This is a genomic window from Ancylomarina sp. YFZ004 (genome assembly GCF_054254355.1).
Genome location: NZ_JBTCHQ010000013.1, coordinates 57,672 through 115,342, shown reverse-complemented (window position 1 = coordinate 115,342; position 57,671 = coordinate 57,672). Strand labels below are relative to the sequence as shown.

Genomic DNA, 57,671 nt, shown 5'->3' with positions numbered 1-57,671 from the left:
GTGCTTGATGCTTTGCCAGTGGCAATAGAGCTAACTCAATGGCCGTTGCAAAACAACCCGGATTTGCAATGTACTTAGCTTCAGAAATGCTCGCTTTATTCATCTCAGGCAAACCGTAGACAAATTCATGCTCATCGCTTTCCAATCTAAAATCCATACTCAAATCGATGACCTTTAAATCCTCTGGCAAGTTGTTTTTTTCAAAAAATCTTTTGCTTTTACCATGACCTGAGCAAAGAAAAATCACATCGACAGCATTAAAATTGGCATCTGAAAAATTCAATGAACATTCACCTAGTAAATCCTGATGCACTTTACTGATGGGCTGTGCATTATGACTGCTCGACTGTACAAAAACGATCTGTGCCTCTGGATGCCAAAGCAAGAGTCTCAACAACTCTCCTGCGGTATAACCCGCTCCTCCTATAATTCCTATCTTTATCATTCTATTTCGCATTTATAGTGTGATAAATCTTCATCGAGTTCGCTAGGATTGTGGTAAAACCTTTCACATCATCGGCTGTCCAACCTTTATTTTTCTCTCCGTATTGTCCGAAAGCATCACTCATCAAGTCATTGGGTGTAATCACGCCCACCATCTGATAATATTTAGGATAAAGCATCAACTTCACTTCTCCTGTAACTGTTTTCTGAGAATCTTCAAGGAAACATTCTATATTTCTCATCAATGGCTCCAGGTATTGAGCTTCGTGTAGAAGCATGCCGTAGAAATCACCTAACTGATCCTTCCAATGCATTTGCCATTTACTTAGACAATGCTTTTCAAGCATTTCGTGAGCTTTCAGAATCAAAACAGGCGCAGCTGCTTCGAAGGCAACTCTACCTTTTGTTCCCAAAATGGTATCCCCAATGTGCATGTCTCTACCTATTCCGTAGGCCGATCCTATTTTTTCAATGGTTTTAATGGCATCAAGTGGATTTTCAAACTTTTGTCCGTTTACCGATACCAGTTCTCCCATTTCAAATCCAATACTAAGCTCTGAAGGCTCAGTTTGTGTTACTTGAGATGGATAAGCTTCCTCAGGAATGGTTTGATCCGATACTAAGGTCTCTTTCCCACCTATGCTAGTTCCCCAAATTCCTGCATTAATAGAATAAGCCATCTTCTCGAAAGCATCATCAATACCTGCTTCTTTCAGGTACTGAATTTCATCTTCTCTACTCAACTCCAGATCTCTAGTTGGGGTAATAATCTTGGCTTTAGGTGCCATTATTTGGAAGATTAAATCGAATCTGATTTGATCGTTTCCTGCTCCAGTACTACCATGAGCAATATAATCGGCACCAATTTCGTGGGCATATTGGGCAATAGCCATGGCCTGAAAAGCTCTCTCCGAGCTAACTGATAAAGGGTAGCAGTTATTCTTTAGAACATTACCCATTATCAGGTATTTGATACATTTTGCGTAATACTCTTCAGTCAAATCAATACTGGAATGTTCTATCACACCTAGTTTTTGAGTTTTATTCTCGATTGCGGCAAGTTCTTCGTCACTAAATCCGCCTGTATTTCCCAATACTGTATAAACTTTCATGCCCAAATCCTTCGATAAGTGAAGAGCACAGTATGTTGTATCTAATCCGCCACTGTAGGCTAAAACGACTTTTTTATCTTTTGTTATCATGATTCTGTTTTTGCTTCTGATTCTACTAAAATGATTTCTGAGGGTTTTTCGGATCGCACAACATGCCTGTACACAAACACATTTTGTGATTGGTTCTTTGTAGGATGTCGTAATTAATGCATGACGCACATCCTTGCCAGAAAGATTGATCTGTGGTGAGTTCCGAAAAAGTAACGGGCTTGTAAGCCAGGTCTGAGTTGATTTTCATGACCGCCAAGCTGGTGGTTAATCCGAAGATTTTTGCTTCGGGGAAACGCTTTCTCGATAAGTGGAAAGCTTTCTCTTTTATTTGCTTGGCCAAACCAACATAACGGTAGTCCGGATGGACAATAAGACCCGAATTGGCTACATATAACTCATGTTCCCAGGTTTCGATATAACAAAAACCGATAACCTTATTCCCTGCAAAGGCAATAACCGATTTTCCTTCCTGAAGTTTTTGAGCAATGTATAAGGGATTTCTCTTGGCTATCCCTGTTCCTCTTATTTTAGCAGCTGTTTCAATCATTTCGCAAATGTCAGTCGCATACTTGGTATGTATCACGCCCGATTCGATAACAGCTATTTCTTGTTTTATATCTACAGTTAATTCCATTTCTTTCTAAATCGCTAGGTTTCCCAGAATAAAGCTACGCCTGTCAGGCTTAACCATTTGTTGTTAATGTCAATATCAAAGCTCTCTTTTAAGCCGTTTGTTAGCTTGTCTTGTCGGAGCCTTAGCCGATCTTCTCTGTTAAAAAATGTGTTCATCTTGTTTAACTTTTATCTTGTTGTATCTTCTAATTTCTTTATTTAATTCTCTCTATATCTGCGCCTTTTAACGTTCATAGGGTACAAAAAAAGCCCACCGTAATCAACGGCAAGCTTATATATCCTATTTGAGTTAATAGCATATCAGACTCATCCGCCCCTTCAGGGTAGCAGTTCGAACGCAAGTGGCGTCGGCTTACTGTGTAGATCGTTGTTGGCATATGAGGTTCTGTTATAAATTAAGTGTCAAAAAAAATGCTCAAAAAAAAGGCTTACCGTTTAAACGGTAAGCCTTCTAAATATATCGTGGTCAATTCAGACTACACGACAATAGGACTCCTACCGCTTTCTTCGAAAGTGATCTGCGTCTTCGTCGTATGTTTAAAAATTGATTCATTGTTCTCTATTTTTATTCTTTTGGTACTCGATAATTTTACAAATTGGGCATAAAAAAAGCCTTCCGATATAAAGGAAAGCCTGGAAAATAATCCACAAACAATGCTCCCTTATTGTTGAAATAAAGATCTGCGTCGTCGTCGAATTATCATTTTTGTAGCCATGCTTTTTTTTGTTTTTTGTTGTGACAAATATAGAAACATTTTTTCATCATTACCAAATCAAGCTCAAAGGAACAGCTGTGCAAAGGATTTCGCAAATTCTAAATAAGAACACAGAATAGCTGTAAAAGCAGGCCTTCTTATTTAGACTTAACTTTAATGTAAAAATCTGAATTAAAGCTTTCTTTTTTCGACAAAGTCATGCAATGAGTCTAAATTTTTAGATATGGATTTCTTAAAAATAGGTTTCAAAAGAAGGGCAATCATGAGTTTTTTTATTGGAGATTTTGCCTTTAAGAAGATTTCCAACTCTAGTTGACATGAATTCTCATCGACAGGCGTAAAAATATAGAACTGATAAAGTTCATCAACTGGAGATGGACTCGTTGTTAATTCACCATAAATCAATTTACCTTCTTCAACCTCCTTACTTACGGTAACAAAATTCAGATGCTTCCCATTAACCACACAGACATGCTCTGTTCCCAACTTCGTCACTTCATGCTCATTATAATGCAGTTTATCAACCCCTTCAGCCCAATAGTGACGATAGGAATAATTGGTAATATATTCGAGAAGCTGTTCTGCTGAAACAGGAAATTCTTTTTCAAGAATTAGGGATGGCGGACTATCAAACTGTATTTTCTTTCCTGGCGAGAAAGCTTCCAATTTCAAGCTATTCGAATCAATAAGGGAGAACAGATAGTTCACATCATGCCCGTCATAAGCATCCTGCCCCTTCTTAAAATCGTATAACTTCGATTGGTAATTCTCTCCTAAATGAATCGCTTCACTCAAGTTTTTACTAAGAAGAATGTAATTGTCACTATCAATCGAATTTTTCATCAAGCGATGCGCTTCAATCACTTCGGTCCCAAAGGGTTTCCTCTTGTTCTGAACCGTCATATATTGCAGTTCGCCGCAGTGAGCAATAATCTTAAGATTCAGATTCGGCGCTGTAGCACAGGCATTACAAGGACAAATTCTATTTTTTTCAAGCAATTTCAGATGAGAATAAAAAGCCGTAAACATCTTCTCTGCCTTTGCCAATAGGCTTTCAAGCGATGGTAATTCCTCTTCCTGATAAAAGAAAAGGGCATCTCCCTCCACCTCAGCCAACTGATATTCATTGGCATTTGCTTCTAATAAGATCTCAAGCAATTCCGCAATCACATGCTGGCTGTGCTCCACCTCTGTCGATTGAACAAACTCGGTAAATCCAGATATATCAGGTATAAATAGTAATGACTTCTCCATGCTGTGCTTTTAATGTTTCCGATGAAGAAGATAAGGCTTTATTTCTAAAGCCAAAGAAGATAAGAGTGTAGATGTTTAATTTTCAAAGATGCTTTATTAAATCCATAAACAAATTAGGGATACACCCATCATTAAATTTTAAAAGCCAAATTGGGTGTTTTATCAAAACAAGTAATTCATGCTAGCTCATTATTATAAAAAGAACTAAATTGGGTATTGTACTATACAAAGTCATTACTGTAATTATCACGACACTTATCTGCTTAATTGGTTCTCTCATAATAATCCTAACAAATAAAACTATGAGTTATTCGAGTAATTTTTTTGTATCCCTTGATCAACTGGGTAATACGATAGCCGGTGGAAATCCCGACAATACGATATCTGCAAGAATAGGCTATTACAATTACCATGATGACTATAGCAAGGAGCCAGCATTACATTGGAAGCTTTTTATGTATATAGTCGACACCACATTCTATCCTATTGATGGAGAAAGACATTGTCATGAAGCCTATCACAATGATTCAGGGGAATATTTTGATGAGACGAAAAACTGGGCAATAGCTATTTTAGCTATATTCATTATTCCCTGCTGTTTACTAATAGGGCTTATTCTATATACATTATTAGTTATGGGCTTAGTCTCCCCTAAAAATATCGATCTCAATAATAATATCAAACAACGAATTATTGGAGCTAATAATAGGTTAAAAGGGACACTCCATGAATTTAATGAATATGACATTCAAGTAAATTCTGACATAAAGGAATTGTACTCTGAAACTCAAACCTTATTGACAATTATCACAAATATCATTCATTCAGAATAGTCAAATAGCAGAATAAAAGATAGAACTCGGGATAGAAAAAAAGCCATAAAAAAAGAGCATCACTCCAATAAAGTGATGCTCTAATTATGATATTCTTGACGAATTAAGCGACTTCAGCTTCTGCAGAAACTGTTGCTTTCTTCGATTTGCGGTATGTGTATGAGTTATAGATGCTTCTCTTTGCAAAACGAGCTTGCTTATCAGAGTTAATCATCTTTTGGAAAACAGCCTTATTCACACCATAGTATTCGTAAGCAGATCCATCTAAAAAGATAACCTCAAGTAATAAACCTTTGTGCTTTAAGTCAGCAATACCAATTTGAGTTGTAACATTATCATACTCCTCCTGGTTTGCAGCTTTAGTCTCTGGAGCAATACCCACTAAGAAATGGTAAGCATCGATAATCTGACGGCTTTTTAATTCAGCCTCTTCGTACATTTCATGTCCTTCAGGGAATTTATCGGTATGCCATTCTTTAACCAAGTTTCTGTATGTTGATTTTAGACTTCTAAGTGTTGTGTCCTGATCAACATTGAACAATTTCTTGTATTCATTAATACGCTTCATAGATGCTTCCTTTGTAAATTTACTCTCAATAGATTCTTAGGTGTTTTTAATGGCACACCCATGCCCTTGTTTTTTTCAAAGCAGCCGCAAAAATATACATTTAAAAGTTATGAATACGATGTATTGATTCTTTTCTCCTTATTTATTATTCCCTGGAAGCGTGAACGATGAGGCTTGCCCTCTTTTTGTTCCCGAAAAACCTGATAAGTTTGCTACACTCGCTACCGCACGATTTTATCGTGTGGAATTTGATTCATAAGGTAAAGTAACACGATACTACCGAAGCTAATCGCGCACCATCTGAACGATCTGTATCTAACAAAAACAACATCATGAAACCCCAAACCCCTGAAGGGGCTTAAAAATCATATCAACAGAAAAAAGGGTTTGGATTAAACCCAAAGCATTATTTATATCCTTGCAATTGCTTAATCGATTATCAAAACCTGACAGAGTCCTTTTTCAGGTCCTGTCAGCGTTTATTTTACGAAATAACTATGGCTATCAGCTTCAAGCAAACTAACAAGTTCAAATATCTAAATGCAAGCGAAACTAACAGTTCATTACTTATTTCAATGCTGACAGGTCTTCGACGCTGTCAGATAAAATTCGACGTAGAGATATACGTTATTTCAACTTCACAATTCCATTCTTCAAAGCATTCAAGTCTTCAATAAGTTTCAACTCTTTTTAAGACGCGATGCACTGAGGCGTGATGCATATTAAAACGCTTACCAATTTGGCTTTGGCTAAAATCTTTCTCGGTAAGTCTCTACCAAGCACACCATCGCTCGTCAACAATTATACGTGTGCGTGACTCCAGGGTCAGGATTACTAGCTGAAATTGCCTGTCCCTAGAACGGGCTCAGAAAACTCAGAAACTGCTTACCACCCAACCTTAATCCCGACTCTATAAACCATTTAACCTAAATGTAAGATTCTGATTACCTCATAATAAAATTAGATTTTCCGTTCGTCAAAAGCTCTTAACATTATCCACAAAGAGCTGGTAACTTGAGGATTGTATGAAAAAATACGTGAAGGAATTATAGTGGTAATAGTAAAGAGACAATAGAATCTCAAAAAGAAGTAGTGGATTATTGCTATAAATTGCAAATTATAATGGATGGACAAAAAGATATTGATTCTATTGGAGAATATATATATCGAGGAACATTATCTTATTGGCGGATAGAACCAGTTAATGGGACTTATGAAGGCTTAACAAAGCACAAAAACTACAACGTTACAACTATACCGTTTTCATTTCTTTTATTTCAAAATACTCCGAAATGACTATCAATGATTTAGAATTGCCATCATTTGATACATTATTACAATTGGAAAGTTTATTATTTATATCGTCAGATCCCTATGATAACTAACTCTGTTACATATTGTCACAATACTTTAATTCAAAAAGGCAAGAACATAAATTCGACAATATCTGTAACATTCGTATTAACCAATTAAAAATATTACTTATGAAAACAAAACAAGTATTAGCAGTTATGATTACATCCCTATTCCTTTTATATGGGTGTTCGGATAATGAAGACAGTGTTGAAGGATTAGAATTGGCTTCTAAAAGCTCATCTTTAACCAAGAGTGCATCTGAATCCCACGGTTCATCTGAAATTCACCGGGCATATCCAAAAGAAGAAGCAGAGGTCTTAGCAACTTTTGGGGCCATTGCAACAAATATTACACTAGGAGCCGGACTTGGATATGGTACAGAATCGGATCCAAATGTATTTATGGACCAACTTATCTCTTTTCATGACTATGAGGGATACTATTTTACTGAATTCAGGGATGGGGGATCTTACCATGCTGAGGAAAATGAAGTTTATGAACGTACGTTATTTGGTACTGAAGTAGACGTGGTTCAGAAATTTGCCGCTGTCCCTGGAACTTTGAAAGTTGCTGTATATTATGGAAATGTAGCTAATTTAACCTTTATCTCAGATTTTGAACTGTGGATAGGCGGAACTTTACATCCAGTCAATAATCTAATTACTTTATTATTTGTTAAAACAGATGGTGAATGGAAAATGGTTCACGAACATCATTCTCCTGTGAATGTTGCAGAACCAGGAGTGGCTTCTCTCGATTATACATCCGAAAAACCTGTAACTGAATTTGACCCAACACAAAATGAGGTCTACGCAACTTTTGGGGCCATTGCAGAAAGTATAAGACTCGGAGCCGGACATGGATATGATGGCCCATATATGGATGAACTTATCTCTTTTCATGCCTATGGCAAAAAGTTTACTGAATTCAATAATGGAGAATCTTTCGATAGTTCGGGCAATGAACATAATGAACGTAAATTGTTTGGTGAAGATTTAGAAGAAGATGGAGTTAAATGGTTTGGCTTTGCCCCTGGAACTTTGAATATTGCTGTATATTATGGGAATGTTGCTAATTTAACCTTTGTCTCAGATTTTATTCTGGATTTTAAAGACGGACCAACAGGTTATAGAATCCATAATCTAATTACTTTATTATTTGTTAAAATAAAGGGTGAATGGAAATTGGTTCACGAACATCATTCTCCTTATGCGGGTGCCGATATCGCTTTGCCAGGTGATGTCTAACCCAAATAATTGAAAAAACGCAAAACCATTAGGGTCATAATCCGTAATGGTTTTGCATACTATTGGTTTTGTCACCTCTATTGATCCGGGATTTGACGTAAATTTTTAAGTTTTTCTTAAAAATTACATATAGGAGCGATATACATAACCATGCAATATATATAGATCCCACATCAATTGAAAAATCCGCATGACTATGCGGATTTTTTTATTTCTAAAAAACTCAAATCGAAGATTTGAAAGATTTGAAAGATTTGAAAGATTTAAAGAAATAAAAAAGTACAACACACAATAGCGTAGTGTGATTTTTCATGGAAATTCATTAAAATGTGAAGATCTAGATTATCTTGATAAACTAAACTATTATAATAGGTTTCCAAAATTTGTTGAAACTGTAATGTTGAAATATTTTGGAAAAGATGATGTGAAAAATATTGAATTGAAAAAACATTACTAATATCAAAAAAAGAGTAATAATCTGTCAAGCTATTTTAGGAACAGACAGTTCCGTACGAGAAAGCACCCCTCCCGTTCGCAAATTGACTATCTCCGTTCGGCATGGGTAGGCTTCCGTTAGAAAATTCAGTAGCTCAGTTGGGGAATTGACTTGTTCAGTTGGGCTGGGCACCCTTCAGTTAGATAAAGGAGGTACTCAGTTGCAGATTTGCCCCCTCCAGTTAGATGCCGGAGCCTGTCAGTTAGATGGGGAACCCTTCAGTTGGGCAACTGAGATAGTAAATTCCCCAACTGAAGCATTAAAAGCATACGAAACAGAGCACACAAAAAAAGAGAAGTGATGAGCTTCTCTTTTTTTATTTGAACTAGGCTTCTTCCTGAGCCTCTAATTCTTGTCTTCTTTTATAGGAATTGTATTTATCCCTATTGTGTTTGCTCGAATAGGATTTAACATGATCCGTATTTTTACGGAATACGAAACGACCATAGTTTCGTATTTCATCCATCACTTGTTTTAATAAGGTGTAAGCTTGGTCGCGAATCACCTTAGTTTCGTCATCCACATACATATGACCATTAACAGCACCCAGTAAACGACCTATTCTATCAGCAGCTTCGGCAGCACTATCCAATAGTGTTTCATCGAAATTGATGGCTTCTAGTGGGACTAAATTCGCCTTACCCAATACCGAAAGGTTAGCCATATCCTGTATAGCATCGCCCTGTGAGTCACCTTCCTTAATCGCATTCATCTTTCTTATTAATGCTTCATCGTTACGATAAGCAAAATCCATATGATCGATTAAATCGTTACGGAATTCGATAAATACAGGCCATTCTGCCTTCCAGGCTTCCTTGGCATCTTCACGAACCGTATTCAACTCTTCCCAATTACTTTGAGCCGTACGCAAAGCACCTGTACGTGGCAGCAGCTTAGCTAAAAGCTCAGCAGTCATACCTACGGCAGTAAGAAAGGCTAAATCGTTTGAAGCGCGCGTATGCAAACTCTCGGCTTCTTGTAAGTAAATGCCAATAGGCATATCACATTGTTTAATTTGCTGCTTAGTTACAGCCTTTATCTCTGGTAAGAGATCTAATAAATCTTGTTGATCTGACATGAATCTGAATTTTAAATATTTATAAAACCTTCAGCACAAATCGCTCTTCACATTAAATTTATTTTTCATTGCATTTTTTATATGCAAGGGGTTCATTATTAGCCATCAACTAACAAATCACTATTGAAGTTATGTAAAAAACATCTATTTATCAAAGAATTATTAAATATAAATTTATGCTAGCTTGTTTTCAAAGTATTGATAATCAGAATTTATTTAATGGTGACTTCTCTTAAAAAAAACGAAGCAAATTTATGATGAGATCACCGAAGGTAATGACAATACTCTCCTGCTTTCCTATAATTAAAGCATGCCTGTCAGCGGATTATTTTGTAATTTTATATGAAAGCAACTAAAAACCCCAATTCTAATGTTTATCGTACACATCAATTATATAGTCAGTCTAGACATCGTTGAGCAATATTTAACAGCTCATATGAACTATCTAAAACGGCAATATGCCCAAGGCAACTTTATAGCCTCAGGAAGACGGGTGCCTCGTTTGGGTGCTGTTATTCTCTCCAATATGGAAAGTAGAGAGGCATTGGATCAAGTTTTAGAACAAGATCCTTTTAAGAAAGGCAATTTGGCTGATTATGTGGTCACTGAATTTGTGCCTACTTTGACTTGTAAGGAATTGGATTTTCTGATACTGGAGTAAAAAAAAACAAGCTGTCATGACCTTCGGTGATCTCGCAAGCTCGGTAACGAAAGAGCCTAAGCGAGTGAAGTAATCTCGCTATAGTTGAACAAAGGTATATTCTGCATTGACAACAAACCACCTCGCCTTCTCCCGTATATCGGGATCAGGCACTCCTCCTTAACCAAGGAGGAGAAATAAAATGAGTTATGAAATAGCATGAGTCAATTCATTTATTATGAGATTGCCACGAGTTCGTTCCTCACTCTCGCAATGACAATAAAAAAAGAACCCCTCTCCCAAGAAACAAGGAAAGGGGCCTACTCTAAATCAATCTACCACGGAGATTAGAGAATGTTTTTTTGATTCGAGAACAGAACTACCGCTCAAGTAAATATCGACCTTACGTGCCGCCTCACGCCCTTCGCTAATGGCATGAACCACCAGTGATTGCCCTCGGCGCATATCGCCAGCGGCAAAAACACCTGCTTTAGTCGTTTGATATTTTATTGTTTTTACATTTTTTCTTTCGTCCAAGTCGATACCCAACTGGTTAATCAGTCCGTCGAGCTGTGGATGGAGAAAACCGACGGCTAAAAAGGCCAGATCGCAAGGCAATTCGCGTTCACTGCCTGCAATTTCTTTAAAGCCAGCATTCTCCCATTCAATATCGACTAGCTTTACGGCTTTCAACTGCCCTTTTTCATCGCCAATAAATTCTTTGGTCAACACCGACCATTCTCGTTCACAACCTTCCTCTTGCGAACTACTTGTTCGCAATATAGCAGGATATTGTGGCCAGGGAGTTGCTGGATTAAAACCATTGGGTGGCTGAATCAGCAATTCAATTTGAAGCACAGATTGGGCTCCTTGTCGTATTGATGTTCCTACACAATCTGAACCTGTATCGCCACCACCTATCACCAAAACATGCTTGTCAGATGCTAGAATCGTATCTTCTTTTTTTATGGTATCGCCAGCATTCCGCTCATTTTGCTGACGCAAAAAATCCATCGCAAAATGAACTCCTTTCAGCTCCCGCCCTTTAACATCTACATCTCTGGGCACAGTAGATCCGCCCGAAAGCAATACGGCATCGTAATCGTTCAAAACACTTTCTACAGCAATGTTTTTACCGACATAAGCCTTGGTTTTAAATTGAATACCTGCAGCTCGCATCACATCCAATCGGCGATCGATAAGCTCTTTTTCCAGCTTAAAATCAGGGATACCATAACGTAACAAGCCACCAATTCGGTCGTTTCTTTCGAATACAGTCACCTCGTGGCCTGCTGAATTAAGTTGTGAAGCAGCTGCCAAACCAGCTGGACCAGAACCAATCACGGCCACCTTTTTATTGCTTCGCATTAAGGGGATATTGGGCTTTACCCAGCCTTCTTTATAGGCTCGCTCAATAATATTCTTTTCAATTAACTCAATGGCCGTAGCCTCTTTATTGATCGCTAAAACGCAAGATGCTTCGCAGGGTGCAGGGCAAATTCGTCCCGTAAATTCCGGGAAATTATTGGTCGATGCCAAAATCTTATAGGCGGCCTTCCAATTATCTTTATAGACCATATCGTTAAAATCAGGAATATTATTTCCCAGTGGGCAGCCAGAGTGGCAAAAAGGTACACCGCAATCCATACAACGTGAAGCTTGTTTTTCGACTTTAATTTTACTTATTGATTGAATAAATTCTTTGTGGTCTTTGATTCGAACCGCCACCGGATTATAGGCCGGCAATTCTCTTTTATATTCTAAAAATCCTGTTGGTTTTCCCATCTTTCAATTCTTTAATTTTTGATAATTCTGGATAATATTGAGGGTCTCATATTCCTCCCTTCCTTCGACTCCGCTCAGGAAACGGGAGATAAAACTCTCAGTAACAAATCTTAGTGAAACTCAGATCTGTTATACCAAAATCGCTTTTTCTAAGGCTTCAGTTTTCTTTTTCTGATTCTCAAGAGCGAGTTTGTATTCCTTTGGGAAAACCTTAATGAACTTCAGCATGGCATTATCCCAATCATCCAGAATTTCCTTAGCGCGTTTACTTTTTGTGTATTTTTGATGCTTGCTGATGTAAGCGCGTAATAATTCTTCATCTTCCAAATCGATACTTTCGTAATCGTCCAACTCGTAATTTTTATACTTCTCGAAAGTGCCTTCTATATCGTACACATAAGCGACACCTCCCGACATACCAGCTCCAAAATTAGAACCCACACCGCCTAGAATGACGACCTTTCCTCCAGTCATATACTCACAAGCATGTCGTCCGACACCTTCTACCACAGCTGTTACACCTGAGTTTCTCACACAAAAGCGCTCACCAGCCACACCATTAATATAGGCTTCGCCTGATGTCGCGCCATAAAAGGCTACATTACCAATAATCATATTATCAGCCGCTTCGTATGTCGATTTTCTATCGGGATAAACAATTAGCTTACTACCCGAAAGACCTTTCCCGAAATAATCGTTGGCCTCACCCTCTAATTCGAAAGTGATACCCTTAGCCGAAAAGGCTGCATAACTTTGTCCAGCCGATCCTCTAAATTTCAGGTTGATGGTATCTTCAGGCAATCCTGCAGATTTGTATTTCTTAGATATCTCGTTAGATAGTAAGGTTCCTACTGCTCTATCGGTGTTCACCAAATTAAACTCGCCCGAAACTTTCTTCCCTCTTTCAAGAGCAGCTTCTGCCAATTCAATCAATTTCCAATCGAAAAACTTATCGATACCATGATCTTGTTCGATCTTTTTATACAAACCAACCCCTTTGTCCGCCATCTCTTTATAGAGGATAGGACTTAAGTCGAGGCTCTTAATCTTCCAGTGTTCAATATCTTCTCTCAATCTAAGGGCATCGGCCTGACCGACCATTTCGTTAATGGTTCGGAAACCTAATTCAGCCATAATCTGACGTAAATCTTCGGCCAGGAAGGTGAAATAATTCACCACATGCTGCGGATCACCAGTAAAGAGCTTACGCAGTTCTTTGTTTTGAGTTGCCACACCAACCGGACAGGTATTTGAATGGCATTTTCGCATCATGATGCAACCCGTAGCAACCAGAGCAGCTGTGGCCACGCCCCATTCTTCGGCACCCAATAGAGTCGCAATAGCCAGATCTCGGCCGGTTCTCATCTGTCCATCGGCTTGAACGGTTATTCTATCACGCAATTTGTTTTTCACCAAAGTTTGGTGGGTTTCCGACAAGCCCAACTCCCAGGATGTGCCTGCATGTTGCACGGAACTGATAGGTGAAGCACCTGTCCCGCCATCGAATCCTGAAATCAAAACCACATCGGCATGTGCTTTTGCCACACCAGCAGCAATGGTACCAACCCCAGCTTTCGAGACCAATTTCACATTAATTCTTGCTTTTCGATTGGCATTTTTCAGGTCATAAATCAACTGAGCCAAATCCTCAATGCTATAAATATCGTGATGCGGTGGCGGTGATATCAAACCCACACCTGGTGTACAATGTCTGACCTTACCAATCCATTCATCCACCTTATGTCCTGGCAATTGGCCTCCTTCGCCTGGCTTGGCTCCTTGAGCCATCTTAATTTGAATCTCATCAGCCTGACTTAGGTAGTATGAGGTCACGCCAAATCGACCGGAAGCGACCTGCTTAATGGCAGAACGCATGCTATCGCCATTAGGAAGTGGCTCGTATCTCATTTCATCTTCTCCCCCTTCACCACTGTTACTTTTACCGCCTATGCGATTCATAGCGATAGCTAAAGTCGAGTGCGCCTCGTGCGATATGGATCCAAAGGACATGGCACCCGTTGCAAAGCGTTTGAATATGTTTTCAACTGGTTCTACCTCTGCCAAAGGAACCGATTTACGTTTCTTGAACTCAAACAAACTCCTGATGGTTACCGCTTTTTCCGACTGATCATTTATCTCTTGGGCATATTCATTATAGGCTTCCTGAGACTTAGTTCGAGACGCTTGTTGTAATAAGCGAATGGTAGTTGGGTTAAACAAATGGTGTTCTCCTTTTTGTTTCCACTGATAAATTCCCCCTTCATCCAAGCGCGGTTTTAAACCTGCCTGCTGAGGGAATGCCAACTGATGACGCACCAAAACTTCACGAGAGATGCCTTCAAATCCAATACCTCCCAATCGGGAAACGGTTCCCTTAAAACAAGTATCGACCACCTTATTAGATAAGCCAATGGCTTCAAATATCTGAGCTCCATGATAGGATTGCAGGGTTGATATTCCCATCTTCGAGAAAATCTTAAGCAAGCCGCCACCAATAGCTGCAATATAATTCTCAAAGGCAAGCTCATTGCTAAGTCCTTTGGGTGACAACTTATTAGCTTCCAGAGATACAATAGTATCGAAAGCCATATACGGATTGATTGCATTGGCTCCATAACCAATCAATGTCGCAAAATGATGCGTTTCTCTCACATCTCCAGCTTCTACAATGATACCAACACGCACACGCAAACCATTCTCCACCAAATGATGATGAATAGCTCCCATTGCCAGTAGCGATGGAATAGGTGCATGGTCTGCATCTATCTTTCTATCCGAAATCAGAATCACATTATGACCATTTTCGATGATAGCCTTATCGACTTCCTGACACATATGCTCTAAAGCCTTTTCCAATTCACCTGGCTCTCCCGATGCTGAATAAATAGCATCGAGCACCTTGATACGAAAGTTCGTATCGTGGTAAGAACGTAAGTTCTGAAGCTGCTCACTGGTTAATACAGGCTGATCGAAAACAATTTGCTTACAATGCAAAGGCGTCTCTGACAATAAATTATAGAGCTTCCCCACCGAGGTGCGTAAAGACATTACAATTTTCTCCCGAATAGGATCGATTGGTGGGTTGCTAACTTGTGCAAATTGCTGCTTAAAATAATTAGACAGATGTCGGCTTTGATTAGACAGAATAGCCAAAGGCACATCGCTCCCCATCGAACCCAAAGGTTCCTTGCCTTCTTCAGCCATACTGGTGATAATATAATTCACATCTTCCTGACTAAAACCAAAAGCTTGTTGACGACTCAGCAGCGTATCGGCATCGTATTGAAAGCTCATTTCCTGTTCGGGAATCTCATCAATATGCAATTGGTTCATATCCAACCAGCTTCTGTATGGCGCTCGTTTCGCTATTTCTGATTTTATTTCCTTATCAAATACAATTCTTCCCTTTTCCAGATCAGCATAAACCATTTTACCGGGTTGGACTCGCCATTTTCTCACAATCTTTTCAGGAGCAATTGGCAAAGCACCCACTTCCGACGAGACAATTATTCTATCGTCATTAGTCAAAATCATTCTAGAAGGACGCAAGCCATTACGATCCAGAGTCGCTCCTACAATATTCCCATCGGTAAAGCAGATGGAAGCGGGTCCATCCCAAGGCTCCATAATGGAAGCATGGTACTCATAAAAAGCTTTCTTCTCATCATTCATCTTACGCGTTTCCTGCCAAGCCTCAGGAATCAACATCATCAATACATGAGGCAAAGAGCGTCCACCCATCACCAGCATCTCAACCATTGAATCGAGATTACCCGAATCGGAGTTAGTTTCGTCCATCACAGGGCGCAACTTTTGCATATCATCGCTAGTAAACTTGGTACATTCCAAAAATTTCTCATTCGATCTCATCCAGTTCATATTCCCTCTCACTGTATTGATCTCACCATTATGAGCAATATAACGGAAAGGCTGAGCCAATCGCCACTTAGGAAAGGTATTGGTAGAGAAACGGGAATGAATTAGTGCAATGGCCGATTCAAGATCTTCATCCAGCAAATCGGTATAATACTGTCGGGTTTGATGCGTTCTAAACTGCCCCTTGTAAACAATGGTTTTATACGAAAAGGAAGTGAAATAAAAAGTCTGACTATCGTTTAGGACCAGCTTATTAATGGTATGTGCACTGTACTGTCGCAAAACAAAGAGCTTGCGTTCCAATTCCATACCAGTCAGTCCATCTTTGTGCTTCACAAAAATTTGCTCTCCTTTGGGTTCAGTCTTACGAGCGGTTTCCCCTACAGCATTCGAAATACCAGGCACATCGCGGTAACCAATCAAGTCAAACCCCAATTCAGACAAATTTATATTCAAAAGTCTTCGACAATCTTCTCTCTCTTTGACATCATCAGGAAAATAAATCATCCCCACACCATATTCACCAAAGGCGGGCAGTTCCATCCCTATTAATTTGAGCTCCTTCCTAAAAAACTTGTCTGGTACTTGTATTAAAATCCCAGCACCATCACCTGTTTCAGGATCGCTACCAATGGCACCACGGTGTTCCATATTTTCCAGCATTGTTAGTGCATCAAGAACAATCTGATGGGACTTTTTTCCTTTTACATGAGCAATAAAACCAATACCGCAGGCATCTGATTCACATTGGGGCAGATACATCGACTTCTTTTGTTGGTCACATTCATCTTCGGGTAGATTCAACTTTGTCATAAAAATTCCTCTTGGCTTAGATGATTTAACTTCAAAAGTTAAATCATGGGTTAATAGTTTTCCAACTGCTAATACGGGATTAGTGGTTACGTAATAGCAGTTGTTCTAATTTTTTAGACGATTTAAGGAAAGAGGCCAATAGGGCGCACAAATAATCACACCAATCTCCACATAGAAGAAAAGTGATGTTTTAAGCCATTTAGAAAGTGTTGTAGTTTAATCTTTTTGAATAACTGCTTTTTAGTCTTTATTTTCACGTTATATTCAATCAAAAATAAAGGGATAATTTGATCGAAAAATAGGCCAAAGCAATTATTGAAAACTTGTGTTTAAGATGACATCAGAATTGCATTCATTTCTCTATGTCATGTCTTAAATATAGAAGATCGAGATAGCAAATGCAAACCAAAGATTCCATTTTCTTTTGCTTTCAAAGCTAAAAAGGCAGATTAATCTCGACAATTATAAAATTGCAAACAGCAGCTTATCCCAATAGAAGCAAGTCTTAGGTGAAATTTAATTACAAAGGAATAATTGAGTTGTAAAAACATTGTTTTTCTTTCATTTTTTTTGACTTTAATCGAAACTGAAATTCCGCAAAGGATTACGAAACACAAGGGTTTACAAATATTCTTATTTGATACAGACACAAAAACAATCTTATCATAAGTTGAATCTATAAAAATGTAATCGTTTTCGAAAATGCTATATTTAGGCTTTAATATTAGGAAAAATAAGTCTATCAAAATCGAATTCTATTAGGCAATCAAAATGGCATATCAAAGCTTGAATTAAGGTATGCTTTTGAAGCGAATTATCATTAGTGTCAGCATCTGGTTTTTGATCGTATCAATTAACTCCAATTACCAATTTGTGCAATATTTCAAAATTATCTCCCATCTTTGTCCTTGAAATTTAAACACCAATAATGTCTTGATTTTATCAAATAGGAAAGCCATGTCGATAGAGAACATACCAGAGATATACCTAAAGAAAGACGAGCCCATTCAGGATGTGTTTGTTTATGATTTTAAAATGACCAACGATGTTGTTAAAAGCAAGGTCAACTTAAGCATGAACATGTTTAGTTTTTTGCAAGTGGGTAAAAAGCAGGTTCACTTTGCTGATGCATCAGTTATGGTGAGTAAAGAACAATCTCTACTTATCCGTAAAGGGAATTGGCTGTGGACTGAGCTACTTGACAATGATGATATCTATTACTGTAAGCTTCTCTTCTTCTCGGAAGATAGACTAAAAGCTTTTTTAGCAAAGCACAGCAAAAACAAGCTTAAGCTGAAAGATGAAATTCCTTTCTTCATTATCGAGAACGATGCCTATATCGCTTCTTATTTGGATACTTTGTCTAAAATGAGCCTTCTGGCTTCTGATTTTAATGCTGAAATGCTATCGCTTAAGTTCGACGAGATCATGCTTTATCTGCTTACCAAATACGGTCAGAAGTTTGAATTGTATTTGTATTCCTTAATATCGAAAGAGACCTCTCCTTTTAAAAGAACTATTGAGAGCAATGTATATTCTAACCTGAAATTGGAAGAAATCGCTTTCTTGTGTAATATGAGTCTGTCTACTTTTAAGCGCAGTTTTATTGCAGAATTCAAAGCCTCACCAGGGAAATGGTTGCAAGATAAGCGTTTGCAAAGAGCGAAGGAAGTACTGGAAAGTGAAGATTTAAAGGCTTCGGATATCTATCTCGATTTTGGATATAGCAACCTTTCTAACTTTAGTATTGCCTTTAAAAACAAATTTGGAATCAGTCCAACTGATATTTCAAAATAAGATAAACCGATCAAAACACCTCTACTTTAGCATCTTTAATGCAAATCTAAGTTCAAATAAATCTTCTCAAATACAAGTTTGACCTTTTTTAATAAACGAATGGACTTTTTCAGTAAGCATACTGAAAGGGTCTTGCCCTACTTTTGTCAGCGTAATCATTAAGCAAGTGTTCACGATTGAAACCCGTTTTCAACAGAACTTTTGTTTTAAACTGATAAAAACCAAATATTAAAAATAAAATTATGGCAAAATTTGTTGTACCAAAGGAGATTTTTCACGGACTAGGTAGCCTTGAAAACTTAAAAGGATTAAAAGGAAAAAAAGCAGTTATCGTAATCGGTGGTAAGTCTGTAAAAGCAAACGGATCTCTAGAAAGAACTGAAAACTACTTGAAAGAAGCAAACATTGAGTCTGTTGTATTTTCTGGTGTTGAAGCTGATCCTTCAATCGAAACAGTATTGAAAGGTGCTGATTTCTTTACTCAGGAGCAACCTGATGTAATCGTTGGTTTAGGTGGCTGTTCGGCTATCGACGCAGCCAAAGCGATGTGGGTCTATTACGAGTATCCAGATTCAAAACTAGAGGAATTAGCAGCTCCATTTGCAGTAAAACCATTGCGTAACAAAGCTTACTTTGTAGCAATTCCATCAACTAGTGGTACAGGTACCGAAATGACAGGTCTTTCTGTAATTACTGACAGAGAAAAAGGAACTAAATACCCTATTGTATCACACGAGTTAACTCCTGATGTTGCAATTATCGATGGTGATTTATGTGCAACTATGCCTGCTCATGTAACTGCAAATACAGGTCTTGATGTATTGAGCCACGGGGTTGAAGCTTACGTTTCAAACATTGCTGACCACTATAATGATTCATTGGCAAAAGGGGCTATTGATCTTGTATTCAAAACGCTGCCTACTGTTATTGAAGAACCAAATAATCTAGAAGCTCGCCAGACAATGCACGATGCTTCTTGTATGGCAGGTATGGCTTTTACAAACGTATGGTTAGGAATTGTTCACTCAATGTCTCACCAAATTGGTGGTACTTTCGGTATTCCTCATGGTTGTGGTAACGCAATTTTGATGCCTAATGTTATTCGTTTCAACTCTAAAGTAACTGACAAATACAGCGAGCTTGCTGCTTTATCAGGAAGAACAAGTGCTGAAGAGTTTGCTCAAGAAGTATCAAAACTTCGTGCATCAGCAGGTGTTGTTGGTTCTATTAAGGAGTACGGTGTTAGTCAAGAAGATTGGGATGCGAAGTTGGATACATTAACACAGAATGCAATGGATGATCCTTGTACACTTTTCAACCCAAGAAAACCTAAGTTTGAAGAAATCAAAGCGATTTACCAAGCTTGTTATGAAGGAAGAGCAATTACTATTTAATTAAATCCGACCAATTTACCTTGAGGGTCTCACTTTTTTTGTGAGGCTCTCAATGGTTTATAATAATTGGATTAGTTATACCCTCATAATTTACAGTTTGTTTATAGTCAGAGCATGACAATAAAAGCCTGAATACAGATGTATTCAGGCTTTGTTTTATTTCAAACATCCAACTAGGATATTTTATCATATGAGGTTACAATTCCCTTAATTAAAGAAGAACTCAAACCATTGTGCTCCATCTCATTTAATCCCAAAATGGTACAACCCTTTGGCGTTGTTACTTTGTCAATCTCAAATTCCGGATGATTCTTTCTTTCGATCAACAAACTTGCCGCTCCTTTTACAGTTTGATTTACAATCTCGGTGGCTGTTTTTGAATCCAACCCAATTTGAATTCCCCCTTGCACCATTGCACGAATAAAACGAAGGACAAATGCCGTTCCACAAGAACCCAAAACCGTAGCAGCATCCATTAATTCTTCATTAATGGTAATACTAGTTCCAATTTTATTAAAAAAGAATTGAACTTTTTCAAGATCAGATGCTCCAGCTTCGTTATGACAAAGACTTGTCATCGATTGTTTAACATCTGCGGCCGTATTTGGCATCGCTCTAAAAACTGGCATATTCTCAGGTAAAGCCTCCTCCAGTTCGTTAATATGAACGTTAGTTGCCAGTGAAATCACAGTATGTTTTTCAGGATTCAAATGAGCCTTAATATCATTCATTACACTTATCACCTTATAAGGCTTAACTGCTACGATAATAACATCCGACTCGTCCACTGCCCAAACATTATCAGTAGTAATTCTCACGCCCTTTTCTTCGTACGATTTAATCGCATCAAGACTACGTTTGGTGGCAATTATATTTTCATTCGGGTAATCCTTATCATCGACTAAACCGTTCAAAATCGACTTTCCTAAGTTCCCACAGCCTATAATACAGACTCTTTTGTTTTTTAAATTCATGTCTTGTTTCCTTAAATCTATTACGCGTACAATCAAGCCGGCTTCGACGAGTCAAAACTTTAATTAAAAAAAATGCGAATAGAATTTGTGTTGTATATGTTGAGTTTTCGGACCGCAAGTTAGCGATATAAATTCTAACTAGCTGCCAGGTATTTCAATATTTATAGAGATATAGATTTAAGCCATGGGGAGAGTGAATATAAACGAACTGCCTTTGTTTAGCTCACTTTTCACATAGAGTTCTCCTTTGTGTTTATCGATGAATTCCTTGCAAAGAATGAGACCTAAACCTGTTCCCGATTCATTCTCCGTTCCATTTTGTACTAATTGTTCGTCTATTCGAAATAGCTTAGCGATATTATCTGCTTTAATACCTATACCATTATCCCTTACGGTGATTTCTATAGCATCTTTCAATTGCTTTGATTCTACGATGACTTCTCCACCACGAGGGGTGAACTTTATCGCATTAGAGACTAAATTCCTCACTACTGTGTTAATCATGTTTGGATCTACAAAAGCCGTTAAATCTTCATCAACTCTTGCTTCAAGATATATTTGTTTATTCTCAGCACTCCCCCTGAGAAGATTTACAACCTCATTAACCAAATCCCACATATCTGTCTGCTCAGGTTGCCAAGCAATAATCCCCGTCTGCATTCTCGACCATTCTAATAAATTCTCTAAAAGCCGATAGCCTTGCTTGGCCGAACTGTTTATGATATTAAGAAATTTAGCCATTTGTTCTTGGGACAATTCATTTTGACTGTTCACCAAGAAATCTGAAGCTCCAATTAATGATGCAAATGGATTTTTTAAATCGTGAGCGATAATGGAGAAGAACTTATCCTTAGTCGCATTTAAGGTCTCTAACTCTTTCCTTTGTTCTTCAATTTGAATTTTCTGCCTGGTTAATTCTTCCTCCAAGAGATCTTTAACCAGCATTCTCTTTTTCATATTTTGCAAGGCAGACAGGATGGTATCAATAATTTTCACTTGAAATTTCTGCTCTACCAATCTCAAATGAGTCTGTGTACATTGAAGTACAACAGTATCTTTTATAGCTGTTGCAGATGCTGATCTGGTATCAGTATCAACTAGTGCATATTCACCAAAGCTTTTTCCTTTTTCTAATTCAATAAAAATATGTTCTTGATCGTGAATTTGAATACAACCCTTAGCAATAATGTACGCAGCTCCTCCTTTGTCTCCTTTTGTAAAAATATTTTGACCTTTCGAAACAACAATTTCATCAACTTGATGTGCCAAAAATTGGAAAACTTCCTCTTTCTGGTTTACCATGAAACCTAGTTTCTTAAGCAAACTTATTTTAGATATGTGAGAAAGAGTCATTTTCAGGGGATCAGGTTTGTAATAAGGTTATTTCTTAAAATATTAAAGGAATAAATTTCTAAGGAGATATCGTCTAAATTCTAATTAGATCTTTAGAATCTCAGCATTTTCGAGTTCTTCATTTACTGGATTCTCAAACCAGGATTCCATAAAATCAAAATTAGCTTCACTCACTTCAAACTCAAAAGTTTCGCCCTTTTCCTGATTACGTTGACAAACGCGCTCCCATCTTGTCTCTTTGGGAATATCAAGAAAATGGAGTTTGATTTCAACATCATGAGTAGAGGCAAACAATCTAAACTTCTCTCTATGCTCGAATTTAGAAAGTCCTAAATCAAGAATCGAATTCGTTCCAGTACTTTCCAGTTGAAGAACCAAATCAAGAATCATACTTTCGGCACGCTCAATACGTTCAAGGAACCATTCCAAGCCATCCTCCTCGGTCTTATCATCAAGAAACAAAGTTTTATTCCACTTATCTATGGAGAAAATAACAGCCTGAGTTTCCGCTTTCAACTTCTGAGCATAGGTGGTTTTACCCGATCCAGTATTTCCAACGATTAAGTGTATCATATCTATGTAATTTCAGATTCAACTCTTTTTCTATTTCCAGAAGGGGAATTAGACCCTAATCAGTCTTCAACTTACTATACACCTCCAGATCAGTATATACGCCACCTGTCAATTTTTCGCCATCCCTTTCAACGCCTTCCAAAACGAAGCCTAAGCTTTGAGGTATCTTTTTGCTGGGCAAATTACCCACCGCACATCTTATTTGAATTCTATTCATTCCCAATTCATCAAATGCAATCTCGCACAAACTCTTCACCGATTGTGTAACGATACCTTTTTTCTGATAGCTTTCAGAAAGCCAATAACCAATCTCGGTTCTTTTATTTTGTTTGTCGTTTCCTTTAAAGCCTATCAAGCCTGCAAATACACCATCGTAATGAATCACAAAGACATAATTTTTGTGGGTATCCTCAAGCATTTTAGTGATAAAAAACACCGTGTTTTCAATATTAAGTGATACAGCGACAAAGGGCAACCATTTACCCATGTAGGATCGTTGACTGTCTATTGTCTCAAAAATATCTTCAGCGTCAGACAATTCAACTTGCTTTAGTAAAATGTGATCTGAAACCTTAATTGTCTTTAAATTCTCTCTTGTTCCCATTTTAATACATTTTAGCCATACAATTTAATAAACTAATTAGAGAGAACAGGCATTTAGAACTCAAAAACAGCTAATAAACCTTTATGATCTGATGGCCACACATTCGTTGGCTTGCTAAACAAATCCTTATCTTCTACAAAAACCTCAGATTTTACAATTGAGGCATCAGGGCCTACTATCACAACCTCTTTAAGTTCAAGCTCAGATGTTTTGTTATAAAAAATGAAATCGATACGTTCTCTTTCATCAGACTTTGGAGCCCATGTTAATTTTTCAATAGCTATCTGGGGATTATATGAGGGATAGGTAAAGCCTGGATTCTTCACAGGATCTGGATATTGTTCGCGATAAGTATCAATAAAACCAGCTTCTTCCAATAGTTTTGTACACTCCCATTCTATAACCACACCCTTATGATCGTAAAGATCGCTGTTCTCTACTATCCAATCTCGGTGAGATGGTTCATTAAAATCGCCACCTATAATCACTTTACTCCCTTGACCTATCTCTTCTTTCGCATCAGCAATGAATACTTTTATAGCATCATCGCGTTTCGAAGCCCTACTTACAGCTATAAGTTCAGCTACATCGGTTGTTGGCTCAGGCAATTCTTCCCAGGTATTACCTGAATAGCCTCTTGGCATATAATAACTGCAATTGAGATAGTCGAGATGAGCTGAATAAAAAGCAATGATATCTCCATTTACATTGATTCTTGCTTTAGTAATAGAACCATGATCATCCTTAACGGGATAAAGTGCAGAATAGCTCTCAATAGGATATCTTGAAATCAAGCCACTATCATAACTCTTACCTCCATAGTATTTTAATCCTCGAAGTTCCAGTTCAGCAATTATTCTTTCATTAAAACTGCTGTTTTTGTAGTTACGAACTTCGCTGAATGCGACCAGATGAGCATCTGTTCTAACTATTTCTTCAACAATAGCATCGAATCCTCCAGGAATTACGGTTCCTTCCTGCCAAATATTGAATTGCAAGACTCTTAATTCTTGTTTCGGCTGACAAGCACATAATGTAGACATGATCCCTAATAGACTCAAGTATATTAGTTTGTTTTTGATTAGGTATTTCATAGGGGATCTTTTGGGGTATTCAATGTTTGGGTTAGTTAAAATATCGATTCACAGGGGAATGATTAACTCGTGTAAAAAAACTGAAGCTGAGCCAGCTCAAGCCTAAGGCATTTCTACTCCTGTAGATTCATAAATCCGAAACCATTGTTCATGACTCATTTCAATAGACAAAGCATCTACAGCGCTTTTCACTCGCTCTATTTTGCTCGTTCCCAAAATGGGTAACATGTTCACTGGATGTTTCAACAACCAGGCATAAATGACCTGATCTATTTGCTCAAGGCCTAATTCCTCAGCAACTTCAAGCAATACCTTATAAATCTTCTGTCCTTTTTCAGTTTGAGGATTCAGCAAACGACCTCCAGCTAAGGGTGACCAAGCCATGGGTTTAATTCTTTCCTTAAGGAAAAAATCGATATTACCATTCTCAAAATGCTCCAAACAATAGGGAGATATTTCTACTTGATTGCTTACCAATCTCTCATCCGTATATGAATTTAACATCTCAAATTGTTGGCTATTGAAGTTAGAGACACCAAAATTCAATACTTGGCCCCTTTGTTTTAGATCAGCAAAGGCTTTAGCGACTTCTTCGGGATTAAAAAAGGGTGACGGTCTATGCAATAGCAATAAATCAAGATAATCTGTCTTCAAATTCTTCAATGAGTTCTCAACCGATGTAAGAATATGCTCGTAAGAATAATCGTACGTTTTTAATTTCCTCTCAGGAAACTTATCCGACTCTAGTTTAATCCCACATTTGCTAATAATTTGGATCTTATCTCGCAAAGAGGGCTTCAAGCTTAAGGCATTCCCAAATAAGGATTCACAAGAATAGTTACCATAAATATCAGCATGATCAAAACTCGTTACACCCAATTCAATTGATTGTTCTGTTAGTTTCAACAATTCCTGATTCGAAAGATTCCAATCAGCTAGTCGCCAATGCCCCTGAATAATTCGAGATAATTCGAGATCGGGAGATAATTGTATTTTCATGATGCATCTTATTTAGTAGGGTGAGTAATCGAATATTTGAAAATGCAATTTATCTTATTTCTTTAAGTCTGCAACCAATCTATTAATCGGAATTAAATCAAACTCTCCAAATTGTACTTCTTTGTAATTCTTGATAAACTCTCTATTGATAAGAAATAACTTACTGTTATAGGTATCTTGTGGGTAGGTGTTTTCAGTATGAAAATCATCAAACTTCTTGAAATTTAAGGGACAAGCAGATAATTCCCAGGCATCACCTTCCTGATTCATAAATAGTAATGGCAAACCATGAGTTCTACAAATAATAGGGCGAGCCTCATACACCTGACACATCTGATCAATCAGAAAATTACAATCCTCTTGTTCTGAATCAAGTTCTCTAAATTGCTGTGGTGGATTGGCTTTCAACTGTTCCAATATGCTAAAGTATTCTACAGGCAGCACCTGAAAATTCATACAACAAGAAGAACAACCTTTTTTACAAGCCATTTCATTCTTATGCATTGCGCCTAGCTTTTCGCTCAACTCACTAATCTCAGTTCTTAACTGTATATATTTTTCTATCTCCTGAAGGGCTTTCTCGTTCATCTTTCTTTATTTTCAAATTTCCACAAAGATAGAATCTTAATTTTGAAATTAGAAGATGAGAGGATATGGTAATGTAGTAACTGATTATTTTTGCTGGCGCAACCTTTAAGCTTTCCATCCAGATCTTCTGGTCCCGAGAATTGGGATTAACCTGCAGTCGTATTCAAATCAATAGGCAATTGCTTAACTAGGTCTATGCCTTCAGGAGTTACCTTAGCCTGATAGGCAAAAACCTCAACCCCACTATCAACCGCTTTTTTCAAGGCTTCGGCATAATTAGGATCGATATCCCAAGCAGGACCAAAAATGGAAACATCTGAACGTTGAATCACATAAAACATGACAGCACGCATACCTTCAGCTTTTACTCTCATTAAGGTTTCCAGGTGTTTCTTACCACGCGTTGTCACAGAATCAGGGAAACGTGCATGATCGCCCACTTTCATACTCACATTCTTAACTTCAATGAAACAGCTTTCATGCTCATTCTTGGCAAAAACATCGAAACGAGAATCCTCAAACTTAAGCTCTCGCCTTACTTCCGTGTAAGAACGAAGACCTTCAATCTTCTGATCACGTATCGCTTCATAAACCAACAGGTTTGGAATGCCGGTATTAACCCCTACCCAATCGCCATTAATATGAATCATTTCCCAGGTGTATTTTGTTTTCCTTTTGGGATCATCAACATGCGTTAAATAGACATCAGCACCGTTTTCGATGCAGGTTTTCATACTCCCTGAATTGGTACAATGTGCCACAACAATTTCTCCTGAATCTAATTCAACATCAGCTAAAAATCGTTTGTATCGTTTTATGAGTTTACCATGTATCAAGGATTTTGGGAATTGCATATGCTATGGTTATAATTTTATGATGCCTTATATTCAATTAGTGAAAGTATGTGACTTGGATATCCTTTCTACATTTTTTGCTTTCAGCTTGAATCAGAAATATTACTTTTGCGGTAAATATACATTCTTATGAGTAACAAAGCACCCCATCTATACATTTTCAACGCGACTAGTGAAATGGCTATTTCTAATGGTACCGTTAGTTTTATGCCCAATAGGATTCTCACTCGCTTTGAACAGGATCTGGATATGTTACCCATGTATTATGCTGAGTCCAAAGATGTGGTTTTGGTTCATCAGCATCCCGACAGTCAATTTCTCAAATCACTTGAAAAAGTTGGTGTTAGCATTCCAAGATTCGTCTTGTTTCCTCAGGCTCTTACCGATCGATCTTTTTTAAAAGAAAAGAAAGCAAGATTACAACCCTGGGGATGGAGCCCACGTATTCACCATCAACTAGCTCCTTTCAAAAGTCAGTGTCATCAAGATTATTTAGATCAACCCAATGCTTATTGGCAAACTGAACACAAGGATCTTTATAGTCGTAAAGTTGCCCTATCCTGTCTTGAACACATCACTAAAAACGCCCCTTCAGACAAATATATTTCAAAGGATCTATTCCCTGTTGTCTGTACCAAACAATCTGAAGTTGAAGTTTTACAACAGAAATGGCAACAAATCGTAATTAAATCTCCCTGGAGTTCATCCGGACGAGGCTTACAAATTTTACGAAAGGCATTTATAAATAAATCAGTTGAACAAGCTCTTGGTGGTGTGCTTAAATCTCAAGGCTATGTCATGGTTGAGGCACTTGTAAATAAACAACTAGACTTCTCGGTTCAATTCTTTGCTGATGGGAAAGGCAATCTGGAGTTCCTAGGCTTTGCATTTTTCGACACCAATGAAAATGGCCAATACCAAGCCAACTATCTTGGTTACACACCTGAAATATTCGAGAAGGCATTAAGTAATACCGAACAAGAGCAGCTTGTAGGCAGTGTCAGTGAAGCACTAAAAGCGAATCAAGTTCCACAAGAATATTATGGATATTTGGGTATCGATTGTATACTATTTCTGGATACTGAAGGTAAAAGCAAGATTCAACCTTGTCTGGAAATCAATTTGAGATACAATATGGGAACAGTTGCTCTAAAGCTAAACCCCTATATTCATCCAGAATCAAAAGGAACCTTCAATATATATGCAGACCCTAAATCCGATTTTGTGAGTTTTAATAAAAAGATGAGTCAAGAACATCCTTTTGAGACGAAAAATGGAAAATGGTATAAGGGATATTTACCTCTAACAAGTCCAAATCAAGAAAAACTCTTTGGGGCCTATCTTTTTCTTGACTAAAAGGTGGTTTAAACATGTGATAAATCCACATTTTGCAGGGTATTATAATAAGTTAAAAACATATATTTCCGTCAAAAACCCTAGCTATTATGACAGATTAAATTTTTCTCCACAAAAGCCTCCACCTCCCTACAAGACTCTATTAATGGGATATAACAATAAACAAATTTATATTCCGATAGGAAAAATGCAATTCATCAACCAAAGTTTTATCATAAACACTCACTATTTGATTAAAACTAATGTCGTTTATTTTGGATTCTGAAATTATTACTATACATTTGTTAGGATGAAAAGCCTTAACAAGGAGATAATATCATTAAAATTCGTTACCATTCGTTCTCTCGAGAACAAAATTTAACTGAATCTTTACTTGGAATTATACTGAAGGAAAGCTTTCAACAAATATTTATTATTTTAAAAAACATTACAATGCAAGGAACAGTAAAATTCTTTAATGAAACTAAAGGTTTTGGTTTTATTAAGCCAGCAGATTCTAGTGAAGACATTTTTGTACATTCTACAGGTCTTATTGACGAGATCCGTGAAGATGACAAAGTTGAGTACGATATGGAAAAAGGCCGTAAAGGTATGAACGCCGTAAACGTAAGAGTAATTGACTAATTCAGTTACAACGATACATAAAGAAACCACCTTTTCTAGGTGGTTTTTTTATGCCTTATACTTTCTTAAATAAAAAGTCAACAACTCCCAAAAGCTTCCGGGCCAAGTCCGTATGCAACTCGACTCCTCTTCATAGGCTAAAACGCTACACACAACTTCAGCAGTCGGACAAATGCTATTGAAAAATATCATACGATTAGCCTGATTTAGTTTACATTCCCTCCAATATTTAGCTAATTAAATTAAAGCAAAAAGTCTATTCGAATAAAGACAAAAAAAAAGATTCAAATCTAAAAGATAAATATCCTGAAATTTAATGAGATTTATTTTGGATTCTGAAATTATTACTATACATTTGTCGCGTTGTAAAGCACTAAAAGAAGTTAATATCATTAATATTCGTTATCATTCGTTCTCTCGAGAACAAAATTTTACTGAATCTTTACTTGGAATTATACTGAAGGAAAGCTTTCCACAAATATTTATTATTTTAAAAAACATTACAATGCAAGGAACAGTAAAATTCTTTAATGATACCAAAGGTTTTGGTTTCATTAAGCCAGCAGATTCAAGTGAAGATATTTTTGTACATTCTACAGGTCTTATTGACGAGATTCGTGAAGATGACAAAGTTGAGTACGATATGGAAAAAGGCCGTAAAGGTATGAACGCCGTAAACGTAAAACTAATTGACTAATTCAATTACTACGATACATAAAAAAAACCACCTTCCGAGGTGGTTTTTTTATGCCTTATACTTTCTTAAATAAAAAGTCAACAATCCCCAAAAGCTTTCGGGCCAAGTCCGCACACAGCTTGATTCCTCTTCATAGGTAAAACGCTACACACAACTTCAGTAGTCGGACAAATTCTATTGAAAAATATCACACGAAGGGATCAGGTGCAAAACCTAGGTCTGTCTAATTTCAAGCACACATCTTAGTAAATCTATAGAGGACGAATGTGATATCCACACCCCTCTAAATTATCTTCTGAATTCCTTTATTTTGACATTGAAAGATTCCGCAAAAGTATTGGTGCTTCTTGAGATGAAGTAATTTATAATTTGTTTGTGATGAACTTCGAAAGTTCTTTTAATAGAATTGAATGAATCCAAGCGTGCTTTTTCAATTTGATCAAACCAACGAGCGAACTTCAATCTTGCTATATTTAGATCTAAATACTGATTGTATATCTTTCTAAGCCCATCTGACAAATTATATGCAATCTCGATATTAGGAATACCTCTCAAAGAGTAGTTTTGCTCGCAATGTTTGTGACTGAGTCCATTTATTCTTGGATTTATACAATGCATGCCTGCTTCGAGCCATCAGTTGTCGTAATGTATCGCCATTTGTGAGAATTTATAGCTTATAAATCTTGCCTTTCGCTTTTCCTTTTTTATAGTCTGCGTTCTCACTATTTATTATTTCCCATCGATATTTTATTCGTAGTTCTTGAACAGCATCATTAGCCAACTGTTGAATATGAAGCCGATCAGTTGTAGCTTCTGCTTTTAGGAAACACTTTCTCACGATAAAATTCATGCTTCCGGCCATATCGAATGTGAATCCTTTTACAATACTACGAAGTTCTTCAGGGATGTTGTCTCTGATTAAAGATATAATTTGTTTTGCTTGAGTGCCTTTGAATATACCGACAATACAAGCTTTCTTACCTCTACTATCCTTATTCGTTAGAAGTGTATATAATTCCCCATTGGATAAAGCGGTCTCATCTAAAGCTAAATGAGGTCCGATATTTTTAGGATAAACTAGGTGTTCTTGTGCATGAGATTTCTTGCGCCACTGCCTAAAACAACTTAATGATTCTTTGTACTGCCTACGAAACAATTGAGCTTTAATCCCATAATAAGTCTCTAGACTCTGAATGTTAATGGCGTTAGTATCTACTAATTTCTTTAAAAAAAAGCAGCACACTCATAAGACATGCGAGTCCCCCTGGGCTAAAATTCTATTTTTAAAATTAATATCCAACTTCTGGGTATCACCCACTATTAGCCTGACTCAGTTCACATTGCCTATCAAGAATTAGCAAATTAAATTAAACTAGAAAATCTATTCGAATAAAGAAGAAAAATACAAATATAAAAGAGAAGTATTCTGAAATTTAGTGAGATTTATTTTGGATTCTAGAATTAATACCATACATTTGTCGCGTTGTAAAGCATTACAAGGAAATAATATCATTATTATTCGTTATCATTCGTTCTCTCGAGAACAAAATTTAACTGAATCTTTACTTGAAATTATACTGAAGGAAAGCTTTCCACAAATATTTATTATTTTAAAAAACATTACAATGCAAGGAACAGTAAAATTCTTTAATGACACCAAAGGTTTTGGTTTTATTAAGCCAGCAGATTCAAGTGAAGATATTTTTGTACACTCTACAGGTCTTATTGACGAAATTCGTGAAGATGACAATGTTGAGTACGATATGGAAAAAGGCCGTAAAGGCATGAACGCCGTAAACGTAAAACTAATTGACTAATTCAATTACTACGATACATATAAAAAACCACCTTCCGAGGTGGTTTTTTTATGCCTTATACTTTCTTAAATAAAAAGCCAACAATCCCCAAAAGTTTACGGGCCAGGTCCGTATGCAGCTTGATTCTTCTTCATAAGTAAAACTGGATCAGGTACAAAAACCGGGTCTGTCAGATTTTAAGCATAAATCTTAGTAAGTCTATAGAGGAAGAATGTGATATCCGTCACCCTCTAAATTGTCTTCTAAATTCCTTTATTTTGGCATTGGAAGATTCCGCAGAAGCGCCGGAACGAAGGTTTATGAAGTCGTTTGAAATGGAGCCTTAATGGGTATAAAATATTCTTGCTATGGTGGCAAAAGATTTAAATCCACTTTTCTGGACAGTATTTCCCCATTGTGCCAACTTCAGTAGTCCAATTTGTTTTTGATATTTAGATTGATAAATTTCACACAGTGATATTGAATAAGCGTAGGCTTTTCTATATCAGGATATAAATCAAATAGAATTTTAGCACGAGATCTTTGTTTTTCAGTCCATTTTGAATGATGCTTAAACAAAGCAAACCGACTTCGTGATAGCAGCTGCTTTTTAGTATCACCATTGGCTAGAAGTGTTGGCTTGTGAATTAGCCCGTTCTTGCGTGCCTTTAGAAAAGTCATATTGTCTTCATCAATAACATCCCAGCGGTGTTTTATACGAATCTCTTGTATCGCATCACTTCCCAATCGTTGCACGTGGAATCGATCTGCTACAGGTTTCGCTTTTCTAAAGCATCTCTCAGCAATCAAATTCATGGATACAGCCAAATCCAAATAAATTTCCTTGACATGATCTCGCTGTTATTTTGAGAAATGTTTTTGTATGAAGCTGATGATACGTTCAGATTTTGTCACCGAGAAAATACCTACAATGGAGCCACCCTTGCCTTTAGCAGCCTTATTGGTGAGAATCGTATATAATTCTCCATTGGATAGAGCAATCTCATCCAAACCTCGATATTTCGCAATATTTTCTGGAAAAACAAAGTAATCCTAAACATGAGACTTTTAGCCCCAATTCTTAAAATCACTTTGCATTGTCTTTGAAACCTTTTACCACTGACACCGAAATATGCTTCAAGGCTTTGAATAGTAATAGCATTACAATCCACTAATCTCTTATAAAAATGCAGCATACTCATCAGACATTCGAGTACCATAGGCTAAAATACTTAAATCGCGTGTTACCTTTAGCTTGTTCTCATCAACCAACACATCCCATCTACGACGTTTAACACTTAAGGTGACCGTCATATTACGAATGGTATAATCCTCTATCAAATGAGGCTCCATGAAACCACTTGCTTTATAAATACGAGTCTTGGACTCGAATGGGATGATTCTCTTCTCCTCAAGATAGATTGTCAGAGTCTTGTCATAAATATATTTGTCACTATTCCCTTTATCTAAGCCCGTAATCTCAAAATAATTTAAGATGTCTTCTTGCAGAATCATCTCCCAAAGTGCTGCATTCATATTCTTTTCCATTCATCTATTTAGAATGTTAAAATCGCATTTTTAAAATTAAGACCCAACTTTTCGGTGTGATCTATAAAACTCAACACACAACTTCAGTAGTCGGACAAATTCTATTGAAAAATGTCATACGATTAGTCTGATTCAGTTTACATTCCCTATCAAAATTTAGTTAATTAAATTAAAACAGAAAGTTTATTCGAATAAGGACAAAAAAAAATAAATCTAAAAGATAAGTATCTTAAAATCTTGTGAAATTTATTTTGGATTCTAAAATTAATACCATACATTTGTTGCGTTATAAAGCATTAACAAGGAAATAATATCATCAATATTCGTTACCATTCGTTCTCTTGAGAACAATACTTAACTGAATCTTTACTTGGAATTATACTGAAGGAAAGCTTTTAACAAATATTTATTATTTTAAAAAACATTACAATGCAAGGAAAAGTAAAATTCTTTAATGAAACTAAAGGTTTTGGTTTCATTCAGCCAGCTGATTCAAGTGAAGACATTTTTGTACACTCTACAGGTCTTATTGACGAAATTCGTGAAGATGACAACGTTGAGTACGATATGGAAAAAGGCCGTAAAGGTATGAACGCCGTAAACGTAAGAGTAATTGACTAATTCAGTTACTACGATACATAAAGGAAACCACCTCTCGAGGTGGTTTTTTTTGTGCTTTACTTTTCCTACCCCACCCAATTCATAGACTTAATACAAAGAAAGGATACAAATCTTAAGAAGATGTATACCTACATATTGAGATTTATTCAACTACATTTAAGACTGAGAACCACGAATCATATTCATCTTCTGGATACGAATGAAAAATCTCACTTTGTTGAAACAGGAAGAATTTCAAATTTTGCAATTCGTGGATCTTATTTTATCAATAGGTTTTGAGAGGATTTTGCCTATCTGCCGTAAGCGATGTCACTATTCATTCATCAAAGCGAAAACAAGGATTAGGCTGACTTGATCTTTATATTCACGGACTCGATTTTAAAGACTCTCATGTGCCCATCGGAATTGCTTACTTTTTCATCTAAAAACCGAGCGAAGCGTCCCGATAATTATCGGGATCATGAATAACCGTTCAATTATGATTGAATCAAAAAATAAGAACCCATCGGCTCTAGCGAAAAGTTTAAAATACAATCTCTTATATTAAACCTACTATCCTCCCAGACATTTACTCACCCTATATTTCACGTAATGATATTCTCTATCCATCGGATTTCCCTAAAAGGGAGAAACCTGAGACATAGATTCGATCAATCAAATATTTGTAGATTCTAATCAAGTATATACGTTTTTAGATCATTCTTGTTTCATTAAAAAATAATTTACCAAGCCCATTCTTAGTAATTGATCCTATTTCACCCTCACCATTCATAAACCGGGCAAAAAAAAAGGATACTCATCTTTACGATAAGTATCCTTAAATATTGAAGAACAGTTCAGAACTGTATCTGTATTATTTTTTAATCAAAGTCACATTCACAGCATTCATGCCCTTAGGACCACGTTCTGTTTCGAAGTTTACTTTGTCATTTTCGTTCACTTGATCAACTAAACCATTGATATGAACAAAAATACTTTCTCCTGTTTCAGAATCCTTAATAAAACCGTATCCCTTACTAGTATTGAAGAAAGTAACTGTTCCTTTGCGAAGAGGATCTTCAACATAACCTGCGTTACTATTTCTTGCACCTAGCACAATGCTATCTGCATCAATTTCAACTTTCTTTGTTGGATCCGGAGGAGTAGATACAAGTTGCCCATTTTCGTCAACATAAACCAACATGTCTTCGAAAGACTGACCGCCACTGCTAGCTTTTCTTTCTTCTTTGCGTGCGTCTTTTTCTTTTCTTTTTTTGAGTTTCTTTTTTTCTAACTCTTTTTTACCGAATGTTTCTTTTGATCTGGCCATTTAATTCTTTAGTTCTTTTACAATTATACACCTCTTAAAATTTTATCTCAGAACAACTAAGTTACCACTAATAAATCCCAAAGGTGCTGCAAGATAAGGAAATTATTCAACTTTTACTTATTTTTCACAAACACATCGGTAAAAATAGCATTTATATTTCATTGAATACCATTAAGAAAGTGAGGCTTAATAGTCGTTATATGTTTAATTTCAAATACAAACACACCTCTCATACCTTATGGTCTATCAACTTACGCATTAAATCAGCCTTAAACTCGATCATATATTTTGAGTGCGGCGACCATTCTTTCCAGACCTTCCAATATGATAGACTGAGGGGATCCTAAATTTAAACGCATATAATTCGTTCCCTTAGAACCAAAAGTTGTTCCCTTATTAAGGGCAATCTCTGCTTCCTCCAAAAGAATTCGATGTAATTCCTTATCTTCTAGATTCAAGGCCGAGAAATCTAACCACAAAAGATAAGTCCCTTCAGGCTCAACAACACGAATCGAAGAAAAATTTTCAGCTAAATATGATTTTACCAGTTGCACATTGGACTTGAGATAGACCAACAGTTGCTCCAACCACTCTTCACCATGTGTATAGGCAGCCTCAAAGGCAACACTACCCAAAACATTAGCCCCTTCGACATGAAAACGTGATGTTAGTGAACTATATTCCTTATGCATTTGCTCATTAGGAATAATCACAATAGAAGTGGCAAGACCAGCGATATTAAATGTCTTACTAGGAGCTAAAAATGTCAAACTATTATTTTTTGCATAGCTGCTAATAGTCGAAATTGGCGTGTAGGTATGGGGTTCAAATATAATATCAGAGTGAATTTCATCTGCTAGAATCAATATATTGTGTTCTTCACAAATATCAACCAATTCTGTTAGCTCTGCTTTAGTCCATACACGACCAACTGGATTATGTGGGTTTGAGATGATAATCATCTTTGTTTTCTCATCAATGCTAGCTTTCAAATTTTCAAAATCCATTTGATAGCTACCCTTTTCTAATTTAAGGTCATTTTGAACCAACACCCTATTACTTGATTTGACCAATTGGAAGAAAGGATGATAAACCGGAGGCTGAATAATAATTTTGTCTCCAGGCTCGGTAAAAGCCATTATAGCGATTGAAAGACCTGTTAAAACACCTGGAGTTACCTTTAGCCATGAGGATTCGACTGGAAAATCATGCCTTTTATTCATCCAATTGATAAAGGAAGAATAGAAGCTATCACTATAAAACGAATAAGCATAAACAGGATGATCCAACCTATTTTTCAAAGCTTCCTGAATAAAATCGGGTGTTTCAAAATCCATGTCAGCGACCCAAAGAGGCAAGAGTTTATCAGAACCAAAATAATTTTCAACAGCATCGTGCTTGACACAATTCGTATTCTTTCTATCAATTATCTTATCAAAATTATATGCCATAGAATCATCTGTTTTAAGGTGATGCAAAATCAGAATTCGAAATTTACAATTTTTACTTCTAGCATTCAATTATTCTTAAATATTTCAATTCAAAAAAAACGGACCAAATCTTCTCTTCTACTATGTAAAATCATTACAGATAAGATTTGAATTTCACTTTTTTGTTTTATCTTTGCCTCACTACATGCAACCACGAGGAAATCCCTCCGATTGAATATTCAGAAAATATATTGTAATCGAAAACAGATATCTACGAGACCATAAACAGTTGTTATTACGCCTTGCGCTAATTTTAACAAGTTTATGATTATCCTACTCACAAGGCTATCTTAAATACATTTAAATTAAAGATATGATTCCTAAAATTGAACGCGCTACTATTGTAGTTCTTGACAGTGCTGGTGTTGGGGCTTTACCTGATGCAGCAGATTTTGGCGATGTAGGCTCAAATACATTTGGAAATATTGCCAGCCATTGTGGTGGTATGAAACTTCCAAACATGCAAAAATTAGGTTTGGGTAACCTGACCGACATTCAAGGTGTTGAACCAACTAATAAGGCAAACGGTGCTTATGGAAAAGCTGCTGAAGCGGCTAAAGGTAAGGATACAACAACTGGACATTGGGAAATTGCTGGTGTCGCAATTGACGAACCTTTCCCAACTTACAGCAACGGTTTTTCTGATGAAGTTATTCGTCGTTTTGAAGAAAGAACCGGGCGTAAGGTCATGGCAAACAAACCTGCTTCGGGTACCGCTATTCTTGATGAATATGGTGAAGAACATATGAAAACGGGCAACTGGATTCTTTATACATCTGCCGACCCTGTCTTTCAGGTGGCAGCTCACGAAGAGATCGTTCCTTTAGAGGAATTGTATAAAGCTTGTGAAATTGCTTTAGAGATCTGCACAGAACTAGCTCCTGTAGCTCGTGTGATTGCTCGACCATTCTTAGGAAGTGGTGAAGGCAACTTTACCCGTACGTCTCATCGTCACGATTTTTCGGTAACACCTCCTCGTCCAACACTTCTTGATCGTTTATTGGAAAATAAACTAGAGGTGATTGGTATTGGTAAAACCAGCGATATTTTTGCTGGACAGGGAATATCTGATTCTCGTGGTACCAATAAAGACAATAATGATGGTGTTGCAAAAACACTTAAAGCTCTTGAAGAGGATACAAAAGGTCTGATCTTTACAAATCTTGTTGATTTCGACATGGCTTATGGTCACCGTAGAAATCCTGAAGGTTATAAAGCGGCTCTAGAAGAGTTTGACCAACAATTACCAGAAATCCAAAGCCGTTTGAAAGAGGATGAAATTCTAATTTTAACTGCTGATCATGGTTGTGATCCAACTTATAAAGGAACAGATCATACCCGTGAATACATACCCGTATTAGTTTATGGTAAGAATATTAAAACAAATATCAACCTGGGAACACGTTCAACATTCGCTGATATTGCTGCGACAATTGAAGAGTTATTACTAGGAACACAATCAGAAGGTAGTTTCGCAAAAGACTTATATCAATAAGTTGCATTGTATTATTGATAGCGCAAGCCTTGACATTTATATGTCAAGGCTTTTTTTATTTATAGCGTTTACATTCTTTAACAATAGATTTACTATTCAAATTCATTAAAAGCATATTTTTCAGTAATTTAAAGGACGAAATCAATAAACAAGTATCTATGTTTAGAACAAGATCAATCGTTTTATTCCTTTTTCTATTGCTGGCCCAATCCATACAGGCACAACAACAGCATATCCAATTCAAACGTCTTACTATTAACGATGGTTTATCATTAAGCTCTGTTTACTCTATTTTTCAAGACTCCAAAGGCTTTATGTGGTTTGGAACCGAAGATGGACTCAATCGGTACGATGGTAAGAATTTTACCATTTATAGAAGTAAGAGCAATGATGAAAACTCAATTTCATACAAATGGATTGAGACGATAATTGAAGATAGTAGAGGTAAGCTTTGGTTTGCATCACAGGGAGGCTTGACTCATTTTGATATGGAAACTGAAAGATTCACCCAGTTTAGCACCCTATCAGATTCGAACAGACGAATAAGCAACGATACCATTACTCAGTTATTTGAAGATAAATACAAAAAACTGTGGGTCGGAACCAATAAGGGGTTCAACCGAATAGATATTACTAGCTTAAAAATTGATAAGACAAACGAAAAAGATATCTATACATCGTGCAGAGTAAATGCTTTCCTTTCAAATTATGATGATTCGCTTTGGATTGCAACAAATAAAGGGCTCCTACGATACAGCAACAAAACTGATAAAATCCTTAGAAGTGAGTTTAAAGAACTTGCAAGAAATGAAGTTAATAGCCTCGTATACAATAATGATAAACTTTTGATTGGCTGTTCAAACGGACTCTTTTATATAGATAGTTCTAATCAAATTAACTCTGAATCTTATTTAAAGAATCTTCATGTTGAAAGTATACATATCGACAAAAAGGAAAACACTTGGATAGGAACACAGAATGGACTTTATAAAAAAAGGAAATGTGAAAAGGCGTACAAGCTTTTAATTGATGCCCATGATTCTTCCAATAGTCTATCAACAAATACAGTTAAACCCATAATAGAAGACAAAATTGGTCAGATATGGTACGGTACATTCGGTTCTGGTTTGTATAAGATTGATGGTAACTCCAATAAAGTAAATCAGTATACACAAAACTCTGCTGATCCTCAAAGCTTGTCTCAAAACTCGATTAACTGTTTATATGAAGACAATTCAGGCTCGGTTTGGATAGGGACATTTGGTGCAGGTATCAGCATTTACGACCCACAAGCTCATAAATTTGAACTCTTAAAGCACAATGCACTATCAAGTAATAGTCTGGCAAGTGATTTTGTATGGACTATATGGGAAGCTCGTGACAAAACGGTTTGGGTAGGCACAAATGATGCCGGCTTGAGTGCTTATAACAGATCGACAGGAGATTTCAAACATTATTCTTTTGAAAACACACCCGCTATACGCGATGTTTTTGAAGATAGCAAAGGACATATATGGGTTGGTACAAACGGTGAAGGTTTATATATGTTGAATCCTAAAACTGGACGAAAGACAAACTATAAGCATGATATAAACGAGATCAATAGTATTTCGGATAACTCAGTGCGTGTGATTTTCGAAGATAGTGAAGGCATATTGTGGGTGGGAACTCGCAAAGGCTTAAATCGCTTTAATCCTAGCACAAAAACCTTTAAGAGATACGTTCACTCAAATTCCGATCCTCATAGTATTGGGCACGATTTTATTTATTCATCAATTTATGAAGATTATAAAGGGCACTTGTGGCTTGGACATTATGGTGGTGGCTTGAGTATTTTCGATAAACAAACAGATCAGTTCACATCATATCAATTCATACCCAATTCTGAGAATATACTTTCAGATAATATTGTTTTTTCATTTTATGAGGATGCTGATCGTATCATGTGGATTGGAACAAATAATCAACTCAATCGATTTGATCCCAAAACTAAGGTGTTTAAACACTTCTGTGTTAGCGAGGGCTTGCCCAATAATGTGATTTATGGAATTCTGCCCGATCAAAACAATAATATATGGCTGAGTACCAATTATGGTATCTGTCGATTTAATACTAAAGATTATTCGGTTAAGAATTTCACAACACAAGATGGGCTTCAATCCAATGAATTCAATGGAGGAGCTTACCATAAAGGGGAATCAGGCCTACTCTACTTTGGTGGCGTATATGGTTTAAACATTATCGACCCAGAGAAAGAGATTAAAACGGAGCCGGCTTACAATGCAGTTATTACGAAATTGCAGATACTTGGTAAGGATGTTGTGGTTGCTCTAGAGAATGATTCAATACATGATTATTGCATGCACTACGATGCTGCAAATGATCGTTACAAAATTCAAAAGAGCATTATTTCAACGAAGAAGCTCATTCTCGATTACAAGCAAAGACATATCTCTTTAGAGTTTTCTTCTCTAAGCAGTTTTTCATCGAAGAACATCAGATACAATTATAGAATGCTGGGGCTTGATAAGGATTGGATTGATGCGGGAGAAAGAAACTTTGCATCCTACTCAAATTTAGAGCCTGGGAAATACTTATTTCAGCTTAGGGCTCAGAATTCAGATGGAATTTGGAGCAAAGAAACTCGACAGTTAGGCATAAAAATCAATCCGCCTTTTTGGATGGAATGGTGGTTTATACTGCTCGAAGTATTGATGGGTATCGCTATCATCATTTTCAATTACAGATATCTATTAAAGATTAGAACCAATAAACTTTTACTTGTTCAGAATGAGAAAATAAGTATTGCCAATCAAAAACTCAGAGAATCAGAGCAAAATCTAAAGGAACTTAATACGACTAAGGATACTTTCTTTAGGATTATCTCCCACGATTTGAAGAATCCTTTTACCAGTCTTATGTCCATTTCACAGCTTATTAACGAGAATTATGATGCGGTTGATGCTGATGAGAAAAAAATGGGCATAAAGAAAATCAACCAAGGCCTGAATCATATCTATGCTTTGTTGGAGAATCTTCTCACTTGGTCGCGTTCACAAACAGGGCAAATTAAATACCAAGCTCAAGATTGTGATCTTACTGATCTGATTAAAATGAATATCAACCTTTATATGGTAAGTGCACATAAAAAGGGCATTATAATCGATTACAACCTACCTGATAAGGCCATGGCTTTTGCTGATAAAGAAATGATCAGTACTGTCATTAGAAACTTGCTTAATAATGCCATAAAATTCACAAAGCTTGATTCAAAAATCACAATTTCTCTTAAATCTGAGGCATCGAATTACAAAATTGAAATTATGGATCAGGGCGAAGGTATTTCTGAAGAAAATATCGACAAGCTATTCCGAATCGATAAAAAATACAAAACGGTAGGCAGCTCAGGTGAAAAAGGAACAGGTCTCGGCTTATTACTTTGTAAAGAATTCGTTGTGATTAACAAAGGTGAGATTGGAGTTGTTTCGATTTATGGTGAAGGTTCTTGTTTTTTCTTTACAATTCCTAAATAAACTTATAAAATAAAAGCTGCCCGACTATAAATGCGTTTTGGACCTTTATTTTTGTGGTTTGTAGTTACTCATATTAAAGGCGCTGATTGAGATGAAGACAATAAGTATTATTGATTTGTAATTTAAGATCAAATTTGAGATCACAAATGACCAAATGACTTGTCCTTGACATCTGAATCCCATGTTATGAAACAATTCCGTTTTCAGTTCATTTTGTCATTCCACTTATTATGCATCATACAAACCACATAACAATTCAACTAACAAAGCATATTTCAAACATTTGCATTTCTCTCTAATTCTCAATAATCTCTTTCTGTATAATCTAAGCTAGGCCTACAAAAGAGATATAATTCACAAATTGAAAAAATATCATTTCTCTTTGCATTGAAAACAAATAAAAACACTTATTTTTAACGTTTAAAAATAAGAATATGGAAGACATGATATTTTATGATAGACTGCAATTCGCATTTACTATCACATTTCACTACATCTTTCCACAATTGACGATGGGACTATCTTTGATAATCGTCTATTTTAAGTGGGAATTTCTAAGAACTAAACTTGAAAAGTTTAATAATGCAGCAAAGTTCTTCATGAAGATATTTGCCATTAATTTTACCATGGGTGTTGTAACTGGAATTCCAATGGAATTTCAATTTGGCACCAACTGGGCTAAATTTTCTGAACTTACAGGAGGTATTATTGGTCAAACCCTGGCCATGGAAGGTATGTTTTCATTCTTTCTCGAATCTTCCTTCTTGGCACTTTTCATTTTTGGTGAAAAATTAATGGGGCAAAAACTACACCTTCTAACTGGCTTTCTGGTCTTTCTAGGTTCCTGGGCAAGTGGATATTTCATTTTAGCAACTAATGCATGGATGCAACATCCAGTTGGGTACGAGATTTTGGAAAATGGGAAATTTGTCTTGAATAATTTCTCTGCCTTATTCAGTAATCCATGGCTACTACCAGCCTTCTTACACAATCAGTTTGCATCCGTTGTTACCTCATCGTTTGTGGTTGCTGCTATAGGTGCTTTTTATGTATTGCGAAATAAGAATGTGGAATACGGCAAGTTATTTTTAAAGACAGGTGTTCTTTTTGGCTTTGTGTCGAGCATGCTAGTAGCTGTCCCAACGGGCGATTGGAATGCTAAAAATGTTGCGAAATTTCAACCTGCATCTTTTGCAGCCATGGAAGGAATATTTGAAACTGAAGAAGCCGGTGCCGAAATCGTGCTTGTTGGTCAGCCTAATATGGTTGAAAAAAAGATAGACAACAAAATTGCCGTTCCTAACATCTTAAGTTTTTTAACTTACCAGGATTGGGACAGGCAAATCCCAGGAATGGATCAATTCGAAGAAGAAGAATTACCAGATAATATTCCAGCACTTTACTACTCCTATCACATAATGGTCGGATTAGGAACTATTTTTATTGGTTTAATGGGCTTAGCACTTTTATTTTTGTGGAGAAAAAAACTCTATACAATGAATACATTGCTTTGGGCCATCATGTTTGCATTTCCTTTTCCGTATATCGCAAACATCACGGGTTGGTATGTTGCCGAATTGGGAAGACAACCTTATTTGGTATATGGCTTATTAAAAACGGTTGATGGAATATCTCCAACTGTTTCATCAGGAAATACATTATTTACTTTATTAGGTTTTGTTGGTTTATATATGCTATTGGGCTTACTATTCCTGATTTTAGTTGGTAAAACAATTCACCAAGGACCAAAAACTCAAACAACTTAATTATGGAACTATTTTGGTATATAATAATAGCAATTGTCTTTGCTGTTTTCTTCATATTAGACGGTTACGATTTTGGTACAGGAATTATTCATTTATTCTTTGCCAAAGAGGAGAAAGATAAAGTCGTCATTGCCAAAGCGGCCGGTCTCTTTTGGGATTCCAATGAAGTATGGCTCGTGGCAGCCGGAGGAATGCTTTTCATGGCCTTCCCTACCTTTTACGCATCTGTATTTAGTGGCTTTTATCTTCCTTTAATACTAGTGCTTTGGTTCATTATTTTTAGGGCAATAGGTTTGGAATTGAGAAGTCAATTTAACTTTCAGATGTGGAAAGATATTTGGGATAAAGCCTTTGGTATTTCGAGCTTACTTTTAACGCTATTTTTTGGAGTAGCATTAGGCAATGTGATAAGAGGTGTGAATTTGGGAGGTGTCGAAAATGGTATTTCTGCTTACGAAGGACATTACTTCTTCCTACCTCTTTGGAATAGCAGTTTTAGTCCGCAGGGAATTCATCCTGGAGTAATTGATTGGTTCACAATTGTTATTGGCGTAATTGCGGTTGTAACATTAACTATTCATGGTGCCAATTGGATCATCTTAAAAACCAACTCATCCATTAATGAAAAGCTGAAATCGGTAGTAATTAAGCTAAATATTGCACTTGTAGTGCTTACTATTTTCTCTATATCAATTTGGCATCTTATTAATCCTCAACCCTTTTCTAACTTTACAGAAAACCCACTTCTATTCATTTTCCCTATGATCTATCTTAGTGGATTATTGGGCATATTTTTCATTAAAAAATACAAGAAGAATATATATGCCTTCATTTGCTCATCGCTTCTTATTGTTGGAGGAATAACGTCCTCATTGGCATCTATGTTTCCTGTGATATTACCTTCTACCAATGATGTAAACGAATCACTTACCATATACAACACTGCTACATCCCATTACGGATTATCAGTTGCTATGGGATGGGGAATAATAGGCTTTATTCTTCTGTTTGTTTATATGATTATTCAGAAAAAAATAATGGGAGGAAAAGTTGATCATATGGATTACGGACATTAAAAACACCTAATTATGACCGATACACTGATTGCATTAATAAGTATTCTCATTGGGATAACTGGAGCAAATAGTACAAGTCTCTTTTTCAAAAAATATTCCTTTGGACTAATTGGAAATACCATTGCCGGAGTCTTCGGCAGTGTGTTTTTCATTAAATCCATAGGTCGCTTAGGATTTAGCCCGCAAGCAATCATGCAAACAGGTACAGTAGATATTAGCCTATTTGCAATTAATGCTATTGTGTCTTTTTGCGGTGGATTAGTAGCTGTAATATTACTAAGTAAACTTGCGGCTAAATTTAACAAGTTCAATATAGATTAGCTCGACTAAAAAAACTAAGAGAATCAGAACAAAATTTATAATTCGTTCCAACCTCACAGTTTAATTTTTAAGATGCAAGTAAACCTGTGATATTTCATAAAACAATCCCCAAACTAGAGAGAGTTTGGGGATTGTTTTATGAAGTCATTTTGAATTGTTTTTCTGATTTATACGAAGCGCATAATATCAGAGACCTCTTTTCTTGGAGTCGCAGGAGCATGTTCTCCATCTTCATAACCATATACGATAAGTGCTGCAACGGTTTCCTCTTCTGGTAAACCTACTATTCCAGAAATTGATTCATCATTTATAATACCCATAATACAGGTTCCTACTCCTTTTGCATGAGCTGCAAGGCAGAAGGTTTGACAGGCGATACCGGCATCGAAAACTTCCCAAATATTTGCTTTGGAAGTCACATATTCATCTTTATCCAGTTTACCACTTTTCCCCTTAACAAAGCTCAATACTGCAACGCCTTTTGCTTCTTTTAGTGTGTTTACATTGTAAACAAAACCATCAACACCATCCGTTGCTAGTTTAGCAATTACGTCCTTGTCATCAACCAAAGTATATCTAGCTACCTGAAAATTCCCCCACGAAGGAGCCCATCGACTAAGTGATACGATTTCCCTCATCGTTTCCCTGTCTACTTTTTCATTTTTGAATTTACGTACGCTTCTACGTTCTTCAATCATTTCAATTGCATCCATTCTTTCTTCTTTTTTATGTCTTAAGCTATTTGTGTCATTTCATTTAAAATAAACTCTTCCACGGCCCCATCGGTTGCTGTCATGTATTCTGCAAGATGAGCATTGGCCAAGTGTTTTTGCAACAAGTCCCTATTTGTCCAATTTTCATGGAAAAGAAATAAATTTGGATTCTCATTATCCTGATGCAAATCGTAATTGATACAACCTTCTTCTGCTCTTGTAATTTCTATTAGTTTTAGTAATTCAGCTTTTACCAATTCTCTTTTTTCTGCTTTAGCCAATATTCTCGCTACGATTGTTAATTTTTGATCACTCATCATTAGTCCTATTTATATAATTTATTTGTCATTATTTTGCAAAACCATCAAGTACATTCTTACCAATCACGCGACCACTTTCCTGCTGTGTATGGGCTTCTTTAAGTGTTTCTACACTCATAATCCCTAAGTTGTTGGTCACCGTTGAAACCAGTGTACCATCATCAATCAACTCCGATACACGGTTCAGTAATTCATACTGTTTTTCGATGTCTTCGGTTTGAAACATAGAGCGTGTAAACATGAATTCCCAACTAAAGCTCAGCGCTTTGGTTTTCATTAAAGACACATCCATATTGCCAGGATCATCGATTAAAGCAATATGACCGCGTGGTTTGATTAACTCAACTAGAGCCGGATAATGCTCAGCTGTTCCATTTAGTGCGGCCACATAGCGAGGTTCAATTCCTAGAATTTTAACTTGATCGACCAATGATTCGCGGTGATTGATGACATGATCCGCTCCCATTTTCGTCACCCATTCAATTGTCTCTGGACGAGATGCTGTAGCGATTACTGTTAGCTTAGTTAGTTTCTTAGCTAATTGAATAAGAATAGAGCCGACACCTCCTGCACCACCAACAACCAACAGGCTATCTCCTTCTCCATTCCCTTCTTTTAGAGCTAAAGAGTCGAACAAAAGTTCCCAAGCCGTTATGGATGTAAGAGGAAGGCCAGCTGCCTCTGCAAAACCTAATGATTTTGGTTTTTTACCAACTATGCGTTCATCTACCGTATGTAGTTCGGCGTTTGTACCCGGACGGGTGATATCTCCAGCATAATAGACTTCATCGCCCACTTTAAATTTATTGACGTCACTACCAACTTCGCGAACCACACCTGCAGCATCGTAACCTATAACTTTTGTACCATTTTCTGGTGCCATTAATGTCCGAACTTTCGTATCAACCGGATTGACAGATATACCTCGAACTTCGACCAAAAGATCATGAGAACCTAATTGAGGTATTGCTGCTTCAAATTGGATTAAAGCGTCTGGCGCTGTAATCGGCCCTGTTTGATTGTAACCAATTGCTTTCATATATATCTATATTATTTGTTATTAACTGGATTAAACTCCAATAATCAAGAATTGACTATTGCTTATACACTTGTAAATTATTGATATTACAAATCTAAGCCAAATATATATTCAAGACATTGTATAAAAAGTGGCATAAATTGTATTATTATTGGTTATAAACCTAAAAACATCACTCACATACTGTATTAAAAGTTTTAAATCTTATTTATTTCCTATATTTGCACACAAACACCAATATAAATACAATGATTACTGAATCGGCTCATAAATTATTTGAAATCCACATTGAGGAATTAGCATCATGGGAAAAGAGACCACACAAGCATAATTTCTTCGAGATTGTCTATGTGGAAAAAGGTGCTGGTCTTCAATGTATCAATCAGCACAAATTCAAATATCAAGAAGGCAATATTTTTCTACTTCCTCCTTTGGATTGTCACTCTTTCACAATTGCAGAGCCTTCAAAATTCTACTTCATTCGATTTACCGACCATTATTTTTTTAAAGATGATGACCTAACGAATTACAAAGCCTGGTTCGATCGGATAGCCTATATATTGGCCAACTACAATAAGGTTCCTGGTGATATTATCGCATCAGAAAGAGAAAGACAATTTATCATCAATAATATCAAATCCATCTATCAGGAGCATTTGGCAGCTGACAGTTATTCTGAATCTATCATTAGCGGGGCCATTGCATCCATTCTGAATATTTTGGCGAGAAGCATTGAGAAAAAATATGTGGAGCAGGCGAATGAAATTGATAATCGTTTTGGTGAAATCCTAAGGTACATCAACACGCACATTATTAACAATGAAAAACTGCGGGTACCTGTCCTTGCAGATAAGTTTGGTATATCGAAAACCTATTTCTCAGAATACTTTAAAAAACAAGCGGGATTCAGTTTAGCAGACTATATTATCAAGTCCAAGCTTCGAATTGTGGAAACTAAGGTTTTACATACCGACCTTTCCTTAAAAGAAATCGCCTATCAACTGAACTTTACCGATAGCAGCCACCTCGCCAAGTCCTTTAAAAAGGCTTATGGCATGACAGTTAAGGAGTTTAGAAGTAGTGGACAATCTTGTTGTGCTTAATACGAATAAAACAGATATAAAAAGCGCCCCAACGTGGATACGTTTGGGGCGCTTTATTTGCTTCACACCTTATTATTGGTTTTATGGCATAAATAAGGAAAGATGAATAAAAGTAATTGTATGAGTAATGGCAGATTTTTTTTATTCTTTCCATTTAAATTTATACAAAGTTTAAATGACTGCACCCCTTGATATTACAGCAAAAACTGACTATTATTTAGATACATTGTTATATGTTGCCAACATGCTTGCTAATTATCTCCAACAGCAGTGTTTTATTAATGGGCTTTGAGATATAATCATTACACCCAGCCTCAATTGCTTTTTGCTTGTCGCCTTCTATAGCATAAGCCGTTTGTGCAACTATAGTAAGATCTTTGTTAAACTTGCGTATTTTTCTGGTGGCTTCATAGCCATCCATTTCGGGCAACTGAATATCCATCAGCACCAAATCGATGTCGGGGTTTTCGAGGCAAGATGACACCGCTTCGGCACCTGTTCTAGCGAAAATAATTTCTTTCCCGAATTTTTGGACAGTAATAGAAATAAGCTCCCTTGATACCTCATCGTCTTCGACAATTAATATTTTCAAGCTGTTGATTGGGCTTAGTTCAAGGGGAGGCAAAATTTCATTTTTCGCGCTATTTTCTTTTGTCGTTTCGCTCTTGTACGGTAAAGTAAAATAAAAGACACTTCCTTTTCCCAGTTCTGATTTCACCCAAATTTCACCGCCAAGCATTTCAGCATAAGCCTTTGATATCGCAAGTCCTAAGCCTGAACCTTCAAAGGCCCTTCTGTTCCCAATATCTGCCTGTTCAAAACGATTAAAAATTGCTCGCGTCCGATCTTTTTGAATACCTATCCCTGTATCATCTACAAAAAATTCAATACAATTATTTTTCAAGGAATAGCCAAAAGTAATTGAGCCTTTTTCAGTGTATTTAATGGCATTTTTAACAAGGTTAGTTAATATCCCATGGAGTTTATCGCTGTCCGTAATTATATTTATCTGCTTAGGGGATAGTGAAGGTTCTAAAGAGAATGACAATCCTTTCAGTTCTGCTTCAGGAGAATGGAAATTATAAATTTCATTCATGACACTCTGTATAGAAATTGCAGTATTTGAAATAAGCACTTCTCCAGCTTCAACCCTTGAAAGATCAATAATATCGTTGATAGTATTAAGTAGCCGGTCACTACTTTTGTTAATAATGTCTGAATATGTATTAATTTCAGAATGGCTTAAATTGGGTTGATTAAGCAGGTCAATAAATCCCATGATTCCATTCATTGGGGTACGTATTTCGTGGCTCATATTAGCGAGAAATGCACTCTTAAGCCGATCACTTTCCAATGCTTTTTCAAGTGCTATCTTGAGCTCTATTTCAGTGTTTTTTCGCACATTAATGTTAGAACCAATAGCAGTTGCTATCCCATTTTCATCTGCTTTGCTGCCATGCCAAGCCATCCATGTATATGAACCATCTTTACATAAAAATTTATTTTCAAAGGAAGTCATCACTTTACCGTCCATCTGATTAGAAATTTCATCTACTGATTGTTGCCTATTATCTGGATGAAGAAATTCCATAAATGGCCTTGATGTAAATTCTTCAATTGAATAACCCAGTATTCTTGTTACTGCCTTATTTGCTTCAATAAAATAGCCAGTATCTAAATTGGCTTTAGCAATAATACTTGGTGATAGATCAAATGTGTTTTGTAGATTTTTTTCGGCAATACGTATTTTTTCTTCGGCTTGCTTGCTTTCAGTGATATCCTCATGAATTAAAATTATTTTGTCAATATTTCCGGCATTGTCTTTTACAGGATAAATGCGGGATTGCACCCAACTCTTTTTTCCTGTCCCCAAAGATTTCACGGTATCATATTCAATGACAGGGATCGTAGTGGCTTCACCAGAAAAAGCACGTTGGATATAGGGCATGATTCCAAGAGACACCAGTTGTTGATCTTCAAGTATATTGTAGCCCTTTAACTCTTCAAGAGTTATTCCCCATAAATTCTTGTAGGCGGAGTTGACTTGTGCCGTCATGCCATCAGGTGTGAACATCTGCGTACTTAACGGTGATTGCTCTACAATAAATCTAAAATGCTCTTCACTTTCTTTAAGTTTTTCTTCTACATTTTTAGTATTAGTTATATCAATACTCATTGCTGATACACCTGTGATTTTTTTGTCTTCAAATATTGGATTCAATGATGTTTGGAAGTAATGTTTAACACCATTGAAATCATGGGAGAATTCAAAAATTTTATTTTCTCCATTTAATGCAGCATCAAATAGTTGCACCCAGAAATCAAGTTCTTCAGGTCTCAAAAAACCTTTAGCATTCATTCCTTTTTTTAACTCAATACCATAACGATCTAAAAATATATCTGCATATGCTGTATTGAATATTATATAATTATAATTTCTATCAAGTGACCATATTGAATCTGTTGTATTATTAATCAAAGCTATCAAATTTGACTCAGATTCTTTTATTTTGACTTCAATTTGCTTTCGTTCAGTAATATCAGTTATTATTCCGATTAATCCCTTCACAGTCCCAAAAGTATCCGTAAAAGACGCCTTATCAAATATTACATTCTGAATTTTACCGTCTTTACTATGAATCTTCGATTCATAGTGCTGAGTCCCTGGGTTCTTGAACAGTTCATTATCCTTCTCAAAATAATCTTCTGCAATATTTTGGGGGCTAATATCAAATACCGATTTACCGATTATATTCTCAGCACTAATCCCCATAAAATTCGTAAAGGCAGCATTGACACCTATATATCTGCCTTGAAGATCTTTATAAAAGATAGGGCTGGGAATAGTGTTAATTAACATGCCTAAAAATTCTTTCTGTACTCTATATTTTTCTTCACTTTCGCCTAAAGCTTGCTCTGCCAGCTTACGATCGGTGATATCAGAAACCATACTGATCACCATATTTTTACCATTTGGTAATTTCCCTATTGGACTGGAGCTGAAATCCCAAAGACGATAACTGCCATTTTTGATCTTCACTTGCCATTCACCATCGTATTGTGTTTTATCAATTTTGTATAAATCATCAATAAACTCTTGACTCGGAACAGCATCTTTACCATATGCTTTTGATGACCATTTTTTTATAGTTGGTATATCATCAATGGTATATCCCGCCTGCTTAGTCCACTCTTCAGATAATTGCAGCACTTCTCCATCGGCATGAATCATAATTGGATATGGAGCATAAGTAATAGCGCGGCGGAATCTTTCTTCACTTTCCTTTAGGGTTTCTTCTGCTTGTTTTTTTTCCGTAGTATTGATTTGTGTACCCCATATATGTATCAAATAACCGTCTTCAACATGTCCTATTACATTATTCGTAAACCAAAGCTTATTTCCATCTTTGTCAACTTCTTTAGACTCCGCATCAGTAATGCGGTAATTTGCTTCAATCCAAGATCTTAGGAATTCTAAATTCTCCGGATTATCTGTACTCCCATGTAATTCGGCAAGGGTCATTCCATTTAGTTCGTTTGCTTTGTCGAAACCATACATTTTTGCCTGGGAATCGTTTGCTTCAATTATATAACCTTCGTAAAGATTCTTAATTTGTTCTTCAACGGGCATATCAACCGATATGGGTTCTTTAAATTGCAAAAGGTAAATTCCCTCGGAAGCCTGTTCTACATAGCTGCGAAATTTCTCCTCGCTAAGACGCAGTTCGTTTTCGGTCTTTTTGCGTTCGGTAATATCTACAGCAAAACCAATATAGTGGAGAAGATTTCCGGCAGAATCGAATTTGGCACTTACCGTTAATTCAATAGGAACAAAATGCCCATCCTTGTGTATATATTCTTTCTTATATTTTACACTCTTCTGTGAAGGGCTGAGTTGACTGAGTTGTTTCTCTTCAAAGGATTTCCATTGGGAAGGTGTAAGCACTTCATTCCAGTTAATTTGCTGTAATTCTGAGATGGAATAACCGGTTAGTACTGAAAAAGCCGAATTGCAATTCTCTAATCTTCCATCCGGATACCCAAATGCCATAGCGATTGGGGCTTTACGCACAATATCTGCAAATTCCTTTTCGCGTTCCATGCTGGTTTTCAGCTTTTCTTCGTTCTGTTTATGCTCAGTAATATCTTGTGTAAAACCAATGGCAGAAATCGGCTTTCCATTAGCATCAAATACGACATCAGCTTTCTCCATAAGCCATCGTACATTTCCATCTATAACTATACGATGCTCTATATCGTATGGTTTCCCGGTCAGAGCCTCTGTCCATTGAGTGTTCACATATTCCCTATCTTCTGGATGTATGTAATTCAAAAATATTTCATACGTGAGAGAAGTGCCCATTGGAATTCCAAAATTCCGAAAATTCTGATCTGTCCAAATCAATTCATTCTTTAATAAATCAAGTTCCCAGATGCCTATTTTTCCTATTTCCTGAGTCTTTTTATGGCAATATTGATTCTTTTGCAATGGTGAATTTTCAAGCAAGATGCTGCTTTGTAGCTTCGATCGTTCTAATTCAGAAATTCTAGATTCCAATTGATTTATTTCTATCTGAAGTTCTTCTTTTGTCTTGATCTTTTTCATTCTGGCTAATTTCAGTGGAATTGCACCCAGCTAGAGAAAATGCTCAATGAACTGGTAGGTGTAACAAGATATAAAAATTCTTTAAGCTTTTACAATTGATTCAATCCTATGTGATGTATGCCCAATCGATCTAAAATACGCATGCACATCTGCAAGTCTAAAGTCCAATAATTACAACAACATAAGGCCATGCCTCCTTTTTTATTTTTATAATTAGCATTCGTAGAGACGTAATGCATTACAATAAGAGACGCAAGATTTTGCGTTTCTACATTAATGGAATTCTACAGAAACAAACCAATGGATTGCGATCCTAAGGATTTGATATCGGATATTTGTATGGCTGTTAAGTAAGTAATTGTATATAAAAAAGAATAGACGCAGATTATTAATGATAAAATATGATTTAAAAACGATTCAATCTATTTTTTTAATAAGGAGCTTACAAAGCTCCAACTCAATACCCGCCGATTATAAATCGGCAGAAGCTATATAAATCAACGCCCCAAACGTGAGAATACGTTTGGGGCGTTTTTTTATTTTCATATATGAAATTGCGCACCAGCATGGGCTGATTTAGAATCGCTTATTCTTATATTTTAAACGCTGACAGGTTATATTTCCATGTTCTAGTTCAACCTGTCAGGTTTTCCTAATTCGTTGTTTAGTTCCTAACTATTTTGCCTAAGGCCTCTAATAGTTGTGGTTTGTCTTCCAAACCGATTCTTGCAACAGCGTAGAACTCGCTCATCCAATCGTCTATTCTATAAAAGGCTTCATCTTTTGTCTGGGTTGCCTCTTGTGATTCACCTTTTTCGCGAAGGTAAAGGGAACGTGCTATATCCAGATCGGTAATCAAGATGTTGGCTGCGGTTAAATCATCAAGGGAAATTTTTAAACGGGCTAGTTTCGATTGAATGCCAGTATTGGTTAATGCGACGCTATAGAATTTCTTAAGCGCTTCGACCCATTTCATGTATGTACGTGGCATAGCACCCGAAATCGCCAATTGATCTGAGATTAATGGATTGTTACGAAAGATGACCTTTGCTTTTTTGCGATGCATATCGAAGGTATCGTTTAGCAAGTTTTTTTTGTTGGCAAAATCGGCATAGGCTGAAGTGGTTTCATCGTCTTCGGTTTTATTACCGTCGTAGGCTTGGCGAGTTGCCACCAATATAGCTTTACCTTCTCCGATTACTTCCGAACCGTAACCTAAGTCGGCCATGACAGTTGCAATTTCGGCTTGTTTTTCTGCATTATCTAGTGCGATGCGATACTGTTCTAAAGTTTCAGCTTCAGAAGTTTTTGGTCTTGTAGCCATTAGAATTGAATTTTAAAGTTTATACTAATTACAATTTACTTGCTTCTATTTGCATCTCTATTGCTTCAGCTTACATCCCTATTGCTTCCAACTACATTTGCCTTGCTTCGTCTTACATGCCTATTGCTTCCACTTGCATTTCGGTTGCTTCGGTTTATATCTCAACTCCTTCTATATGCATTTGTATGATTTGTGCTTACATGCTGATATTGACAGTATTAAATATAGTGAGAATTCATTTTCTTAACAAAATATTTTTTCCCAATTATGGATCATTAAGCCGACATAAAACAAAAACTCCCCAAGCTTATGTATCTTGAGGAGTTTTGCTTTAAATTCTATTTCTGCCGCACGACTGTATCGTGTAGTATTTGATCTATAACATAAAGAGGACTTAAAATTTACACTTTCCGACTTTTCAAGTTCCTCACTAACTTCAACAATTTGAGTAGATAAAAAAAAGAGCTACCTATTAAGATTGCTCTATAGCAATTTCTATATTAAATATTTAAAAAGGAGGTAGTTCAGCTATACGCCCCTTCACTTTATCTCTCAATATTTCTCCTGTACCCAAAAGCATACGAATATCAGGATATATAGCCATGTATTTTGAAATTTCATATTCCTTCCCATTCAATTCCATTTCAGACGCGTGCACACCATCCACTTCAGCATATTTATCTAGCCAAAAATCAATAATTTCATTTTCTGATTTCTTTGTTAACAAATTAGATGAAAAACTATTTTTCATTCCTCTGAGTAGTTGTAAAGATTCTTCTAGCAACTCTCTATCATTCCTTACATCAGATTCTTCCATAGAACTTTCGGGGACATTTGCGAGCTTAGTTTCCAATTGTTCCCAAAAAATTTCAAAAACAGATATTAAATTAGCATCTTTCATGCCCTTGCCACCTGTTTTCTTCACAATTCCGTTAATTGTCTTAAGCAGTTTCAAAATATCACCCTTTTCAAAACGTGTATTTTGAAATTGTGAAAGCGGTTGCTGTACATTTGCAGCAGTAATATCAAAAAGAAAAGTACAAACATAAGCATCGGAATTTTTGGCTATTGCACCTGCTTCGAAATGAATCCATTTTGAATCCAAATTATCTTTAGTTAAACAGATAATAGCAACTTTTGATTCTTTTAGCTTAGATGCTATTTCATCGCTCCACCGTTTACCTTTGTCAATATCTGTTGATATCCAAGGCTCTAAAGACTGTAACACTTGCTCCAACCAATTACTTAAAGTTTCTGCTACATATTTACTTCTGTCCCCAGACCAACTAATAAATGTTTTCATTTTATGTTATTTTTATTTTTTCGAATTATAAAATAAATAATGTAATAAAGTATTATAATTTATCATACAAAAATATGAGTAGCCTAATTCAGTTGCTCTTATTCATTTAAATTATTATAGTCTTATTTTGCTACCGCATAACGGTCTTGCTAAATTTCGTGGGCGATTAAAACAGTTGCTTTATCATTGCTGTTGTTTATTTATTGAATTTACTTCCAAACTGCTCATCACAACTCATCAAATCTAGCTTTTGTTAACAGGAGATTTACTTTATTTTATTCCATTTTTTACAATTATCATAAAATCTTTGAACATACTCTTTATCAGGAGAGTCAATCAATTCAATCCACTCTTCATAAGAATATACAATTATCTCACAATTGTTGCATCTATCTATTAAGTCACTATCTATAATCATGTCAGATAAAGTGTAACGATTTTTAATCTGTGTTATCATTTCAACTCCATCAGTCTGCTTTACAATTGAATGATGCTTAATCATACTCTTTGGAGCTAATACTGAAAAAAAAGTCTTGCAACTTTTTTTCGTGTTATATGAAATACAAGCCAAGTTTCTACTTGCCTGATTATAATCTTTAGCATGTGTAGTTCCTTGACTCAAATTACTTCCCATTTTAGCTTCTATAATACCAAATATTTTAGCATTGTCACAAACAGTAATTTGACCTCTTTTACTATAATCAATTTCAAAATCTCCCAAAGTCATATCTGCATGAGTATATCCTTCTCTATTCTTATTTGCATTTACAAACTGACTAGAAATCAACCCTTCAGATGACCATTGAGTAAGATTAGTAAAATCAAGACAATCGTTAATTTTCAATCCTTGCTTTATTGATGTGTAAACTAATAATCTAGTCATCCATCCTTCGTTGTATATTTCTGTCGGATTTATATTAGGAATTGTATTATTTTCTGTTGAAATATCAATCGTAGAAATTATATCAGTGAAAAAATTCTTCATAAAGTTTAATTTATTGTGTTATTCCAATTATCGCTAACGTAAGTATAACATCAATATTGATGTTATTTCTCTTTTATTTTTCTATAAGGTGATATTATCATTTCATATTAGATATATAACAACACCCTCATTATTCTGATTAACAAAAATAACATTTAAATTAAAGCAAACACACTTATTATGTAAGCAATTTTTAAAGCGATATTAAATAGAAAATCTCTACATAAACGTACTTCTTACTTTAATGCATTTTAAAACACGCCTTAGTGCATGCCTCTTAAAATGCTATGAATATTCTATGAGCTCAGGGCAATCCTCCTTTTTGATTTTTATAATTACCATTCGTAGAGACAAGGCATGCCTTGTCTCTACGGTACGATCAAATTTATTTTTTTAGATTTTTGATACAAGATTTTGCTTCTCTACCTTATTGCATGGAATTTATCATCCTTCCAGGTCGAGGGGTTGTTTTTGATGTAATCGCTGATGTTATAGAATGATTGATCATTGCGGATTATATGATCGTGAAATCGTGCTTGCCATGCAAAATCGGCATGTATTTTTCGGGCGTTTTTTGTTAATACCGATTTATATGAACCAATTATGGATGACAGGGTTTCTTTACCTTGATTTTGAAAACGTTTCTGCCCAATTGTTTCGTGTTTTTGTTGTGGTAATTGTGTTGATAGAGACAAGGCATGCCTTGTCTCTACGGATACGGGTTTATTAATTATAATTATCCCATGTACATGATTGGGCATAACCACAAATTCATCCAATTCAACAAATGGGAAATGTTCTGATATTTCTAACCAATATTTATATGCCAAGAATCCTATTTCAGATAATTGCATGATGCCATCGGTAATTTCACCGAAATAATGTGCTCGATCCTGTGTGCAAATAGTGACAAAATAGGCCGCATTGCTGCCGTAATCCCAATTTTCCAAACGAGCTGATTTTATTCGGTATTGATTTTGGAATTTCTCTGACATTTTATTTATTCATTTCATTAAGTAGAGATGCCTAAATTGTGCGTCTCTACGGTACGGATCAAATTTGTTATTGAATACTAAAATTACGAATTAATTCAACTAAACAATATTATGTGAATAGGTAAAAAAACGATAGGTTTATGCAGAATAGAATTACACGACATAAAAACGAGCTTCTTACTTAAATCGATTTTAAAATACGCCTTAGTCATAGCGGCTGAAAACAGGCACGATTGACTTCAACATTAGGCTATGCCCTCTTCCCAACAAACTTGGCTCCTCCAAGTGAGCCACATAAGCGATTAAAACCTAGCCAATTCTACCATACTGGCTTGTTAAACTTAATTATCTTATCTACCTTATGGCTTCCAAAATTAAACCCACTATGCCTAAATTTAACCCAGTAAAAAACTACCAGAACACCCGCAAAACCATAGGGTATGTCACCAGAAAAGAAGCGACAGAAAAGGATTACAAAAGAATCGGATTTATGTCTGGTTTGGAAGTCCATCAACAGCT

General features: G+C 36.3%; 47 protein-coding genes and 1 pseudogene (2 of these 48 cut by a window edge). 17 read left to right on the top strand and 31 right to left on the bottom strand.

Annotated elements, in window-relative coordinates; all coding sequences use genetic code 11:
* The 4 genes from argC to ACXR6G_RS17530 form a co-directional block, all read right to left on the bottom strand.
* Nucleotides 1-445: the 5' portion of an N-acetyl-gamma-glutamyl-phosphate reductase gene (argC, locus tag ACXR6G_RS17545; protein WP_458362754.1), read on the bottom strand. 521 nt of this gene lie to the left of the window's left edge; the window shows 445 of its 966 coding nt (coding positions 1-445); its start codon is at nucleotides 443-445; the stop codon falls past the left edge of the window.
* A gap of 1 nt (nucleotide 446) precedes the next feature.
* Nucleotides 447-1,646 carry an argininosuccinate synthase gene (locus ACXR6G_RS17540; protein ID WP_458362753.1) on the bottom strand — a complete coding sequence of 400 codons (1,200 nt, stop codon included), beginning with the start codon at nucleotides 1,644-1,646 and terminating at the stop codon, nucleotides 447-449.
* Between the two features lie 25 nt (nucleotides 1,647-1,671).
* Complete coding sequence (locus ACXR6G_RS17535; protein WP_458362752.1) at nucleotides 1,672-2,241, bottom strand: GNAT family N-acetyltransferase; 570 nt, start codon at nucleotides 2,239-2,241, stop codon at nucleotides 1,672-1,674.
* Between the two features lie 886 nt (nucleotides 2,242-3,127).
* Nucleotides 3,128-4,210, bottom strand: a complete 1,083-nt coding sequence (locus tag ACXR6G_RS17530) for a DUF2652 domain-containing protein (RefSeq protein ID WP_458362751.1) — start codon at nucleotides 4,208-4,210, stop codon at nucleotides 3,128-3,130.
* Nucleotides 4,211-4,512: 302 nt separating this feature from the next.
* Between ACXR6G_RS17530 and ACXR6G_RS17525 the strand changes: the two genes are divergently transcribed.
* Nucleotides 4,513-5,043, top strand: a complete 531-nt coding sequence (locus tag ACXR6G_RS17525; RefSeq protein ID WP_458362750.1) for a hypothetical protein — start codon at nucleotides 4,513-4,515, stop codon at nucleotides 5,041-5,043.
* A 103-nt stretch (nucleotides 5,044-5,146) separates the two neighbouring features.
* Here ACXR6G_RS17525 and ACXR6G_RS17520 read toward each other — a convergent pair whose 3' ends face one another.
* Nucleotides 5,147-5,611 (bottom strand): KTSC domain-containing protein, encoded by a 465-nt coding sequence (locus tag ACXR6G_RS17520; protein WP_458362749.1) that lies wholly within the window; start codon nucleotides 5,609-5,611, stop codon nucleotides 5,147-5,149.
* A 1,511-nt stretch (nucleotides 5,612-7,122) separates the two neighbouring features.
* Between ACXR6G_RS17520 and ACXR6G_RS17515 the strand changes: the two genes are divergently transcribed.
* Nucleotides 7,123-8,214 (top strand): nuclear transport factor 2 family protein, encoded by a 1,092-nt coding sequence (locus ACXR6G_RS17515; protein ID WP_458362748.1) that lies wholly within the window; start codon nucleotides 7,123-7,125, stop codon nucleotides 8,212-8,214.
* A gap of 821 nt (nucleotides 8,215-9,035) precedes the next feature.
* Here the strand turns inward: ACXR6G_RS17515 and ACXR6G_RS17510 are convergent.
* Nucleotides 9,036-9,788 (bottom strand): hypothetical protein, encoded by a 753-nt coding sequence (locus ACXR6G_RS17510; RefSeq protein WP_458362747.1) that lies wholly within the window; start codon nucleotides 9,786-9,788, stop codon nucleotides 9,036-9,038.
* A 370-nt stretch (nucleotides 9,789-10,158) separates the two neighbouring features.
* Here ACXR6G_RS17510 and ACXR6G_RS17505 point away from each other — a divergent pair, with 370 nt between their 5' ends.
* Nucleotides 10,159-10,449: a YciI family protein gene (locus ACXR6G_RS17505; protein WP_458362746.1), complete on the top strand. Its 291-nt coding sequence runs from the start codon at nucleotides 10,159-10,161 to the stop codon at nucleotides 10,447-10,449.
* 309 nt (nucleotides 10,450-10,758) lie between these two features.
* On the opposite strand, the gene ACXR6G_RS17500 is transcribed toward ACXR6G_RS17505, so the two are convergent.
* A complete protein-coding gene (locus ACXR6G_RS17500) occupies nucleotides 10,759-12,213 on the bottom strand; it encodes a glutamate synthase subunit beta (RefSeq protein WP_458362745.1) in 1,455 nt (484 codons plus the stop codon).
* 129 nt (nucleotides 12,214-12,342) lie between these two features.
* Nucleotides 12,343-16,902, bottom strand: a complete 4,560-nt coding sequence (gene gltB / locus ACXR6G_RS17495) for a glutamate synthase large subunit (RefSeq protein ID WP_458362744.1) — start codon at nucleotides 16,900-16,902, stop codon at nucleotides 12,343-12,345.
* Nucleotides 16,903-17,859: 957 nt separating this feature from the next.
* Between gltB and ACXR6G_RS17490 the strand changes: the two genes are divergently transcribed.
* Both ACXR6G_RS17490 and ACXR6G_RS17485 read left to right on the top strand, forming a co-directional pair.
* Nucleotides 17,860-18,699, top strand: coding sequence for a helix-turn-helix domain-containing protein (locus tag ACXR6G_RS17490; RefSeq protein WP_458362743.1), 840 nt, complete (start codon nucleotides 17,860-17,862; stop codon nucleotides 18,697-18,699).
* A gap of 242 nt (nucleotides 18,700-18,941) precedes the next feature.
* A complete protein-coding gene (locus ACXR6G_RS17485; RefSeq protein ID WP_458362742.1) occupies nucleotides 18,942-20,093 on the top strand; it encodes an iron-containing alcohol dehydrogenase in 1,152 nt (383 codons plus the stop codon).
* Between the two features lie 173 nt (nucleotides 20,094-20,266).
* On the opposite strand, the gene proC is transcribed toward ACXR6G_RS17485, so the two are convergent.
* From proC to sfsA, 8 genes are all read right to left on the bottom strand, one after another.
* Nucleotides 20,267-21,067 (bottom strand): pyrroline-5-carboxylate reductase, encoded by an 801-nt coding sequence (gene proC / locus ACXR6G_RS17480; protein ID WP_458362741.1) that lies wholly within the window; start codon nucleotides 21,065-21,067, stop codon nucleotides 20,267-20,269.
* Nucleotides 21,068-21,244: 177 nt separating this feature from the next.
* Complete coding sequence (locus ACXR6G_RS17475; protein ID WP_458362740.1) at nucleotides 21,245-22,420, bottom strand: ATP-binding protein; 1,176 nt, start codon at nucleotides 22,418-22,420, stop codon at nucleotides 21,245-21,247.
* An 84-nt stretch (nucleotides 22,421-22,504) separates the two neighbouring features.
* The gene (locus tag ACXR6G_RS17470) at nucleotides 22,505-22,993 is read right to left on the bottom strand and encodes an AAA family ATPase (RefSeq protein ID WP_458362739.1); all 489 of its coding nucleotides are present in this window, start codon (nucleotides 22,991-22,993) and stop codon (nucleotides 22,505-22,507) included.
* 55 nt (nucleotides 22,994-23,048) lie between these two features.
* Nucleotides 23,049-23,597 (bottom strand): GNAT family N-acetyltransferase, encoded by a 549-nt coding sequence (locus tag ACXR6G_RS17465; RefSeq protein ID WP_458362738.1) that lies wholly within the window; start codon nucleotides 23,595-23,597, stop codon nucleotides 23,049-23,051.
* Between the two features lie 53 nt (nucleotides 23,598-23,650).
* Complete coding sequence (locus ACXR6G_RS17460; RefSeq protein WP_458362737.1) at nucleotides 23,651-24,691, bottom strand: endonuclease/exonuclease/phosphatase family protein; 1,041 nt, start codon at nucleotides 24,689-24,691, stop codon at nucleotides 23,651-23,653.
* A 102-nt stretch (nucleotides 24,692-24,793) separates the two neighbouring features.
* Nucleotides 24,794-25,690 carry an aldo/keto reductase gene (locus ACXR6G_RS17455; RefSeq protein WP_458362736.1) on the bottom strand — a complete coding sequence of 299 codons (897 nt, stop codon included), beginning with the start codon at nucleotides 25,688-25,690 and terminating at the stop codon, nucleotides 24,794-24,796.
* Nucleotides 25,691-25,744: 54 nt separating this feature from the next.
* Nucleotides 25,745-26,278 carry a YkgJ family cysteine cluster protein gene (locus ACXR6G_RS17450; protein WP_458362735.1) on the bottom strand — a complete coding sequence of 178 codons (534 nt, stop codon included), beginning with the start codon at nucleotides 26,276-26,278 and terminating at the stop codon, nucleotides 25,745-25,747.
* 146 nt (nucleotides 26,279-26,424) lie between these two features.
* Nucleotides 26,425-27,132, bottom strand: coding sequence for a DNA/RNA nuclease SfsA (sfsA, locus tag ACXR6G_RS17445; protein WP_458362734.1), 708 nt, complete (start codon nucleotides 27,130-27,132; stop codon nucleotides 26,425-26,427).
* A 129-nt stretch (nucleotides 27,133-27,261) separates the two neighbouring features.
* Between sfsA and ACXR6G_RS17440 the strand changes: the two genes are divergently transcribed.
* From ACXR6G_RS17440 to ACXR6G_RS17430, 3 genes are all read left to right on the top strand, one after another.
* Nucleotides 27,262-28,488: a hypothetical protein gene (locus ACXR6G_RS17440; protein WP_458362733.1), complete on the top strand. Its 1,227-nt coding sequence runs from the start codon at nucleotides 27,262-27,264 to the stop codon at nucleotides 28,486-28,488.
* Nucleotides 28,489-28,920: 432 nt separating this feature from the next.
* Nucleotides 28,921-29,112 (top strand): cold-shock protein, encoded by a 192-nt coding sequence (locus ACXR6G_RS17435; RefSeq protein ID WP_129253834.1) that lies wholly within the window; start codon nucleotides 28,921-28,923, stop codon nucleotides 29,110-29,112.
* Between the two features lie 316 nt (nucleotides 29,113-29,428).
* On the top strand, nucleotides 29,429-29,809 hold the full coding sequence (locus tag ACXR6G_RS17430; protein ID WP_458362732.1) for a cold-shock protein: 381 nt from the start codon (nucleotides 29,429-29,431) through the stop codon (nucleotides 29,807-29,809).
* 288 nt (nucleotides 29,810-30,097) lie between these two features.
* Here the strand turns inward: ACXR6G_RS17430 and ACXR6G_RS17425 are convergent, their stop codons facing one another.
* On the bottom strand, nucleotides 30,098-30,427 hold the full coding sequence (locus ACXR6G_RS17425; RefSeq protein ID WP_458362731.1) for a transposase: 330 nt from the start codon (nucleotides 30,425-30,427) through the stop codon (nucleotides 30,098-30,100).
* Nucleotides 30,428-30,476: 49 nt separating this feature from the next.
* A complete protein-coding gene (locus ACXR6G_RS17420; RefSeq protein ID WP_458362730.1) occupies nucleotides 30,477-31,052 on the bottom strand; it encodes a transposase in 576 nt (191 codons plus the stop codon).
* Between the two features lie 382 nt (nucleotides 31,053-31,434).
* Between ACXR6G_RS17420 and ACXR6G_RS17415 the strand changes: the two genes are divergently transcribed.
* A complete protein-coding gene (locus tag ACXR6G_RS17415) occupies nucleotides 31,435-31,626 on the top strand; it encodes a cold-shock protein (RefSeq protein WP_458362729.1) in 192 nt (63 codons plus the stop codon).
* 405 nt (nucleotides 31,627-32,031) lie between these two features.
* Here the strand turns inward: ACXR6G_RS17415 and ACXR6G_RS17410 are convergent.
* From ACXR6G_RS17410 to ACXR6G_RS17400, 3 genes and pseudogenes are all read right to left on the bottom strand, one after another.
* Nucleotides 32,032-32,454, bottom strand: a pseudogene (locus ACXR6G_RS17410) (transposase); the annotation flags it as partial.
* Between the two features lie 12 nt (nucleotides 32,455-32,466).
* Nucleotides 32,467-32,616: a hypothetical protein gene (locus tag ACXR6G_RS17405; protein ID WP_458362728.1), complete on the bottom strand. Its 150-nt coding sequence runs from the start codon at nucleotides 32,614-32,616 to the stop codon at nucleotides 32,467-32,469.
* A gap of 168 nt (nucleotides 32,617-32,784) precedes the next feature.
* On the bottom strand, nucleotides 32,785-33,153 hold the full coding sequence (locus ACXR6G_RS17400) for an ISAon1 family transposase N-terminal region protein (protein WP_458362727.1): 369 nt from the start codon (nucleotides 33,151-33,153) through the stop codon (nucleotides 32,785-32,787).
* 429 nt (nucleotides 33,154-33,582) lie between these two features.
* On the opposite strand from ACXR6G_RS17400, the gene ACXR6G_RS17395 reads away from it, so the two are divergent.
* Nucleotides 33,583-33,774, top strand: coding sequence for a cold-shock protein (locus tag ACXR6G_RS17395; protein ID WP_458362726.1), 192 nt, complete (start codon nucleotides 33,583-33,585; stop codon nucleotides 33,772-33,774).
* A gap of 853 nt (nucleotides 33,775-34,627) precedes the next feature.
* Here ACXR6G_RS17395 and ACXR6G_RS17390 read toward each other — a convergent pair.
* Complete coding sequence (locus ACXR6G_RS17390) at nucleotides 34,628-35,083, bottom strand: cold-shock protein (protein WP_458362725.1); 456 nt, start codon at nucleotides 35,081-35,083, stop codon at nucleotides 34,628-34,630.
* A gap of 269 nt (nucleotides 35,084-35,352) precedes the next feature.
* On the bottom strand, nucleotides 35,353-36,534 hold the full coding sequence (locus tag ACXR6G_RS17385) for a MalY/PatB family protein (protein WP_458362724.1): 1,182 nt from the start codon (nucleotides 36,532-36,534) through the stop codon (nucleotides 35,353-35,355).
* A 352-nt stretch (nucleotides 36,535-36,886) separates the two neighbouring features.
* On the opposite strand from ACXR6G_RS17385, the gene ACXR6G_RS17380 reads away from it, so the two are divergent.
* The 5 genes from ACXR6G_RS17380 to ACXR6G_RS17360 all read left to right on the top strand — a co-directional run bounded on the left by ACXR6G_RS17380 (nucleotide 36,887) and on the right by ACXR6G_RS17360 (nucleotide 44,764).
* A complete protein-coding gene (locus tag ACXR6G_RS17380) occupies nucleotides 36,887-38,068 on the top strand; it encodes a phosphopentomutase (protein WP_458362723.1) in 1,182 nt (393 codons plus the stop codon).
* Nucleotides 38,069-38,226: 158 nt separating this feature from the next.
* Nucleotides 38,227-41,601 (top strand): ligand-binding sensor domain-containing protein, encoded by a 3,375-nt coding sequence (locus tag ACXR6G_RS17375; protein ID WP_458362722.1) that lies wholly within the window; start codon nucleotides 38,227-38,229, stop codon nucleotides 41,599-41,601.
* Between the two features lie 434 nt (nucleotides 41,602-42,035).
* Nucleotides 42,036-43,367: a cytochrome ubiquinol oxidase subunit I gene (locus ACXR6G_RS17370; protein ID WP_458362721.1), complete on the top strand. Its 1,332-nt coding sequence runs from the start codon at nucleotides 42,036-42,038 to the stop codon at nucleotides 43,365-43,367.
* A gap of 2 nt (nucleotides 43,368-43,369) precedes the next feature.
* Entirely contained in the window at nucleotides 43,370-44,443 is a 1,074-nt protein-coding gene (cydB, locus tag ACXR6G_RS17365) for a cytochrome d ubiquinol oxidase subunit II (protein ID WP_458362720.1), read from the top strand.
* Nucleotides 44,444-44,455: 12 nt separating this feature from the next.
* Entirely contained in the window at nucleotides 44,456-44,764 is a 309-nt protein-coding gene (locus ACXR6G_RS17360) for a hypothetical protein (RefSeq protein ID WP_458362719.1), read from the top strand.
* A 167-nt stretch (nucleotides 44,765-44,931) separates the two neighbouring features.
* Here the strand turns inward: ACXR6G_RS17360 and ACXR6G_RS17355 are convergent, their stop codons facing one another.
* Genes ACXR6G_RS17355 through ACXR6G_RS17345 form a run of 3 tightly spaced genes read right to left on the bottom strand, consistent with a single transcriptional unit; the run spans nucleotide 44,932 to nucleotide 46,836 of the window.
* Nucleotides 44,932-45,477, bottom strand: a complete 546-nt coding sequence (locus ACXR6G_RS17355) for a nitroreductase family protein (RefSeq protein ID WP_458362718.1) — start codon at nucleotides 45,475-45,477, stop codon at nucleotides 44,932-44,934.
* Between the two features lie 20 nt (nucleotides 45,478-45,497).
* Nucleotides 45,498-45,797: a putative quinol monooxygenase gene (locus tag ACXR6G_RS17350; protein WP_458362717.1), complete on the bottom strand. Its 300-nt coding sequence runs from the start codon at nucleotides 45,795-45,797 to the stop codon at nucleotides 45,498-45,500.
* 28 nt (nucleotides 45,798-45,825) lie between these two features.
* A complete protein-coding gene (locus ACXR6G_RS17345) occupies nucleotides 45,826-46,836 on the bottom strand; it encodes a zinc-binding alcohol dehydrogenase family protein (RefSeq protein ID WP_458362716.1) in 1,011 nt (336 codons plus the stop codon).
* A gap of 248 nt (nucleotides 46,837-47,084) precedes the next feature.
* On the opposite strand from ACXR6G_RS17345, the gene ACXR6G_RS17340 reads away from it, so the two are divergent.
* On the top strand, nucleotides 47,085-47,939 hold the full coding sequence (locus ACXR6G_RS17340) for an AraC family transcriptional regulator (protein WP_458362715.1): 855 nt from the start codon (nucleotides 47,085-47,087) through the stop codon (nucleotides 47,937-47,939).
* A gap of 229 nt (nucleotides 47,940-48,168) precedes the next feature.
* On the opposite strand, the gene ACXR6G_RS17335 is transcribed toward ACXR6G_RS17340, so the two are convergent.
* The 5 genes from ACXR6G_RS17335 to ACXR6G_RS17315 all read right to left on the bottom strand — a co-directional run bounded on the left by ACXR6G_RS17335 (nucleotide 48,169) and on the right by ACXR6G_RS17315 (nucleotide 57,152).
* On the bottom strand, nucleotides 48,169-52,545 hold the full coding sequence (locus ACXR6G_RS17335) for a PAS domain S-box protein (RefSeq protein WP_458362714.1): 4,377 nt from the start codon (nucleotides 52,543-52,545) through the stop codon (nucleotides 48,169-48,171).
* 664 nt (nucleotides 52,546-53,209) lie between these two features.
* Nucleotides 53,210-53,869, bottom strand: coding sequence for a hypothetical protein (locus ACXR6G_RS17330; RefSeq protein ID WP_458362713.1), 660 nt, complete (start codon nucleotides 53,867-53,869; stop codon nucleotides 53,210-53,212).
* 508 nt (nucleotides 53,870-54,377) lie between these two features.
* The gene (locus tag ACXR6G_RS17325) at nucleotides 54,378-55,172 is read right to left on the bottom strand and encodes a toll/interleukin-1 receptor domain-containing protein (protein ID WP_458362712.1); all 795 of its coding nucleotides are present in this window, start codon (nucleotides 55,170-55,172) and stop codon (nucleotides 54,378-54,380) included.
* Nucleotides 55,173-55,437: 265 nt separating this feature from the next.
* Complete coding sequence (locus ACXR6G_RS17320) at nucleotides 55,438-56,157, bottom strand: hypothetical protein (protein WP_458362711.1); 720 nt, start codon at nucleotides 56,155-56,157, stop codon at nucleotides 55,438-55,440.
* Between the two features lie 422 nt (nucleotides 56,158-56,579).
* Entirely contained in the window at nucleotides 56,580-57,152 is a 573-nt protein-coding gene (locus ACXR6G_RS17315; RefSeq protein WP_458362710.1) for a transposase, read from the bottom strand.
* A 385-nt stretch (nucleotides 57,153-57,537) separates the two neighbouring features.
* On the opposite strand from ACXR6G_RS17315, the gene gatE reads away from it, so the two are divergent.
* Nucleotides 57,538-57,671 carry the 5' end (the start) of a Glu-tRNA(Gln) amidotransferase subunit GatE gene (gene gatE, locus ACXR6G_RS17310; RefSeq protein WP_458362709.1) on the top strand. The gene runs 1,837 nt beyond the window's last position, so the window shows 134 of its 1,971 coding nt (coding positions 1-134); it begins with the start codon at nucleotides 57,538-57,540; its stop codon lies off the right edge, out of view.

Bases quoted from the DNA above. Each gene is read 5' to 3' on its own strand.
- ACXR6G_RS17320 (WP_458362711.1), bottom strand. From the start codon at position 56,157: ATGAAGAATTTTTTCACTGATATAATTTCTACGATTGATATTTCAACA.
- ACXR6G_RS17460 (WP_458362737.1), bottom strand. From the start codon at position 24,691: ATGAAATACCTAATCAAAAACAAACTAATATACTTGAGTCTATTAGGG.
- ACXR6G_RS17375 (WP_458362722.1), top strand. From the start codon at position 38,227: ATGTTTAGAACAAGATCAATCGTTTTATTCCTTTTTCTATTGCTGGCC.
- ACXR6G_RS17415 (WP_458362729.1), top strand. From the start codon at position 31,435: ATGCAAGGAACAGTAAAATTCTTTAATGACACCAAAGGTTTTGGTTTT.
- ACXR6G_RS17490 (WP_458362743.1), top strand. From the start codon at position 17,860: ATGTCGATAGAGAACATACCAGAGATATACCTAAAGAAAGACGAGCCC.
- ACXR6G_RS17510 (WP_458362747.1), bottom strand. From the start codon at position 9,788: ATGTCAGATCAACAAGATTTATTAGATCTCTTACCAGAGATAAAGGCT.
- ACXR6G_RS17515 (WP_458362748.1), top strand. From the start codon at position 7,123: ATGATTACATCCCTATTCCTTTTATATGGGTGTTCGGATAATGAAGAC.
- ACXR6G_RS17465 (WP_458362738.1), bottom strand. From the start codon at position 23,597: ATGGGAACAAGAGAGAATTTAAAGACAATTAAGGTTTCAGATCACATT.
- ACXR6G_RS17530 (WP_458362751.1), bottom strand. From the start codon at position 4,210: ATGGAGAAGTCATTACTATTTATACCTGATATATCTGGATTTACCGAG.
- ACXR6G_RS17330 (WP_458362713.1), bottom strand. From the start codon at position 53,869: ATGGCTACAAGACCAAAAACTTCTGAAGCTGAAACTTTAGAACAGTAT.
- sfsA (WP_458362734.1), bottom strand. From the start codon at position 27,132: ATGCAATTCCCAAAATCCTTGATACATGGTAAACTCATAAAACGATAC.
- ACXR6G_RS17505 (WP_458362746.1), top strand. From the start codon at position 10,159: ATGTTTATCGTACACATCAATTATATAGTCAGTCTAGACATCGTTGAG.
- ACXR6G_RS17535 (WP_458362752.1), bottom strand. From the start codon at position 2,241: ATGGAATTAACTGTAGATATAAAACAAGAAATAGCTGTTATCGAATCG.
- ACXR6G_RS17455 (WP_458362736.1), bottom strand. From the start codon at position 25,690: ATGAAAATACAATTATCTCCCGATCTCGAATTATCTCGAATTATTCAG.
- ACXR6G_RS17325 (WP_458362712.1), bottom strand. From the start codon at position 55,172: ATGAAAACATTTATTAGTTGGTCTGGGGACAGAAGTAAATATGTAGCA.
- ACXR6G_RS17540 (WP_458362753.1), bottom strand. From the start codon at position 1,646: ATGATAACAAAAGATAAAAAAGTCGTTTTAGCCTACAGTGGCGGATTA.
- ACXR6G_RS17525 (WP_458362750.1), top strand. From the start codon at position 4,513: ATGAGTTATTCGAGTAATTTTTTTGTATCCCTTGATCAACTGGGTAAT.
- ACXR6G_RS17470 (WP_458362739.1), bottom strand. From the start codon at position 22,993: ATGATACACTTAATCGTTGGAAATACTGGATCGGGTAAAACCACCTAT.
- ACXR6G_RS17360 (WP_458362719.1), top strand. From the start codon at position 44,456: ATGACCGATACACTGATTGCATTAATAAGTATTCTCATTGGGATAACT.
- ACXR6G_RS17520 (WP_458362749.1), bottom strand. From the start codon at position 5,611: ATGAAGCGTATTAATGAATACAAGAAATTGTTCAATGTTGATCAGGAC.
- ACXR6G_RS17380 (WP_458362723.1), top strand. From the start codon at position 36,887: ATGATTCCTAAAATTGAACGCGCTACTATTGTAGTTCTTGACAGTGCT.
- ACXR6G_RS17475 (WP_458362740.1), bottom strand. From the start codon at position 22,420: ATGACTCTTTCTCACATATCTAAAATAAGTTTGCTTAAGAAACTAGGT.
- ACXR6G_RS17435 (WP_129253834.1), top strand. From the start codon at position 28,921: ATGCAAGGAACAGTAAAATTCTTTAATGAAACTAAAGGTTTTGGTTTT.
- ACXR6G_RS17425 (WP_458362731.1), bottom strand. From the start codon at position 30,427: ATGCATTGTATAAATCCAAGAATAAATGGACTCAGTCACAAACATTGC.
- cydB (WP_458362720.1), top strand. From the start codon at position 43,370: ATGGAACTATTTTGGTATATAATAATAGCAATTGTCTTTGCTGTTTTC.
- ACXR6G_RS17385 (WP_458362724.1), bottom strand. From the start codon at position 36,534: ATGGCATATAATTTTGATAAGATAATTGATAGAAAGAATACGAATTGT.
- ACXR6G_RS17485 (WP_458362742.1), top strand. From the start codon at position 18,942: ATGGCAAAATTTGTTGTACCAAAGGAGATTTTTCACGGACTAGGTAGC.
- ACXR6G_RS17390 (WP_458362725.1), bottom strand. From the start codon at position 35,083: ATGGCCAGATCAAAAGAAACATTCGGTAAAAAAGAGTTAGAAAAAAAG.
- ACXR6G_RS17450 (WP_458362735.1), bottom strand. From the start codon at position 26,278: ATGAACGAGAAAGCCCTTCAGGAGATAGAAAAATATATACAGTTAAGA.
- ACXR6G_RS17430 (WP_458362732.1), top strand. From the start codon at position 29,429: ATGAGATTTATTTTGGATTCTGAAATTATTACTATACATTTGTCGCGT.
- proC (WP_458362741.1), bottom strand. From the start codon at position 21,067: ATGAATTTAAAAAACAAAAGAGTCTGTATTATAGGCTGTGGGAACTTA.
- gltB (WP_458362744.1), bottom strand. From the start codon at position 16,902: ATGACAAAGTTGAATCTACCCGAAGATGAATGTGACCAACAAAAGAAG.
- ACXR6G_RS17345 (WP_458362716.1), bottom strand. From the start codon at position 46,836: ATGAAAGCAATTGGTTACAATCAAACAGGGCCGATTACAGCGCCAGAC.
- ACXR6G_RS17315 (WP_458362710.1), bottom strand. From the start codon at position 57,152: ATGTCAGAGAAATTCCAAAATCAATACCGAATAAAATCAGCTCGTTTG.
- ACXR6G_RS17400 (WP_458362727.1), bottom strand. From the start codon at position 33,153: ATGGAAAAGAATATGAATGCAGCACTTTGGGAGATGATTCTGCAAGAA.
- ACXR6G_RS17340 (WP_458362715.1), top strand. From the start codon at position 47,085: ATGATTACTGAATCGGCTCATAAATTATTTGAAATCCACATTGAGGAA.
- ACXR6G_RS17350 (WP_458362717.1), bottom strand. From the start codon at position 45,797: ATGATGAGTGATCAAAAATTAACAATCGTAGCGAGAATATTGGCTAAA.
- ACXR6G_RS17355 (WP_458362718.1), bottom strand. From the start codon at position 45,477: ATGGATGCAATTGAAATGATTGAAGAACGTAGAAGCGTACGTAAATTC.
- ACXR6G_RS17395 (WP_458362726.1), top strand. From the start codon at position 33,583: ATGCAAGGAAAAGTAAAATTCTTTAATGAAACTAAAGGTTTTGGTTTC.
- ACXR6G_RS17335 (WP_458362714.1), bottom strand. From the start codon at position 52,545: ATGAAAAAGATCAAGACAAAAGAAGAACTTCAGATAGAAATAAATCAA.
- ACXR6G_RS17500 (WP_458362745.1), bottom strand. From the start codon at position 12,213: ATGGGAAAACCAACAGGATTTTTAGAATATAAAAGAGAATTGCCGGCC.
- ACXR6G_RS17440 (WP_458362733.1), top strand. From the start codon at position 27,262: ATGAGTAACAAAGCACCCCATCTATACATTTTCAACGCGACTAGTGAA.
- ACXR6G_RS17370 (WP_458362721.1), top strand. From the start codon at position 42,036: ATGGAAGACATGATATTTTATGATAGACTGCAATTCGCATTTACTATC.